Source organism: Paraburkholderia sp. Ac-20347, from assembly GCF_017104805.1.
Lineage (GTDB): Bacteria > Pseudomonadota > Gammaproteobacteria > Burkholderiales > Burkholderiaceae > Paraburkholderia > Paraburkholderia tropica.
This window is the reverse complement of record NZ_JAAGPN010000003.1, coordinates 1-57,671: the sequence shown is the minus strand read 5'-3', so window position 1 is coordinate 57,671 and position 57,671 is coordinate 1. Positions and strand designations below refer to the sequence as shown.

The following is a 57,671-nucleotide window of genomic DNA, read 5'->3' as shown; positions in this document are numbered from 1 at the left end:
CGAAATCGGCAGACCGCCCGCGAGACTCTTCGCAACCGTGATGACGTCGGGCTGAATACCGAAGTGCTGGAAGCCGAACATCTCGCCGGTGCGCCCGAAACCCGCCTGGATTTCATCGCAGATCAGCACGATGCCGTGGCGCGTCGTCAGTTCGCGCAGCGCCTGCATGAACTCCTTGCCCGCCGGGAGAAAACCGCCGTCGCCTTGCACCGGCTCCAGAACGATCGCCGCGACGCGGTCGGGCGCGATCTGCGTGGCGAACAGATCTTCGAGCGAGCGGATCGCATCGGCGGCGCTGAAGTTGCGGTACGCGTCGGGATAAGGCGTGTGATAGACCTCGCCCGCCATCGGTCCGAAATTCTGCTTGTACGGCGCGCTCATGCCGGTCAGCGTCGAGCCGAGCAGCGTGCGGCCGTGGAAGCCGCCGCGGAACGCGATCACGCCCGGCACCTTGCGCCACGCGCGCGCGACCTTGATCGCGTTTTCGACGGCTTCCGCGCCCGTCGTCGAGAAGAACGACTTGTAGTGTGCGCCGTTGCCCACGAGCGTATTGAGGCGCTCGGCCAGTTGCGTGTAGACCTCGTAGCCGACGACCTGGAAGGCCGCGTGCGTGACTTTCGCGAGTTGCTTCTGCACGGCGTCGATCACGCGCGGATGGCTATGGCCGATGTTCTGCACGCCAATGCCGCCGACGAAGTCGATAAAGCGGCGGCCTTCGACGTCCCACAGTTCTGCGCCTTGCGCCTTTTCGACGAACAGCGGATGCGCGGTGACGACGCCGCGTGGCACGTGATGCTGGCGATGTTCGATCAGGGATTGATTGTCGCGGGTCATGTCAGGTTCTCTCTCGTTTGTTTGATACCGTATTCGGACGGTGTTGAGCAAAGGTGGATCAGGCCGCTACGCGGGTTCGTCGGTGCCGGTACGCACGGGCGGGTTCACGCTGGCGATGGCTTCTGCAAGATGTTGTGCGAGATGCTGCGCCGTGCGGCCGGTGAGCTTGCCGATCTGCGAGCGGCAGCTGAAACCGTCGGCGACCACGATGGCGTTGTCGGGCAGCGCGGCGAGCTTCGGCACGAGTTCCTTTTCGCCGACTGCCTTCGCTACGGCGGCCGTTTTGTGGTGATAGCCGAATGCGCCTGCCATGCCGCAACAGCCGGTATCGAGCACTTTCGCGCCGAGGTTTTTCTCCGCGCCCGCGCCGCCGCATGCACGCTGATGGCAATGCGTGTGCACATGCACAGATTCTGCGCGAGAATCTTCGCCCGGCAACGTCGATGGAAGATTCAGCCCGTTTTTCTGGGCATATTCTGCAACGGTGATGCATGCCGACGACAATTTGCGCGCGAGTTCGCCGGCCTCGGCATCATGGCCGATCAACGCCAGCATTTCGTCGCGGAATACGGAAAGACAACTCGGTTCGAGAATCAGCACGGGCACGCCGGCGGCAACCGGCGCGCGCATCATCTCAACGATATCGAGCAGGTTCTTCTTCGCCTCGTCGAGCAGGCCGACGTCGTAAAGCGGACGCCCGCAGCAGACATGACGCGGCGTGAGGCGGGGCGTGCCGCCTGCGGCTTCGACCACGCGCAGGGCGGCGTCGAGCACGGCGGGCGAGAAGCCGTTGTTGAACGTGTCGGTCCAGACCACGACGTCCTGTGCGCCAAAGCGCGCGGGCCACGGCGCGATCAGTTTTTTCGCCGCCGGCGTGTCGCGGAAGGCCTGCGAAGCGACGGGCGGAAACGCCGCGCCTTCAGCCAGCCCAAAGCGCTGCGATGCCTTTTTGACGAGCCTGTTACGCATCGCGCCGTTGACGAGTCCGCTCACGCGCGTGGCAACCGGCAGCCATGCGCCGATCCGGCCGACCGCTGCATCCATCAGCGGACGACGCCGCGTCTTGTAGTAGCGATGCAGAAATTCCGCGCGGTACTTGGGAATATCCACGTGCGTCGGGCAATCGTTTTTGCAGCCTTTGCACGAGAGACACAGATCCATCGATTCCTTCACGGCCTCGGCGTTACGCGTTTCGTCGATCACCTCGCCGTTGAGCATTTCGAAGAAGAGGCGGGCGCGTCCGCGCGTGGAATTGCGCTCCTCGCGCGTCGCCTTGAAACTCGGACACATCGTGCCGCCGTCCATCGAGCGACATTTGCCCATGCCGATGCAGCGCTCGGTTTCGCGTCCGTAGCCGCGTTCTTCGAGTGTGTCGACAGGCGCATCGTCGCTGGCGGAAGTTGCCGCCATCGGATACGTGAACATGCCCTTCACGTTCCCCTGGCGATACTGCGGACCCATGCGCAGGTTCTCGTCCACCGGCATCGCGTCGATCAGCTTGCCGGGGTTCATCAGCCCTTGCGGATCCCACAGCGCCTTGAATTCGCGGAACGCCTGCATGAGGCGCGGCGTGTACATCAGATGCAGGAATTCGCCCTTGGCCTGGCCGTCGCCGTGTTCGCCGGACAGCGAGCCCTGGTACTTGACCACGAGCCTCGCGGCTTCCTCCAGGAATGCGCGCCAGTCGTGCACGCCGCTGGCCGAGCGCAGATCGAAGGTGATGCGCGAATGAATGCAGCCGTCGCCGAAATGGCCGTACAGATTGGTCTTGTAGCCATAGCGCTCGACGAGCGCCGTGAATTCACGCAGATACGCGCCGAGCAGAGCGGGCTCGACGGCGGCGTCTTCCCAGCCGACCACCGGGTCGGGCGCGGCGGGATCGCGTGACAGCGAAGTCGCCGACGCGCCGGTTTCGCGGATTGTCCACAACCGGTTCATCAAGGCCGCGTCTTCGACGAAACGCACGCTCGGCTGTTGCGGAAAACGCTGCGCCGCGTCGGCCATCGCGCGCGCCTGGGCGATCGCGGCTTCGCGCGTGCTCGCGCCGAATTCGACCAGCAGCCACGCGTCGCCGGCGGGCAGTTCGGCGATGTCGTCGAGCTTGAGGCCCAGCGCCTTGAGGCCGCCGACGATGCCCTGGTCGAGCCCTTCCATCGCAATCGCGCCGAGCGGCAGCAGATGCGGTACGCTGTCCGCCGCGTCGAAAATCGTATCGAAGCCGAGCACGACGAGCACGCGCTCGGGCCGACCTTCGACGAGCGTGACCTGTGCGCGCAGCGTCGTGGCGAGCGTGCCTTCGCTGCCGACCAGCGCGCGCGCGATATTGAAACCGTTCTCCGGCAGCAACTGATCGAGGTTGTAGCCCGAGACGCGGCGCTTGAGTTTCGGAAAGCCCGCGCGGATATCGTCCGCATAGCGCTCGGCGAGTTCGCGCAGACCCTTGACGATGCGCGCGCGTTCGCCGCCCGCGGCGAGATGCTCGGCGTAAGCGGCGTCGTCGGTCGGGCCGACCCAGAAGCGCGCGCCGGTCGCGGTCAGCACGTCGAGGCGTTCGATGTTCTCGACGGTCTTGCCCGCCATGACCGAATGCGCGCCGCACGAGTTATTGCCGATCATGCCGCCGAGCGTGCAGCGGCTATGCGTGGCGGGATCGGGGCCGAAGGTCAGACCGTGCGCGGCTGCGGCTTTTTTCAGCTGATCGCAGATCACGCCCGGCTGCACGATCGCGTGACCCGCTGCGGCGTCGATCGATTCGATCGCATGCAGATACTTGGAATGATCGATACAGATCGCGGCGTTGACGGCCTGGCCGCACATCGACGTGCCCGCGCCGCGCGGCAGGATCGCCACGCCGAGTGTCGCGCACAGTTCGACGGTGGTTTCGAAGTCGCCGATCGTGCGCGGAATCACGACGCCGATCGGCGGCTGACGATAGTTCGACGCCTCCGACGCATACATCGCGCGCGTGGCCGGATCGAAACGGATCTCTGCCGTGGTCTGCGCGCCGAGTTGCTGACGCAGCATCAGCATCTGGTTGAGATCCGGCGCGCCGGAGGTCTTGGGTCGTGTCATGGAGCGGGTTGCGATAGGTGGCCGGTTCGGCGTTTTCCACTGAGAAAAAGCAGCACGTGAAGCAGTATAAAAATGGCGGCAGTTCACAAAGAATTGAAAACGCCCCTTGCCACAGTACCCCGTATCGAAATGAGCGGTCGAAACAGCAGAATGCACAGCGCCGCCGTTCGACCGCTCATCGTGAGAACGCTCAGTCCAGTTGGCCCTGGCAGACGTACTTGATGTGCATGTATTCCTCGATGCCGTGCGTCGAACCTTCGCGGCCGTAACCGGAGTCCTTCACGCCGCCGAACGGCGCGGATTCGGCGGCGAGCGCGCCTTCGTTCACACCGACGATGCCGCTTTCGAGCGCATCCGCGAGACGCCAGATGCGGCGCACGTCCGTCGAATAGAAGTAGGCGGCGAGACCGAAGGGCGTCGCGTTCGCCTGCGCGATCACATCGGCTTCGGTGTCGAAGCGCGTGATCGGCACGACCGGGCCGAAGGTTTCTTCGCACGAGCAGTCCATCGACGGCGTCGCGTCGATCAGCACGGTCGGCGCAAAATAGTTCGCCGAGACGCACTGTTCCGACTGCACGCGCGTGCCGCCCACGATCACTTTCGCGCCGTTTTCCACGGCATTGCGCACGTGGCGCTCGATCTTGTCGACCGCGCGCGCGTTGATCATCGGGCCGATCTGCGAGGCGGCGTTGGTGGCCGGACCGACGACGAGCGCGCCCACGCGCGCGGCCAGTTTGGCAACGAAGGCGTCATGCACGCCCGCCTGCACGTAGACGCGGTTCGGGCACACGCAGGTCTGTCCGCCGTTGCGGAACTTCGAGATCATCAGGCCTTCGACGGCGGCGTCGAGATCGGCATCGTCGAACACGATGAACGGCGCGTTGCCGCCGAGTTCGAGCGAGAGCTTCTTGAGCGTGTCGGCGCTGCGGCGCGCGAGATGCTTGCCCACGGGCGTCGATCCGGTGAAGGTGATCTTGCGCACGCGCGCGTCGTCGAGCCAGACGTCGACCACGGCGGGCGTGTTCTCGCGCGAGGCGGTGACGATGTTCAGGACGCCGGCAGGCACGCCGGCTTCTTCGGCGAGCTTGACCAGCGCAAGCGACGTGAGCGGCGTATCTTCGGCGGGTTTGCAGACGACCGTGCAACCGGCGGCGAGCGCGGGCGCGATCTTGCGGGCGATCATCGCGGCGGGAAAATTCCACGGCGTGACGGCGGCGATCACGCCGACCGGTTCGCGCAGTGCATACATGCGGCGGCCCGGCACGGGCGCGGGAATGATGTCGCCGTTCGTGCGCGTGGCTTCTTCGGCGAACCATTCGACGTAGCTCGCGGCGTACAGCACTTCGCCCTTGCCTTCGGCGAGCGGCTTGCCCTGTTCGCGCGAAATCAGTTTGCCGAGGTCTTCGGTGTGCGCGACGATCAGATCGTTCCAGCGCTTGATGATCGCGGCGCGCTGCTTCGCCGGGACCTTGCGCCATGTGGCGAATGCGTTGTGCGCGGCGTCCACGGCGCGCTTCGCGTCTTGTGCGCCGCTGTTGGGGACCTGCGTGAACACGGCGTCGGTGGCCGGATCGCTGACCGGGAACGTGCTGCCGTCGACGGCTTCCACCCAGGCGCCATCGATGTAATTGCGGCCCGGGAGCAGGGAATCGTTGCTGATATTCAGAGACATGTTGCTTTCCTTGATCTCGTGAAGAGTGAGGGTATGAGGTCGCGGCTTGTAGCGTTATGCGACGGTTTCGGTCTTCGGCAACTGGACTTCGTCGATCCAGCCGCGCCGCAGCTCGGGCACCGAGCGCGAAAGTAGTTCGTAGTACGGATGATGCGGACCGCGATCGTAATCTTCGCGCGCGACCTGTGTCACCTTGCGGCCATGCTGCATGACGACGATTTCATCGCAGATCGCACGCACCGTATGCAGATCGTGGCTGATGAAAAGATACGACACGCCGAGATCCTTGCGCAGATCGGCCATCAGATCGAGCACGGCCGCGCCGACTACCGTATCGAGCGCCGAAGTGACTTCGTCGCACAGCAGCAGATCGGGTTCGGCGGCGAGCGCGCGGGCAAGGTTGACGCGCTGCTTCTGTCCGCCCGAGAGTGCGGCCGGTGGGCGCTCCATCAGCGTGCGGGGCAGACGCACCATGTCGAGCAGTTGCGCGATCCGCGTGCGCAGCGCCTTGCCCTGAAGGCCGTGATAGAACTGCAGCGGCCGCGCCAGAATGCGCTCGATGGTATGCGCGGGATTCAGCGCGGTATCGGCGATCTGGAACACGATCTGGATGCGCCGCAACTCGTCGCGGCTGCGCTGATCGAGTTGCGGCGACATGGCCTTGCCGTCGAACGCAATGCGGCCTTCGAACGGCGCGATCAGACCGGCCACGGCGCGTGCGAGCGTCGTCTTGCCGGATCCCGATTCGCCGATCACGCCGATCGCCTGCCCGCGATAGAGCTTGAGATCGACCTTGTCGAGAATGCGATTCTGCGGGCGGCCCTGCGCGTCGAGCGGACCGTAGCCCGCGCAGAGCGCGTCGATCTGCAGCAGCGGTTGCGGGGCGCGGCGCGTGCCTTCGGGGTCCGCACGCAGCTGTGGGGCGTCGGCGCGCGCGTGGGTCGCATCGTCCGGCGCATCGGCGTGACGTTCCTTCGGGCGCGCGGCGGCGAGCAGGCTGCGCGTGTAGTCGTCGGCGGGCGCATGCAGGATCTGATCCGACTCGCCGTATTCGCGCATCTTGCCGTGCCGCAGCACGAGAATATGATCGGCCACCTGCGCCACCACCGCCAGATCGTGGCTCACATACACGGCGCTGGTCTTGCGCTGCTGCACCACGCGGCGGAACGCGCGCAGCACTTCGACCTGAGTCGTCACGTCGAGCGCCGTCGTGGGTTCGTCGAGGATCACGAGATCGGGGTCGGTGATCAGCGCCATCGCGGCCATCAGGCGCTGCAACTGGCCGCCCGACACCTGATGCGGATAACGCGCGCCGATGGTTTCGGGATTCGGCAAGGCGAGTTCGCGGAACAGTTCGACGGCGCGTTTTTCGGCTTCGGCGCGCGGCATCGTCTTGTGGATGCGCGCCGGTTCGACCACCTGATCCATGATCGTGCGCGAGGGATTGAACGACGCCGACGCGCTCTGCGCGATATACGTGACCACGCGGCCACGCAGCGCGCGCTGCGCGGCGGCATCGAGCGCGGTGACGTTGCGCTCGCCGACATTGACGATACTGTCCGGTGCGATCGCGCAGCCGTCGCGCGCGTAGCCCATCAAGGCGAGCGCCGTGGTGGTCTTGCCGGAGCCGGATTCGCCGATCAGCGCGAGCACCTGGCCCGGCGCGATATCGAATGCGAGGCGATCCACCAGCACGGATTCGCCTGCCATGATCGTCAGGTCCCTGACATGAATTGCCGCGCCCATTTAGCGTGCCTCCCCATCGGTCGTGGCGGCGATCTGCGCACGACGCGAAGCGTTGAATTGTTCGTTGAGCTTCGCCTGGCGACGTGCATCGCGGCTCGCTTTGCGCGCGCCGCCCGGCAGATTGTCGATCACGAGATTCACGGCGATCGTCAGGCTCGCGATGGCGAGCGCCGGCGCGATCACGGCGAGCGCGCCCTCGGCGAGTCCGTCGAGGTTTTCGCGCACGAGCGAGCCCCAGTCGGCGTCGGGCGGCTGGATGCCGAGGCCGAGAAAGCTCAGGCTCGCGAGCAGCAGCACGACGTAGACGAAACGCAGCCCCAGATCCGCGAGCATCGGGCTCAGGATGTTGGGCAGAATCTCCTGCAGCATGATGTAGGCCGTGCCTTCGCCGCGCGTGCGGGCGACCGCCACATATTCCATCGCGTGAATGTTGACGGCGAGCGAGCGCGCGATGCGATACGCGCCGGGCAGGTAGATGATCGCGGCGGTCGCGGTCAGCATGACGGTCGAGGAGCCGAACGCCGCCACCATGATGAGCGCGAACATCTTGCTCGGAATCGCCGTCAGCGTATCGAGCGTGCGGCTCATGACGGCGTCGAGCTTCGGGCCGCCGACGATCGCCAGCAGCGCCAGCGCGGTGCCCACGCCGCTGGCCAGCAGCGTCGCGATCAGCGCGAGTCCCACGGTATAGCGCGCGCCCATCATCACGCGATCGAGCATGTCGCGGCCGAGATAGTCGGTGCCGAGCAGATGATGTGCGCTCGCGCCCGCGAAGATCTGCACGTTGTCGGCCGATGCGCTGGCGCCGTCGCCGGCCAGCGGACCCGCGATCGCGGCGGCGATCCACACGAGCACGATCGCGAGGCCGATCCATCCCGGCACGCCGAGTCCGCTCAGCGTGCGGCGCAGGTGAATGAAACGCGGGTGCGCGCTCAGGTCGGCGGCGGCGTCGGCCGGTGGCGGCGCGAGTTTGCCTTCAGAGGTCGATTGGGTCATCTTGGTGAGCTCCACAAACGAAAGGGTGAGGTCGCGTTAGCGGTGGCGCAGACGCGGATTGCCCAGAATTCCGCAGACGTCGGCGAGCGTGACGAGGACGAGGTAGGCGAAGCAGAAAATCATCGCGCAGGCCTGCACGACCGGCATGTCGCGCTGACTGACGCTGTCGACCATCAGCTTGGCAATGCCCGGATAGTTGAAGACGGTCTCGATGATGATTACGCCGCCGAGCAGGTACGAGAGGCTCAGCGCGACCGCATTGGCGATCGGTCCGATCGCATTGGGCAGCGCGTGGAACATCACCATGCGGAACGACGTGGCGCCTTTGAGCCGCACCATTTCGATGTACGGCGCCTTCAACTGATCGATCAGCGCGGCGCGCGTCATGCGCACCATCTGCGCGACGATCACGCAGCACAGGCACATCACCGGCATCGCCAGCGCGCGCAGCACGCGGCCGAACGGCGCGCCGTCGTCGAGATAGGCGAGCGCCGGCAGCCATTGCAGCTTGACCGCGAAAAGCAGCACGGCGAGCGACGCAACCAGAAACTCCGGCACCGAGACCACCGCGAGCACGCCGACGCTCACTGTGCGATCGAACGCGCGGCCGCGCAGCACGGCGCACAGAATGCCGAGCGCGAGCGCGATCGGCACGGACACCAGCGTGGTGATGCCGGCGAGGAGCAGCGAATGCGACAGGCGATCACCGACGAGGCTCGCCACGCTCAGATGCGTGAGCATCGATTCACCGGCGTGGCCCGTGAGCATGCCGGTCAACCAGTGCCAGTAGCGCACGGGCGCGGGCACGTCGAGGCCCATTTGCGCGCGCAGCGCCGCGACGGCTTCGGGCGTGGCGTCCTGGCCGAGCTGCGATTGCGCGGCGTCGCCGGGCAACACCGCGGTAATCGCGAACACGATGGCGGAGATCGCGAGTAGCGATAGAACGGCAGCGCTCACGCGGCGCGCCAGCAGGCGAACAATCACAGTGTTCATATCGGACACCCCTCAAATGGACCGCTCGCCGCCCATCCCTGCGATAGGCGGCGAAGTGTGCTTCGATTGCGGATCAGGCGGACAGCCATACGTGCTCGCCGAACGCGTAACCCATCATGCCGCCGAGCGGAATCGGCGACAGGCCCTGCAGCTTGTTGCTGTGGCCGTCGATGGTGGCGAGGAACAGCGGAATGCCGATACCGGCGTCGCTGCGGATCATCGTCTGCATGTCGGCGTAAATCTGCTTGCGCTTCGCGACGTCCATCTCGGCGCGCGCCGAGAGCAGCATCTGATCGAACTTCGGATCCTTCCAGCGCGACTCGTTCCACGGCGCGTCCGACTTGAAGAACTGCGTGAACAGCGTGTCGGCGTTCGGGCGCGGATTGACCGTGCCGAAACCCACCGGAGCGCTCAGCCAGTAGTTCGACCAGAAGCCGTCGGCGGGCATGCGCTTGACGTCGAGATTCAGGCCCACCTTGCGCGCGGTCTGCTGCAGGATCAGCGCCATGTCGACCGAATACATCGCGGCGGGCGACGCGACCACGGGAATCGGCGTGCTGCCCAGATTGGCCTTGGCGAGGTAGAACTTCGCCTTGTCGAGATCCATCTGCGTTTGCGGCAGGCCCGGCGTATAGAAACGGTTGGTCGGATCGATCGGCTGATCGTTGCCGGTCACCGCATAGCCGAGCGCGATCGACTGCTTCATCAGGTTGCGGTCGAGCAGCAGCTTCATGGCCTGCACGAAATTCGGATTAGTGCCGGGGCCGGTGTCGCGATGCATGATCAGATCGGTGTACTGACCCGACTGCGTGACGAAGACGCTCGCATTCGACGAGCCTTTGACGCGCGCGACCGAGCGCGGATTGATCGACGCGACCAGGTCCATGTCGCCCGAGAGCAGTGCGTTGACACGCGCGCTTTCGTCGCCGATGCCGACGAATTCGATTTCGTCGAGATACGGCAGGCCGGGTTTCCAGTAGTTCGGATTCCGGACGACGATCGAGCGAACGCCCGGCTGGAAGGTCTGCAGCTTGAACGGCCCGGTGCCGATGCCTTTCGTAAAGTCGGTCGTGCCGTCCTTGACGATATGAAAGTAGAACGTGCCGAGAATCACCGGCAGGTCGGCGTTCGGCGCGGAGAGCGTTACCGTGACTTCGTTCGGGCCGGTTGCCTTCACGCTGTCGATCTGGTCGGCGAGCGTCTTGGCCTTCGACGCGACGGCCGGGTCCTTGTGGCGCATGATCGAATACACCACGTCGGCGGGCGAGAGCGCCTTGCCGTCGTGGAACGTCACGCCCTTGCGCAACGTGAAGACCCACACGCGCGCGTCGGTCGTCTTGAACGACTCGGCCAGAGCGGGGCGCGGCGCGAGCGTGCCGTCGAGTTCGACGAGGTTGTTGTACAGCATCGTGCCGCGGCAATAGTCGGTTTTGTTCGACTGTTTCGCGGGATCCAGCGTGTCGTTCGCCGAACCGTTGTCGCCCGCGACGCGAATCTTGCCGCCCTTGCGCGGCGTTTGCGCGTACGCGGCACCCGCCACGCCGGCGAGCGTGCCGGCCATCGCGAGCTGCATGCCGCCCGCTGCGAGCAGGCGCAGCACGTCGCGGCGGGTTGCGCCGTGCTGGAGCGCGCCGATCAGACGATCCGATTCCGGTGCGCCAACGAGAGTTTCGAGTTTTTTACGTTCAGACATGGCTACACGTTCCTGGAGGCAAAGTCATGGTTGAAAACGGAATTCGCTTGCGCGGGTCGTCAGGCAATGGCGTCTTTCATCTTGTAGTAGAGGCCGATCAGCGGCAGAAACCACGGCGGCCCGAAGTGGCCCGGCACCGCCGGCCAGTCGCGCCCGGCCCACGGATTGGCCGCGCGTTCGCCGAGCATCGTGCGGGCGATGCAGCGGCCCGTATGCGTGGACATCTGCGTGCCGTGGCCGCTGAAGCCCAATGCGTAGAACAGGCCGTCGCGCTCGCCCGCGTGGGGCAGCCGGTCCTGCGTCATATCGACGATGCCACCCCAGCAGTGCGTGAGCGGCACGTCCGCGAGTTGCGGAAAGGTGGCGAGCAGCCCTTCGCGCAGGATCTCCCCGCTGGTGGCATCGGATTGCGGATTGGACACCGCAAAACGCGCACGGCCGCCGAAGATCAACCGGTGATCGGGCGACACGCGGAAGTAGTGATGCAGATTCGAGGTCGTGACATAGGTACGGCGCTCGCGCAGCAGTGCGCTGGCGCGTGCCTCGCCGAGCGGCGCGCTCGCCACGATGAAGCTGCCGATCGGCACCACGCGGCGGCGGATCCAGCCGAAGCTGCCGTAATTGCCGTGGCGCGTTGCGCCCGTCGCGAGCAAGACCTTGTCGGCTTTCACGGTGCCGCGTGCGGTCTGCACGCGATAGCCGTGCGCCGTTTGCGCGATGCGCTCCAGACGCAGCGCCGCCGTGCGCGTATGAATCTGCGCGCCCGCGCGGATCGCGGCATCGGCGAGTCCCTTGCCGAAGCGGCCCATGTGCATCTGGGCGCTCTTTTTATAGAGCAGACCGCCGTGGTAGCTGTCGCTGTTCACCTCGGCGCGCACGGTATGGCGGTCGAGCAGTTCGATGTCGGTGTCCACGCCATCGGCGATCAGCCGTTCGTAGCTGCGCGCGAGCGTGTCGTAATGCGCCGGACGTGAGGCCAGTTTCAGCTTGCCGTGACGCATGAAATCGCAGTCGATCGCTTCTTCGCGCACGATGCTGTCGACGGTATCGACGGCGGCGTCGTAAAGCTGATAGCACGCTCGCGCTTTTTCCACGCCGATCTTCGCGGCCAGCGTCGCGTAATCGACGGCGAGACCGTTATTCACATGACCGCCGTTGCGGCCGGACGCTTCGGCGACCACGGTGTCGTTGGCTTCGAGCACCACCACGCGCGCGCCGGCGCGCGCCAGCGTCAGCGCGGCGGAAAGTCCGCAGAATCCTGCGCCGATCACGACCACGTCGGCGCTCGACGGCAGCGCCGCGGCGTGCTCCGTCAGTTCGACACCTTCCTTCCAATACGAATCGAGTTTCATCGACTAATGCGATCTCCAGGTCATGCAGGTTCAATCGACGCATCGTTCACGCGGATCGGCTTGCGTTTTCGGCGTGGCGACAGGGTCGGGCGGTCAGTGACCGCGCGGGTGAAGAACAGTGCTGAAATTGAATCACGCCAAAACAGAGGCTTCGCGTCGTATTGACCGGTTCACACAGGCGGAACTGCGGTTTATGGGGGGCTCGACAGCATTGTTTGCCGTGCGGCGAAAATGACGTCGCGCGTGCTCGCCGATTCAGCAGCGAGTCAAAAAAATGCGCGAGTTTGCTATTGAGGTTTGTGCTAATGGACGGCGTTTTCACGCAAAAAAACAGGTGGCGTTTTTCCTATCGCGTGGAAATTCCGGCGAGTGATCATGGGGCAGATACAACCATTCGACCTTCATGAACGATTCGAACCAACATGAGCGGGTAGACGCCGCGCGCTTTTCGTTGCGCGATCTGTGCGAGGCGGATTTGCCCGTCGCGCAGCAATTCTCGGAAGAAGCCGGCTGGCCGCATCGGCTGAGCGACTGGCAGTCGTTGAGCGCGCTCGGGATCGGCCGCGTGGTGATGTGCGACGGGCAGATCGCGTCGCTCGGGCAGATCTTCGTGTGGGACGAGCATGCGGCTTCGATCAGTCTGCTGGTCTCGGACGCGGCGCATCGCGCGGGCGAGGCCGAAGCCGTCTTGCTGCGCGATCTCCTCGAACGCGCGGGCACGCGCGGCGTGACGGTGCATGCGTTCGGACACTGGCGTCACGCGGTCGAGCGCCTCGGCTTTCGCGAAAGCGGCGCGGTGCTCCAGTATCAGGGCCGTCCGCGTTCGGCGCCGTTAATCGCCCTTCCTGCGGGCACGCGTTTGCGCCCGGCGAACCACGCGGACGAAGCCGCGCTCTGCGAACTGGACGCCCGCGCCAATGGCATGCGGCGCGAACGGTTGATCGCCGCGTGGCTCGATCAGCACGTTCAGGCCATCGTGCTCGACAGCGAATCGTCGGACGAAGGCATTCGGGGATGCGCCTTCTTGCGCCGCTTCGGACGCGGCCTGCTCATCGGACCGGTCGTCGCGTCGGAGCCGCAACTGGCGCAGGCGCTGATCGCGCATCTCTGCGGCAAGGCCGCCGGCAAGTTCGTGCGTCTCGACGCGGTCGAACACTACGCGGTGCCGATCGGCGCGTGGTTCGAAAGCCTTGGGTTGACCTGCGTGAATCGTGTCCCCAAAATGACATTCGGCGACGCCGCGCAAGGCGCCGCCGACCTGCACACCTTTGCCGTTGCTGCTCAGGCTCTGGGTTAGACGACCCGTATCGGAACATTGGGGAACCGCGGTATGAGTACGAATATGCAGCTGGACCGACTGGATTTGCGGATCCTGAGCCAGCTCCAGAATAATGGACGCATGACCAACGTGGACCTGGCCGAAGCGGTCGGGTTGTCGGCGAGTCCGTGCCTCAACCGGGTCAAGCGCCTGGAACAGGCGGGTTTTATCAGCGGATACAGCGCGCAGATCTGCATGGAGAAGATCGGCGACATCCTGACCGTGTTCACGGAAGTCACCTTGTCCGACCATCATCGCGAGGACTTTATCCGCTTCGAGAAAGCCGTCAAGGAACTCGACGAAGTGATCGAATGCCATCTGGTGAGCGGCGGCTACGATTATCTGCTCAAGGTCGTGGCGCGCGGCGTCAACCATTATCAGGAAGTCATGGAAGGGCTGCTGGAGCGCAACGTCGGCATCGAGAAATACTTCAGCTATATCGTGATCAAATCGCCTTTCATCAAGACGCATTATCCGATCGAAAAAGTCTTCGGCGGCAAAGTCTGAGTATGCCGTGACATACGATGCGCTCTCGCGAGGAGAGCGCATCGTCATTCAGATGCTATGAAGTCCGAAGCAAATTTAATGCTCGGCCATGACGACGTAGACCTTGCGCAGCGGGGTCTTGATATCCCAGACGCCGGTGGTGTTCGCCGGGAAAAACAGCGTGTCGCCTGCCTTGATCGCGCGCGCTTCGCCGCCGGTCGGCGTGAACGTGCATTCGCCCGCGAGAATGTGCATGACTTCGGCATTGGCCAGATGACGCGAGAAGCGTCCCACTGACACTTCCCACAGTCCCGAGCGATTGCCGCCCGAGCCTTCGAGCGGCACTTCCAGCGTCTGCGTCACGCAGGCCGGTTCGGTGAGCGGCGCGCCCACCGCGCCCGCGGGCGTGAGGTCCTGGCATTGCGCGCTTTGCGAAAGAATGGTGATCGGCATGATGTGGTCGTGCGTCCCGTTTATTGGCCGGCTTCCACGGCGTCGGCGAGTTGCGCGAGCGTGTGGAAGTGGTAGTCGGGGACCGTGTGAGCGGACTCGATCGTGCCGCCCGAGCTGGGCATGCCATGACGGCGCTCGATCCAGCAGCTCGTGATGCCCAGCTCGCGGGCGATGCCGATGTCGTGATATTGGCTCTGCGCCACGTGCAGATTGTCTTCCTGGCGGAAGCCCCAGGCCTGTTCGTAGCGGCCGCGCGCGTACGCGAAATAGCGTGCGTCCGGCTTCTCGCACAGCGCGTCGTCGCAGGCGAGCAGCATGGCGAACGGTTCGCCGAGCGTCTTCGAAAAATGCGCGAGCGCCCACGTTTGCGCGTTCGTCATCGTCACCAGTTTGAAGTGTTGAGCGAGACGCTTGAGTGCTTCAACGGAGTCCGGAAACGCGGGCCATTCCGAGACCGAATCGCGAAAGCCTTTTGCGACCTCGTCGCTTTCGGGCAGGCCGAGGCGCGGCGCGATCAGCTTCCAGCACAGTTCGAGATCGTCGGGATACCAGATCGTGCCCGCGCGCTTGCGCGCCTGGCGATAGGCGGCCAGGAAATCTTCGTCCGAGACTTTGGCGTCGCCGGCCACCTGATGCAGGTAGTTCAGCATGCCGCGCTCGAAATCGATGAGGGTACCGACGACGTCGAACGTCAAGACTTTGAAGCGTTTCAGACTCATGTGTAGCTCGCGGATGAAAGGGAAGAAAAGAGAGCCGACGTGTCGCCGGTGTGATGTTGCTGAAACTGTTTGGGGCTCATCCCGCAGCTCGCTTTCATGCTGCGCGACAGATGACTCTGGTCGTAGAAGCCCGACGCCTGCGCGGCGTCCACGGGCGTGAAGCCCTGGCGCAGCAGGTTCTGCGCATGCCCGACCCGCACGCGCGTCACGTAGCGATGCGGCGATTCGCCGGTCAGTCCTTTGAAGATGACGGTGAAGCGCCACATGCTGAGGCAGGCGCGTGCGGCCAGCGTCGCCACGCTCAGATCGCCGGCGGGGCTGGCGTGAATCTGCGCAATCGCGAGTTCGATGCCCGCACGCGTGCGCAAGCCGTTCAGCGCGCGCGTGCCGCCGGTGCGGACGCAAGTCGCGTTCATGGCTGCAGCGTTGGCGGCGCTCGCTGCCTGAGCAAGGTCGGACATGAATTTCATAGTGGAGAGCTTACGATTGCTCGTGCCACCGAAAAAACTCATTTGCCCGCGTCAGGCAGTATCAAATCGCGATGACGGAGGGCGGCTCCGTAGAAAATGCGGGGGGCAGAGGGGGTATCACGTCGTACAAGAAAGCGCCGCCGCGAGCCCGAGCGACGGATACGCGCTGTCGACCGCGGCGAGGTCGGCGCGCATCTCGGCCAGCAGCCAGTCGCGCACTTCCGCGACGATGGGCCGAAGCGGTCGTCCCGGCGCCCACGACAGGCAGCACAGCCGGTTCGTCACCTGCAACTCGTCCACGGCGGGCACCAGCGCGCGTTGTGCGAGCCAGTGCATCACGACGTTGACCCAGCCGAGCGCGAGGCCCTGACCGAGCAGCGCGGCCTGCACGACGATGGCGTAATCGTTGAAACTCAGCACGCCCGCCGCGCGCCGCGTCTCGTTCGCGAACGCCGCGAAGCGCGCGTGCCAGCCGCGTTCCTCGTCGCCCATCACGATCACGGTGTCGCCGTGCGCCAGCCAGTCGACGCCGCGCGCGAGTTCCTGATAGTGCGGATTGCAGACGGGCAGCAGCACCTCAGGCATAACCCTGATGCTGTTTTCCCCCATCTCCGCTTCGTGCAGAAAACGCATGCCGAGATCGACGTCGCCGAGCGGACCGCCGATCCGGCCCGAAATCAACTGAAAGCGCAGATCGACGGAAGGAAACGCTTCGTTCAGGCGGCTCATGCGCGGCATCAGCCAGTGCGTGGTGAAGGCGGTCGACACCGACAGCGTGACCGGCTCGACGCCCGTCGCACGGGCCTCGATATCGAGAATCGCTTCCTCGATGCCGTTCAGTCCCTCGGAAATCTTGCGGTACAGAATGCGCCCGTTCTCGGTCAGCTCGATGCCGCCGTGGACGCGCTCGAACAGCCGCACGCCGATGTGATCCTCCATGCGCGCCAGCATGCGGCTCACGGCGGGCTGGCTGACATAGAGCTCCTGGGCGGCGCGCGTGAAGTTCCCGCAACGCGCCGCCGCCTCGAAGACGAACAGCGCGTTGGCGCTCGGCAGTTTTCGGCGAAGGTTTGGCATGACCTGATGTTATGCCTGATCCAACAATTCGGGAATTGCCGCCAAAAAAATCGCCGCCTATTCTTGGTTGAACACTGACTGAAAGGCGGGAGCACGACGATGGACGCACGAGTAAAGGCAGGCGTATCGATTCGATCGGCGGTCAAACGTTATGGCCATGTCGTCGCGCTCGACGATGTGTCGCTCGACGTCGCTCAAGGGGAATTCGTCTCGCTGCTCGGGCCGTCCGGCTCGGGCAAGACCACCTTGCTCGGTATTCTCGGCGGTTTCGTGCAGCCGTCCAGCGGCAGCGTCTGGGTCGGCGAACGCGACATTACATTCGCGCCGCCGCACAAGCGCGACATCGGCATCGTGTTCCAGAACTACGCGTTGTTTCCGCACATGTCGGTGGGCGAGAACGTCGCGTTCGCGCTGCGTGCGCGTCGCGAGCCGAAAGCGGGCTGGGCCCGCAAGGTCGCCGACGCGCTGGCGATGGTCGAGCTGCGCGGCTACGAGGGCCGGCGCATCCACGAACTCTCGGGCGGCCAGCGCCAGCGCGTCGCGCTGGCCCGCGCGATGGTCTTCGAACCGCAACTGATCCTGATGGACGAACCGCTGTCCGCGCTCGACAAGCAACTGCGCGAGACGATGCAGATCGAGCTGCGCGCGCTGCATCGCCGGCTTGGCGCGACGATCGTCTATGTGACGCACGACCAGCGCGAGGCGCTGACGATGAGCGATCGTGTCGCTGTCCTGAAGAATGGCAAGCTGGTGCAGATCGACACGCCCGAGCGCCTGTACGACCGGCCCTGCAATGCGTTCGTGGCGAGCTTTATCGGCGAGGCGACCTTGCTGCCCGTCACGCGCGCGGGCGACGACGCGGTGCGCCTCGGCGACGCGGTGCTGCGCTCCGCCGAACCGCTGCCGGACGCCGACAAACTGCTGCTCGCGGTGCAGACCGAGAAGCTCGTGATCGACAGCGGCGACGCCGCGCCCGACGCCAACCGCCTCTCGGCGCGCGTGACCGAAGTGCTGTATCAGGGCGAGAGCCTGCGCGTGTTCGCGAAGCTCGCGGACGGCACGTCGCTCAGCCTGCGCCAGCCGGGCAATCACGATGCGCGGCATCGGATTCCTGCGCCCGGCTCGCCCGTTTCCGTCGCCCTCAGTCCACGCGACACGATCGTCGTACCGGCGTGACCGTGCGGCGCGATCGCCGCGCATGCCGTCTTTCCAGCCAACCGCAACGCAATCAAGGATCCATTCATGAAGCTCACCGATTTCAAGGTGCTGACGTTCGACGTCGTCGGCACGCTGATCAACTTCGAACAAGGCGTGCTGACTTCGGTTCGCCGCCTCGGCGGTCCGGCCGCGAAGGATCTGACCGATGACCAGATTTTCGCGCCGTATCTGCGCGGCCGGGCGAAGTTCTATGGCCGGTCGAGCCACGAAATGGCCAACGTGTGGCTGTCGCTGGCCGCCGAACTGGATCTGCCGCGCGATGCGACGACGGCCGCCGCGTTCCAGCGCGACGTGCTCGACTGGCCGGCGTTCGAGGATTCGGTCGAGGCGCTCAAGCGGCTGCGCAAACACTTCCGCCTCGTTGCGATGACGAACGCCGACCGCGTCGCGCTCTCCGCGTATGCGCACACGCTCGGCGATCCGTTCGACGACACCGTCTGCTGCGACGAAACCGGCGTGGCCAAGCCCGATCCGCAATTCTTCGCCTACAACCGCGGCCGCCAGGCGGCGTTCGGCTACAAGTTCGGCGAAATCCTGCACACGGCGCAGAGCCAGTATCACGACATCGGCATTGCGACCGAACTGGGTTATTCGACCTGCTGGATCGAGCGCCGACGCGGCCAGGCCGGTTTCGGCGGCACGCCGGAGCCGGAAAAAGTGACGACGCCGACGTTCTGCTTCCCGACGCTCGCGGCGCTCGCCGACGCCGTCGAAGCCGAACTCTGCGCGGCCTGACGATGCTCGCGCCGCCCGTTTCGACCTCGCCGCAGCCGGATTCGCTCTGGCGTCATCTGGCCGGCGAGGCCGGTTCGTTCGACGCGCCGGTCGGCGCGGGGCCGCTCACGCGCGATCTTCAGGTCGATGTCGCCGTGATCGGCGCCGGTTATTCCGGCCTGTGCGCCGCGCATGCGCTGCAGCAGCGCGGCGTGTCGTGCGCGGTGCTCGACGCGAATCCGGTCGGGTGGGGCGCGAGCGGGCGCAACGGCGGCGTCGTGTCGTCCAAGTTTCGCCCGTCGTTTTCGGCGATCGCCAGTGCGCACGGGCTCGACGTCGCGAAGCGCATGCATCGTCTCGCGCACGACGGCGTGCGCACCGTCGAGGCGCTGGTGGAGGAATGCGACATCGGGCGCGCGCAGTTCGAACGCACCGGCAGTCTGCGCTGCGCCCACACCGAGCGCGCGCTCGCGTCGATCGTCGCGGAAGCCGAGTGGGTGCGCGCATCGCTCGACGACCGCTCGATGACCGTGCTGTCGCGCGAGGAAGTGCGCGCCGAAACCGGCTCGACCGGTTTTGTCGGCGGCGTGCTCAGCGCCGATGCGGGCACGATCCTGCCGCTCGAGTACGTGCTGGGCATCGCGCGTGCGCTCGCGGCGCGCGGCGTGCCGATCCACACTTCGACGCCCGTGCTCGCGATCGACCGCGCGCCCGGCGTCGCGGGCGTCACGCTGCGCACGGCGGGCGCGACGGTGCGCGCGCGGCAGGTGATCGTCGCGACGAACGCCTATTCGGACCTGACGCCCGCGACCGACGCCATGCGTCGCGAGCTGGTGCCGTTTCGCAGCGCGATGATCGCGACCGAACGTCTGCCCGCCGCGCTCGATGCGAAGCTGATGACGCAGCGGCGCAGCTACACCGAAACGCGCCGCATGATGAAGTGGTTCCGGCGCGCGGACGGCCGCATGCTGTTCGGCGGCCGCGACGCGTTCGGCAAGGAAGGCCAGGACACAGGCTTCGAGGCGCTGCGGCGCGCGATGGTCGGACTGTTTCCGGATCTCGCCGATATTCGCGTGGAGTTCCGCTGGTCCGGTTATGTCGGGATGACCTTCAATGCGCTGCCGCACGTCGGCCGCGCGGACGACGCGACGGTGTTCTGCGTCGGTTATAACGGCGCGGGCGTGGCGATGGCGAGCCTGATCGGCCAGCACGCGGCCGCGCTCGCACTCGGCGACACGCCCGATCTTACGCTGCTCGCGCAGAACGGATTGCGTCCCGTGCCGTTTCACGCACTGCGTGCGCCAGGTGTCAGACTCGTGGCCGCGTGGTACCAGTTCCTCGATGCCATGGGGGCATGATGACGACTGCCAGAGCGTTTGTTTCAGACTCCGGATCCGCACCGATGCAACACGACGAGACCGACGCGGCGCGGCACCATCAGCGCCGCGAAAACCGCACGATGCTCCTGCTGATGACGCCCGCGCTGGCCGTCATCGTGATCCTGCTCGTCGTGCCGCTGGCGTGGCTGTCGTGGCAGTCGGTCCGCCAGGACGGCGGCTTCACGCTCGCGAACTACCATCGCGTGTTCAGCGGCACCTATCTCGACACCTTCCTGATCACGTTCAAGCTGAGCCTGATCGTGACGGGCGCGACGCTTCTGCTCGGCTATCCGGTCGCTTATCTCGCCGCGTCGGTGCGGCCGCGCTTCGCCGCGCTGATTCTCGGCATGGTGATCCTGCCGTTCTGGACCAGCGTGCTGGTGCGGACCTACGCGTGGCTCGTGCTGCTGCAGCGCACCGGCGTCGTGAACAAGCTGCTGCTGGCCTCCGGCCTTGTCGATCGCCCCGTTCAGCTCGCCTACAACGAGTTCGGGACGATCGTCGCGATGGTTCACATCCTGCTGCCGTTCATGGTGCTGCCGCTGTATTCGGCGATGCAGAAGATCCCGACCAATCTCTCGCAGGCGGCCGCAAGTCTCGGCGCGACGCCGCTGCACGCGTTCGTGCGCGTGTTCCTGCCGCTCTCGTTGGGCGGCGTGGTCGCGGGCGTGACGCTCGTCTTCGTGCTGTGCCTCGGCTTCTACATCACGCCCGAGCTGATGGGCGGCGGCAAATCGATCATGGTGTCGATGGTGGTGAGCCGCAACGTCGAAATCTATAACAGCTGGGGCGCGGCGAGTTCCGTGTGCGTCGTGTTGCTGCTGTGCGTGTTCGCGATCTTCTACCTCGCGAGCCGCGTGATTCCGCTCGACAAGACCCTGGGGGCGAAATGAGACCGAACCCGTTCGTGCGCGGCGCACTGATCGTGCTGGTGGTGTTGATCCTCGCGTTCCTGATGATTCCGGTGCTGATCGTCGTGCCGATCTCGTTCTCCGACACGCGCTTCATGACGTTCCCGCCGCCCGCGTTGTCGCTGCGCTGGTATGCGTCGTTCTTCGGCAATCCTGAATGGCTGTCGGCCGCCCGCGTGACGCTGATCGCTTCGCTCGTCGCTGCGTGCATCGCGACGCCGGTCGGCGTGGCGGCGGCCTACGCGATCGAGCACGGCGAGCATCCGCTGATCCGCCCGCTGAAGACGGTGCTGATGCTGCCGATGATCGTGCCGATCATCATCGTCGCGGTGGGCGTGTTCTTCGTCTATTCGAAATTCGGCTACGTGAATACGCTCGGCGGTCTGATCGTCGCCGATTCGATGCTCGGGCTGCCCTACGTGCTGATTTCGGTCGGCGCCGATCTGCGCTCGTTCGATCATGCGCAGGAAATGGCGGCGCGCAGCCTCGGCATGAACCGGCTGCGCAGCTTTCTGACCGTGACGCTGCCGCAGATCCGTTCGAGCGTGATCTCCGGCGCGGTGTTCGTGTTCATTCAGGCGCTCGACGAAACCGTCGTCGCGCTGTTCGTGTCGGGCGGCGACAACCAGACGCTCACGCGCCGGATGTTCGTCACGCTGCGTGACGAAATCGATCCGACCATCGCCGCGATCAGCACGATGCTGACCGCGCTGACGCTTGCGCTCGTGCTGCTCGTGGTCGTCAGCCGTCGCAGCGGTCAGGGCCAGATGCGGCCGGCGCGGGCCTGAAACCGACTGAGTTTGAGCCACTTTCCGCGACCGGAAACCGACATGACAGACAATGCCCTGAAGTTCTATATCGACGGCGCGTGGGTCGCGCCTGCCGGAAACGCGCGCCTGCCGGTCGTCGATCCGTGCACCGAACTGCCGTTCGCCGAGATCGCGACGGGCGATACGCGCGACGTCGATCGCGCGGTGGCCGCGGCGAAGCGCGCCTTCGAATCGTTCTCGCAGACCACGCCGGACGAGCGCGTCGCGCTCGTTCGCCGCGTTCTTGAGATGTACCTCGCGCGCTACGACGAGATCGCCGCGGCTATTTCGCGCGAGATCGGCGCGCCGCGCGCGCTCGCGTACGAATGGCAAGCCGGGATCGGCCGCCGTCATCTGGAAGAACTGCTGAAGACCTGCGCGAGCTTCGTCTGGGAGCGCGACAAAGGAACGACGCGCGTGCGTTACGAACCGGTCGGCGTCGTCGCGCTGATTACGCCGTGGAACTGGCCGATCAACCAGATCGTCTGCAAGGTCGCGCCCGCGCTGGTTGCCGGTTGCACGATGGTGCTGAAGCCGAGTGAGATTGCGCCGCTGAACGCGGTGCTGTTCGCCGAAGTGCTCGATGCGGCCGGCGTGCCGCCCGGCGTGTTCAATCTCGTGCAGGGCGACGGGCCGTCGGTCGGCGCGCCGCTGGCGGCGCATCCGGATATCGACATGGTGTCGTTCACGGGCTCGACGCGCGCGGGCATACAGATCGCGCAACTCGCGGCGCCCACGGTCAAGCGCGTGCATCAGGAACTGGGCGGCAAGTCGGCGAACCTGCTGCTCGACGATGTCGATTTCGAGGTCGCGGTGACGAAGGGCGTGAACGCCTGTTTCGGCAACAGCGGCCAGTCCTGCAATGCGCCGACGCGCATGCTGGTGCCCGCCGCGCGTCACGCGCAGGCGGTCGAAATTGCGCGGCGCGCGGCGCTCGCGCACAAGGTCGGTCCGGCGGATGCGCCGGACACGACGCTGGGGCCGGTCGTCAGCGAGGTTCAGTTCGGCCGGGTGCAGGCGCTGATCGACGCGGGCATCGCCGAAGGGGCGACGCTCGTCGCGGGCGGCGTGGGGCGGCCGGACGGGCTTGAGCGCGGCTACTACGTCAAGCCGACCGTGTTCGCCGATGTGACGCCCGACATGCGGATCGCCCGCGAGGAGATCTTCGGCCCGGTGCTGACGATCATCCCTTATCGCGATGACGAAGACGCGATCGCGATTGCGAACGACAGCCCGTATGGGCTGGCCGCGTACGTGCAGTCGGCGGATGTTGAGCGCGGGCGTCGCGTCGCGTATCGGCTGCGCGCGGGCAGCGTGTATCTGAACTATCCGGATTGGGATGCCGGTGCGCCGTTCGGCGGCTACAAGCAGTCGGGCAACGGCCGCGAGTACGGCGAATGGGGCATCGAATCGTTTCTGGAGGTCAAGGGCGTGGTGGGATACGGCGAGTGAAGTTGGCCGCTTGAGCTTGGTCGAAGAGAGAGCAAAACGCGCCTGGCCGGAAAGCCCGGCGCGTTTTCTATTTCAGCTTACTTCAGCGTATCGGCGATCCGTTCGGCGATCATGATCGTCGGCACGTTGGTGTTGGCGCAGGGAATCGACGGCATCACGGACGCGTCGCAGACCGTCAGGCCGTCGACGCCGTGAACCGCGCCGTCCGGACCGGTGACGGCGAGCGGATCGCTGGGCGCGCCCATCCTGCACGTCCCGGACGGATGCCAGGTGCCGCCCACCGACTGCGTGACGAATTCGGTCAACGCCGCATCGTCGGCGAGCAGCGTGTCGAGCGTCATGCCTTGCGTGATCACGCGTTCGATCAACGCAGGTCTTAACGGCCCGGCGACATCGAGCAGCCCGCTGAGCATCCCGCGCTGCAGCGCGTTCCAGTTCCCGGGGCGAGCGACCGCGGCAACACGCGGGGAATAGCTCGACGGAAAGCGCGGCCCGAGCGTGGCCGCGAGCGCGGGATCGGCGAGCGTCTGCGCGCCGAAGCGCACCGCGCCTTTCAGGCGTTCGAGGTCGCGTGCGTCCGACAGCATCGAAAACTCGACGGTCGGTTCCTGTTGCGCGTGCGGCGAGGCGAGCGTCACGCGCCCGCGCGAATACGACTTGTTGACCCAGAAGAACATCGTGCCGAGCCGGTAGCCGACCGAATGCCAGCCGGAGCGCGACAGGATCGCGCCGTGCATGTCGCCGCCCGGCGTGCCCGGCAGTCCCGACGAATAGCGGATGATGGCCTGCTCGTGATGCTCGTCGGGAAAGGGCGTGCGCGCCGCGGGCGGCAGGAACGCGGAAACGGCGATCGACGGATGCTCCATCAGATTGCGGCCGACACCGTCACGCGCGGCGACGACGGCGATGCCGTGCGCGGCCAGTTCGTCGGCCGGACCGATGCCGCTGCGCATCAGCAACGCCGGACTGTGGATCGCGCCCGCGCTGACGATCACGCGCGCGGCGCTGATCGAGTCGCGCGTGCCGTCGTGGTGTACGAGTTGTGCGCCGGTCGCGCGCGTGCCGTCGAACAGCACGCGTTCCACTTGGGTGTCGGTGACGATCGTGAGGTTGCGGCGCGCGCGGACGCTGTCGTCGAGATAACAGACCGAGGTCGGGATCCGTTCGCCCGACGCGCTCACACCGAGCGTGCCGACGAAGGCGCCGTCTTCCCACGCGCCGTTCTGGTCGGCGCGCAGCGGATAGCCGCGCCGCCCCAGCGCGTCGATCACCCCGCGCACGAACGGCGAAAGCCGCTCGCGGGGCGCGCGCGTGACGCGAAGCGGGCCGTGCTTGCCGTGCAGCGGTCCGTCGAAATCGACATCGTGTTCGAGCTTGCGGAAGAACGGCAGGCAGGTCGCCCAGTTCCAGCCGGTGGCGCCGAGCGCTTCCCACTCGTCGTAATCGGCGGGCGCGCCGCGGTTGGCCATCAGCGCGTTGATCGCGGAGCCGCCGCCGAGCAGCCGCGCCTGTTCATAGCGGCGCGGCGTGGCCGGGGCGCTCATGCGCGCCTGCAGCGCTTGCCAGAGATTGCGCGTGTCGAGATAGGCGCGGCCGGGATAGCGGCTGCGGATTTCAGGCGGCAGCGTCGCCTGGCTCAGATTGCGGCCCGCCTCGACGAGGCAGACCGTGCGGCGGGCGTCCTCGGACAGCCGCGCGGCGAGCACGCAGCCGGCCGAGCCGCCGCCGAGAATCAGGTAGTCGAACACAATAGGGAAGGCCGATTCAGAAGGACGGACGAAACGCGCGAGGCCTGCCGTGAAGTCAGGCCTCGCGCTGCACCAGCCGGGCGGCGATGGCTTATTGCTGCATGAACTTCAGCCAGCGCGCCTTCGCCTGAATGCCGGCGTCGGACGCCCACCACTCTTCGGACATCAGCGCCTGTTTGGCCGCGTTTTCCGGTGCGCTCGGCAGCTCGGCCGCGCGCGCGGCGGAAATCTTGCCGGTCTTGTACGCGGCCGGATTGCCCGGTCCGTAATCGATATAGGTCGGCAGATTCGCCTGCAGATCCGGCGACACCGCGACATCGACGAAACGCACGGCGGTCTGAAGATTCGGCGCGTTCTTCAGGATGCACAACTGCGTGTTCTGCAGGATGCCATCGTTATAGGTGAACGCGATGTCCGGATTGTCCTTGCGCACCGCGCTCGCGCGGCCATTCCAGATCATCTCCATGTCGACTTCGCCGTCGTGCAGCAACTGCGCGGACTGGCCGCCCGACGTCCACCAGACGGCGATATCCGGTTTGATCTGCTCGAGCTTCTTGAAGGCGCGATCGACGTCGAGCGGATAGAGCTTGTCGCGCGGGACGCCGTCGGCGAGCAGGGCGGCTTCGAGCACGGTCTGCGGATCGTTGCGCAGCGCGCGCGTGCCGGGGAAACCCTTCACGTTCCAGAAATCGGCCCAATTCTGCGGGACTTTCTTGAGCGTCTTCTTGTTGTAGCCGATGACCGTCGAATAGAACTCGTACGCGACGGAATAGGGCGTGCGGTACTTCTCCGGAATCGAGGCGGCGTTCGGCATCTTCGAGAAGTCGAGCTTTTCGATCAGCCCTTCGCGGCCGCCGCGCAGACAGTTCGAGGTGGGCGTGTCGATGACGTCCCAGATCGGCTTGCCGGTCGCGCCTTGCGCTTTCACCTGAGGCCACGCGTCGGGGATGCTGTCCTGCGCGATCGTGATGCCGAGCTGCTTCGCTGCCGGATCGAGGATGGCTTTCGTCTGCGCTTCCTGATACGCCCCGCCTTGCGAGACGAAGGTGATTTTTCCGGCGGCCTGGGCGGAGTGGTTCGCCGTGGCCGCGAGCGCGGCGAGCGACGTCATTGTTATGGCGACCGGGCGCCAGCTCTGCAGTTTGATCACGACTCTTCCTCGACAGGGGTGAAGGGGAAAGCTTGTCCGGCTGGGCGCGTCGGCTTGATGGCGCGCCCGACCGGCGGATTCGGGCATCGGGTTGATTCGACTATAGTGAGTCAATTTCGGCGCTACAACGCCGAAATTGTTGGAGCCGGCATAACTTGACGTCATGGCCGGTTGAGCGGCGGAGCGGCCGCTTTCAGGGATGCGCGCTGGGGATTTGCGTGCGCGTTGAAACGACGGTTGGTGTCGTAGAGGATGAGGTGAGAGCGTTACGTGTGTCGGCCGTCGACGCTTATCCGCGTATCACTTCGCTGCCGGTGCGGCGGCCAGCAAGCCGCGCAGGAACACCATGATCATGCGCCCGATCGGCACTTCGGAGAGCATGGGCCGCTGCAATGCGAGCCCTTGCGAGAGCCCCATGAAGGCCGCGGCCAGCACGGCCGGCGATTCCGGCGGCACCTTGTCCAGCCTCGCGAAGATCTGCGTGATGCAATAGGTCAGGCCATCGCGGTGCGCGTTCAGCAGTGCCTCGGACGCCGTGGCGAAGAGGGGATTGCGACGGCCCTGAAGCTTGAATTCCACGCCCAGCACCGACCACTCCGGCTCGGCGTCGAGCGTCTGCGCCCAGATCTCCAGCGCATTCAATATCTGCTCCGCTGATGCCGACGGGTCGCCTAGCGCCCGCGCAATGTCGGTGACTTGCGCCTTCGAACGCTCCTGCATCAATTCCACGAACAAGTCTTCCTTGCTGGCGAAATTCGAATAGAACGCGCCCTGCGTGTAACCCGCCTCGGCCGCGATATCCCTGAGCGAGGTCGCGCCGAAGCCTTTTTCGACAAACAGGCGTTTTGCGGCGGCGAGCAAATGCGCGCGAGTCTGCAATCGACTTTCTTCGCGGCTCAGCCGCGGTGGGGAGGGGGCCGCGTTCATGGCCGCAAGGATATCAGTTGATATTTAAATTTCAAATGGATATTATTACATTCGCATATCAACTGATATGTGAATGTAATGACAATACCCGTGCATTTCACCAGGACCTAACGAGCGCGCCTGCAAAGGCAGGGCGCGCGCATTGGCAATAAAACTGGACGTGCATTGCACTAACCAGGCCATGCAATACGGAAAGAGCGCATGAACAACAAGGTCAGAGTGTTGGAGAAGCAACTCGTGCAACTCAATGAACGCATTACGGCCGCCTGGCAACAGGAACAGAAAGCCGCTATCGAGCACATTCGCCAGGTCATGAATGTTTTCAACCTGGTGCCGAATCAATTACGTGTCGATCGGCGCGGTATCTATAACACCAGGCCTGTTCAGATGAAGTATCAGGATCCCGTGACGGGCGCGACCTGGAGCGGTCGCGGGCGCGCGCCGTCGTGGATACGCAATCGAAGCTATCACGACTTTCTGGTGCGGCAGCCTGAAGAGGTTGAAGCCAATGGAAAAGGGAAGTCCAGTCGGTCGAACGCCGATCGGAATCAGAATAACAAGCGATGAAAAAGCGCCGCGTTGAGAAAAGATAATGCGGCGCTCAGCGCACCGATTAGTGTGGCCGGCATTTACATTGCGCATTGCGCTTTGAGACTTGCGCGCGCGGGAATGTGTATATGCCGCGGCGCGTGCGAGCACGCGCCGGGCAAACTCTGATTCTGATGGAATCCCGAGCGGGATCTCTGGCAATCGTTTTTACGCTGCGTCGGGCTGCTCGCGCATGCGGCGGGCTTCGTCGCGCAGGAACTGCTGGTAATCGTCCAGATCGCCGTCGAAGGGTTCGACGCCGCCCTTGGTGACCAGCCAGAATTCGTCGCAGACGGCGCGCAGCAGCGCGCGGTCGTGGCTGACCAGCATCACTGTCCCTTCGAATTCATTCAGCGCCATGGCAAGCGCTTCACGCGTGGCGAGGTCGAGGTGGTTGGTCGGCTCGTCGAGCAGCAGCAGGTTGGGGCGCTGCCACACGATCATGCACAACACCAGTCGCGCCTTTTCGCCGCCGCTCATCGTGCGCACGGCCTGGTGGACTGTATCGCCGCTGAAATTGAAGGTGCCGAGGAAGGTGCGAAGCGATTGCTCGGTGCCGCTCTGGCCGGGCGCGCGCATATGCGGCGGCGTGTCCCGCGCGAGGCGGATCATGTGTTCCATCGGCGTGTCTTGCGGGCGCAGCACGTCCAGCTCCTGCTGCGCGAAATAGCCGATGTTCAGCCCCTTGCCCTCGCTGATTTCACCGGCAATCGGCGCGAGCGCGTGCGCCACCGTCTTCACGAGCGTGGACTTGCCCTGGCCGTTCGCGCCGAGAATGCCGATGCGCTGCCCGGCCAGCACGGAGCGATTGATGCCGCGCACGATGACCGTGGGCGGCGTGTCCGGCGCTGCATCCTCCGGCGCGGGGTAACCGAAGCTCGCGTCCAGCATCGACAACAGCGGGTTCGGGACGTTGAGCGGTTCCTTGAATTCGAAGGTGAACTCCGCGTCCGCCAGAACCGGCGCGATCTTCTCCATGCGCTCGAGCGCCTTGACCCGGCTCTGCGCCTGTTTCGCCTTCGAAGCCTTGGCCTTGAAGCGGTCGATGAACTTCTGCAGATGGGCGATCTTGTCCGCCTGGCGGGCGAGCGCCGCTTGCTGCAACTCGAGCTGTTCGGCGCGCATGTCTTCGAACTTGCTGTAGTTGCCGCCGTAGCGCACCAGCTTCGCGTTATCGACGTGCACGGTCACCTGCGTCACGGCATCGAGGAATTCGCGGTCATGGCTGATCACGACCAACGTGCCCTGATAGCGCTTGAGCCACGCTTCCAGCCAGACCAGTGCGTCGAGGTCCAGGTGGTTCGTCGGTTCGTCGAGCAGCAGCAGATCGGACGGGCACATCAGCGCGCGCGCCAGCTGGAGTCGCATGCGCCAGCCGCCGGAGAAGCTGTTGACCGGCTGATCGAGCTGCGCGGCCGTGAAGCCAAGCCCCAGAATGAGCGCCTGGGCGCGTGCGGGCGCATCGTGAGCGCCGGCGTCGTGCAAGGCCATGTAGGCGTGCGCCATGCGCATGCCGTCGTCGCTGGCCTCGGCGGCGGCGACTTCGGACTGGGCCGCCAGAAGGGCCGTGTCGCCCTCGACCACGAAGTCGGTTGCGCCCTGTTCGGTTTCCGGCATGTCCTGCGCGACTTGACCCATCCGCCACGCGGCGGGAATCGAGAATTCGCCGCTGTCTTCGTGCAGCGAGCCGTTGAGCAGGCCGAAGAAGGACGACTTGCCGGCGCCATTGCGGCCGACAAGACCGATCTTTTCGCCGGGGGTGAAAGTGACGGTGGCGCTGTCGAGCACGACCTTGACGCCGCGGCGCAGCGTGACATTACGGACGGAAATCATAAGAAGCTACTTCGGAGAGGAATGGCATGATAGCCGACCGGGCGGACCATGCTGTCTTTTTTGAGCGGTTGGGCTGGCTGCGGTTTGCGCAAACCAGCCGGCGGCGCGCGTTCCTCAGTCCAAAGCCAGATAACCCGGTGTTTCCGGCAGATACGCGCTTTCACCCCATTCCGTTTCGACGACCGAGGTGAAATCGCAGGTTTGGAGCGCGGCGGTATCGGCACTCGCAATCGGACGTTTTCGCATGGCTTGCCGCAGGATCTGAGGCGCGTGCTCGTAAAAGCGTTCGAGTTGTCGTGCATCCGATGCGTGGGGCGCGAGGCCGAAAACATCCTCGAGCGCCCGGCGGGACAGATGAAAACGCTGAAGTCCGCGAATCACGCGAACCTGAAATACGACCCCATCACTATTGTGAGGGATTGCAGCCCACACCAGCGCACTGCCCATACTATGCCCCCATTTTGGCGACAAACCTGAATTGAGGTTTGTTACCCCATGATGGCTTTAAAAAATCGATTTCAAAAATGCGAGCGCCCGATTTTGCATTTTCACCACACGAAAAGGGCGAGCGTTGATTGCCGCTTCGGCGCACGCGCTCGCTCGGGTGCGAAGGTGCCGAGAGAGCGCGCCAGGTCGGTGCGGTTTTATCCGCGCGTATCGACCCAGTTGCGCGCCCAGCGCGTCGAATATTCCAGCGCCTGTTCTTCGCTCTCGAAGTAGTCGAGCGAATAGAACCGGTAGGAGGCTTCGGCTTGCGCGTTGTTGGTGCGTTCGAGAAGCAGATTGGATGAAAAACACCCGTCAGGCAAACGATGTGCGGACGGTTGGACGGCATAGCCGTTGTACTGCTGAATATGTTTGGTATGCATTTTTAATTCTATTAATGTCTGAATGCGCGCGACGTGAAGACGTGCACGGGCAAGCCGATTCAAAGCCATTGCGAGCCGAATCTGAAGCAGACGGAAAGCGAAAGGGCGTAGGAGCCGAAGGGGAGAATGAGGTGCAACGAGGCGTGTGGCGTCGGGATGGTTGCCGGATATAAGGGGCAACTCAATGTGACCGCGCCAACTTAGGGAGACATTGCTCCGCGAGGGTGTCGCTGCAACCCGGCCGCCGTTGTCGGAGGCCGGGTCCTTCAAACTTTACAGCGGCTTGATGTTAGCCGCTTGCAGACCCTTCGGGCCTTGCTTCGTTTCGAAGCTCACCTTCTGGTTTTCAGCGAGCGTCTTGAAGCCGTCGGTCTTGATCTCGGAGAAATGAGCGAACAGGTCGTCGCCACCCTTGTCCGGGGTGATGAAGCCAAAGCCCTTGCTGTCGTTGAACCACTTAACGGTACCGGTTTCCATGAAAAATCCTTGGTGATAAAAAACGAGATTTCACTCTCATAAAAGAGAGTACGTGAAGCGACAAGGAGAGAGAGGACCACGAATACCGCTGAGGAGCGAGCAATTGATGAACAGCAATCGAACTTCTTGACCTTCGGGCGACACACTAACCTTGCGGACGTGTCAGCGTCAAGATCTGATTTGTAACTGTTTTGCCATGCGCCTGTCTGGCGGCTGCCGAATGTGGCCCTGAATCCCAGTCTCGCTTGTCGTTGCTGGGTCAGTAGCGCTTTTTCGGCGGCATCGACCGCTTGATCTGCTTGCGCACGCGCGCGACCGCAGCAGCCTTTTTGCGCTTGCGGACCGTAGTCGGCTTTTCGTAAGCGGTCCGGGCACGCAGCTCCGTAATCAGGCCAGTGCGCTCGATGGCGCGACGGAAGCGGCGCAGTGCAACGTCCACGGGTTCGTCGGGTTTCAGAATTACAGTAGTCAACGCATTCCTTTGTTGTGATCCGGCACGACTGAAAAAAGCGACAGGGCGCTATTTCTCTCTGCAAGGCAGCGTTCGGGCGGATCGTGGTGAGCATCAGCGACGCGTGTGCTGACGCCTCGCTGCAACGCAAGTGTAACAATTGCGGGCGCTTTTCGGGCGTATTAAAGGGAAAACGCCGAGAAAGCCCGGTGCTGGCGGCGATCTCCGCTTCATCGCTGGGCGCCCGGATCGTCCTTGGTGAGCAGGAGCGTAATCGGACGCGTGGCCGGAAACGCGGAAAAGATAATCGTCAGCGCGACGGTGCCGGGAATCGCCAGAAACGAACCGGCGGCGCCCCACATCGCGGTCCACACCGCGAGGCTCATCAAAATGACTGCGGGGCTCAGATTCATCGAGCCCGCCATCAACCACGGGTCGAGCACGTTGCCCATCACGAAGTTGATGGAGGCCAGCACGATCAGAATCGCGAGCGGCTCGCTCCATTGTCCGAACTGCAGCGCGGCGAGCAAGCCCGGTAGCACGACCGAAATAAGCGAGCCCGCATAAGGAACGAAATTCAGCACGACAATCAGCACGGCGAGGAGAGAAGCGAATTCCAGTCCGGCTATCCACATGCAGATCCAGCTCAGCACGCCGACCACCACGCCGAGCAGGGCTTTCAGCGCGAGATAGGTGCCAATCTTGGAGTTGATGGCGTAAATGAGCGGCGCGAGATTGGTCTTTCCGCCCATGACCGTGAAGAGCTTATGCTGAAACCGGCCGATCTCCATCATGAAGAACAGCGTGTAAAGCATGACGAGCAGCGTCGTGGCCAATATCGACGAAATGGAGCCGACCAGCACCGAAATCATCGATTTGATATTGAAAGTGTCGAGAAGAATCCGCCGAAAAGCCGTCCACGACGCATCGGTTTCGATATGCAGCAGCGCCGCCATTTTGCCGAGCAGCGCAAGCAAGGTGGCCTCGTATTTCGGGCCGACTGCTTCGATTCGCTCACTGTCGATCAGCAATAGCTCGATCGCGCCGTATGCGACGGCGAATATGAGCAAGGCCGAACACCAATAGCGCACGCCCGCGCGCAAACGCGCGCCGAGATGCGGCAAACGATGCAGCATCTCGGCGAGTCCGTAAATGACGTAGCAGGTGATGATCGAGAACGCGATCGGTATCAGAACCGGACGTCCAACGTACAGTACCGTGCCGGCAATGAACGTAATGATGCTGATACACGTGGCCGTAATGAGTTCTCGACGCATGCCTTGTGGAGTCGGGGAATGGGCCAGGGCGGTTGTGTGCGAATGTGGCGATGCGCTGAACTAGAATTCCACCGCGTCGCGAATGATCGGACACGTCATGCAATGTCCGCCGCCGCGACCTCGTCCCAGTTCCGCACCGACTATCGTCACGACTTCGATGCCGGCCTTGCGCAGCAGCGTATTCGTGTACGTGTTGCGGTCATAGGCAAACACGACGCCGGGCGAGGTGCAAACGAGATTCGCGCCGCTGTCCCACTGCGTGCGCTCGCGCTGATAATCGCTGCCTCCCGCTTCCACCACGCGCATTTTCTTCAGCCCCAGCGCTTCGGTCACGACATCCACGAAGGACTTCTTTTCCTGATGCAATTCCACACCGGCGGGATGATCGCTCGGCCGATAGGAGAACGTGCGCGTGCGCGCCATGAAATCCGGTGCGATCAGGACGCAGTCGCGATCGGCGAATGTAAATACGGTGTCGAGATGCATGGCCGCGCGGATCTTCGGCATGGCCGCCACGATCACGCGCTCGGCTGCGCCACGTTTGAACAGGGTCGCCGCGAGCTGGCTGATCGCCTGACGAGACGTGCGTTCGCTCATGCCGATGAGCACGGTCTTGTTGCCGATCGGCATGACATCGCCGCCTTCGAGCGTGGCCAATCCGTGATCCTCGGTCGGATCGCCCCACCAGACATTGACCTTGCCTGCGAAGTCCGGATGGAATCGATAAATCGCGGCCGCAAGAATCGTTTCCTCATGGCGCGCGGGCCAATAGAGCGGATTGAGCGTCACGCCGCCGTATATCCAGCAGGTCGTGTCGCGTGTATAAAGCGTGTTCGGCAACGGTGCGAGAAGATATTCCGTTGCGCCCGCCGCTTCGCGCACGACCTTGAGCGCCGCGCCGCCGTGGGCTTCGGGGAAGTCGTGAATCGAGAGGCCGCCCAGCAGTGTTTCAGCCAGCGCGCGATCGTTGAGTCCTTCCAGATAGCTGCGCAATTCGTCGAGAAAACCGAGGCCGACCTGATTGGGAACGATCTGGTTATCGAGGATCCATTTTTTCCCCTCGGGCACGGCGACCGTTTCGGCGAGCAGGTTATGCATCTCCACGACTTCCACGCCGCGGTCGCGCATCTTCGTGACGAAATCGAAGTGATCGCGTTTGGCGTTGTCGACCCAGAACACGTCGTCGAATAGCAGCTCGTCGCAGTTGCTGGGCGTGAGGCGGGAGTGCGCAATGCCGGGCGCGCACACCATGACTTTCCTGAGTTGCCCCACTTCCGAATAGACCCCAAGCGGGCTTTCGGATTGGGTCGATTTCTCATCAGCAGTTTTAGGCTTTGTCACGTCGATCTCCGCTCGTAATGGCTAGAGTTGAATGGAGCCAGTGGCCATCAAGACAATGCCCGCGATGGCGGCCAGCGTTGCCACGATGAAAATGATCCAGTCGCTTCCACGAACGAAGACTGGGATGTTCCGTTCTCGCCGCGCCCAGACATAAAGCGCGGTACCCGGTGCATAGAGAATTGCGGATAGCAATATGAAAGTCAGTCCACCCGCGATGATCATGAATACGGTATAGATCACGGCGATTGCCGCAAAAGTCAGATCGCGATTGCGTTCCTCGGGGCGTATCTCGTAGCTCTCCGAGCGTTTGGCGATCATCAGTCCGTAGGCGGCCACGAAGAGATAGGGAATCAGCGACATCGAACTGGTGAGGTTGAGCATCAATGCGAAGGCGTCGCTGGAAAAATAGGTGCTCGCGACCAGAAGCTGAATGATGATGTTGGTGATCCAGAGTGCGTTGGCCGGAACGCCGTTCGCGTTTTCGCGCGAGAACAGGGCGGGCATGTCTTCGTTGCGTGCTGCGGCGAACATGACTTCCGCACAGATCAGCGACCACGCCAGATAGGCGCCGAGGACCGAGACTACGAGCCCGATACTCACGAAAATCGCGCCCCACGGGCCGACCAGACTTTCGAGCACGGCGGCCATCGAAGGCTGACGCATGCCGGCCACGTCGCCGCGTGGCAAGATCGCGAACGGCAGCATCGAAACGAGCACCATGAGCGCCGTCACCGCGCAAAAACCGAATATCGTCGCCCGGCCCACATCGGTGCGTTCTTTCGCGTAGCGGGAGTACACACTCGCGCCTTCGATACCGATGAAGACGAAGACCGTCACCAGCATCGTTGCGCGCACTTGCTGGACGATGCTGCCTTCCTGAGCCGCGGCCTGAATGTTCAGCTTGAACATGTCGAGCTTGAACGCGAACACCAGAATGACGATGAAGACGACGATGGGGACGACCTTCGCAACGGTCACGACGGTGTTAATGAACGCCGCCTGTTTCACGCCACGCAGGATCAAAAAATGAAAGAGCCAAATGCCGATCGACGCGACGATGATCGCGACTAGCGTGTTGCCGTTTCCGAAGACGGGAAAAAAAGCGCCAAGCGTCGATTTGATCAGCACCCAGTACGACACGTTACCGATGCAGCTGCCAATCCAGTATCCGAACGCGGAGAGAAAGCCGGGGTAATCGCCGAAGCCGACTTTCGCATAGACGAAAACGCCTGCGTCGAGATTGGGCTTGCGTTCCGCGAGCGCCTGAAAAACGCGCGCAAGTGCATACATGCCCGCACCGGCGATTATCCACGCGATCGCTGCGCCCACGGGCCCCGTTGCGTTTGCAAACGTACGTGGCAACGAGAAGATGCCCGCGCCTATCATGCCGCCGACGACCATGGCGGTCAGCTGCATGCGACTCATTTTCTGTACGGATTCACTCATCGGAGTCCTCATCGTCTCGTGTTGTAGTTCGTCGAGCAGCGCGTCAGGCCGATCAGAAAAGCGTGTGCTTATTTACAAATATGAATCCAGTGGAGCGTTGTTTTCGATGTTTTGAACAAATGGGAATTACCGCGTCACGCGGACCGTATGGGCGCCAAACAGAACGCGCACGCGATCGCCCGGCGAAAAAGGCTGGTCTGCATCTTGCGTGACGGCGATTAATTGTCCCGAATCGAGTCGCACGGAAATCTCCAATCCGGCGCGTCGCGTTGCATTCGATTCGATCGCATTACCCGCCATACCGCCGAGTACCGCGCCGCCGATGCCCGCTGCCAGCGAGCCGTTGCCGCGCCCAATCGTGCTGCCGGCTGCAATGCCGCCCAGTGCGCCGCCTGCGATCGCGCCTACGCCGCTTTGCTGCGGCTGGATGGTAACGGGGCGTACCCATTCGACCACGCCCACTTCGACTACCTGTGCTTGCTGCGCTTGAGAAGGCGTAAACGTGCTGGCGGAGGTGGGATGCTCGCAGGCAGTCAGAGAAAAAATCGAAGCCGCGCAAACCATGCAAGTCAAGGCAAGCGTTCGCATCATGCTTTCCAATGGTGAGTCAATCACGATGTCTCGCCAGACATCCCATGAGAACGTTGCAAAAGATTAGTCGCTTTGGAATGATCACGCCAGTTATGTGTATTGCAATGCCGATGCGTCGATAACTATGTTCGCAATCTTTATCGAAAATTGTCATCAGATAGTGGCGGATAAAAATTCTGGATTAAGATGATTCAGACATCGTTCCATAACTTCGAATTCGGGGAGTCATCGGAGCGAAATGTTTTTCTAAGCGATGCTAATGTTTTGTGCTTTGCGGTAGCTTTCTTTATACGCAAAGAGGCATGCTGCCTTCGTGGCGAATAGCTCGCCGCAGTGTCCATGATAAGGAGGAGGTTGCATGGCACGGGAACCCGCATTTCGCAGGCGACACGGGTTGCGAGCGGCACCACGCGCGCGAATGCTGGCATGCTCCGCACTTTCCATCACGACGTACGCCGGGTACGTGCCAACGAGTAGCGCGGCGGTGTCGGTCATGCGACCGCCGCGAGAAGCGAGGTCCGACGAACCGCTCGTCGTGACGATCGTCTATTCCGGCGACGCGCCAACCGGTTCCTCGTTCGATGTGCCACGCACCTTGCTCATCACGCTCACGAATGGCGAGCAACAGCCTCGGGCCGTTCAGATCACGCGCGAGCCGGGTGCGCCAGAGCATCTGAAGCTCGCGGCAGGCGAGATGAAGGCGGTGAGCTATAGCGCGCCGTGGCCGGACTGGGCGCGCGGCGCGGTTCGCGTGGATGTGCCAGGCGTGGACGTGTCGCCTTCGCTGGTTCTGCTGACTCGCAAGGCGAATATCGCCGCCAATAACGCGACGTCCGGAGCGGCGGCAGCCTCTGCAACGCAAACGGCGACAGCGGTTTCGAGCACGCCCGGCAACACGCAGACCGACGACGTCATGGCGGGCAACGAAGTCATGGCCACGCAGATGCCGCTGTCGTCGGTCAAACCATCGAACGCGGTGATTCCCGATCTCGGTACATTTCTGGCGGGCCGTTTCTCATTCTATGAGCCCACGTACTTCGCGGACGGCTGGTCATCCGACGAAACCAGTCTTGCCAAATTCCAGATCAGTTTGAAATTCCGCTTTGTATTGCCCGACGATCCGCGCTCGCGGGGCTTCGTCGACAATCTCTACTTTGCCTACACACAGACTTCCCTGTGGGATATCCGCAAGTATTCCGCGCCGTTCCGCGATACGAGCTACAAGCCTGCGCTGTTCTACTATCTCGCGGACACGGGTTGGAAAGCCAACTGGTTTAGCCGCATGGGCATCGAGACGGGCTACGAGCACGAATCGAACGGGCGCGACGGACCCGAGTCGCGCGGTATCGACATTCTGTACGTCAAGCCGATCTGGGATTTCGGCGATATTCACGCGAATCATCTGACGATCGCGCCGAAGGTCTATTGGTATGAGCATATTGCCGGAGAGAATTCGGATATTGCCGACTACCGCGGCTATGTGGATCTGCTGATCAAATACGGCAGCCCGGATGGCTGGCAACTCGCAACGACGCTGAGAAAAGGCACGAAATCGACGTACGGCAGCGTCAATGCGGAATTCACTTATCCGTTGGCCAAGCTGTTCGGCAACGCGTGGGGCGGGTACCTGTGGGTTGGCTATTTCAACGGCTATGGCGAAGATATTCTCGACTACAACCAGCACCGCTGGGCCGCGCGTATCGGCTTCAGCCTCTCGCGCTAGCGCAAGCGCGGCGCGATTGGCTGCGCCGCATAAACGCACTGCCTTCGCAGCGTAGGCCGAAGCTTCCAGCAAGAGAACGGAGAATGGCATGAAGCGGCCCGCAACACCGCAACCGTTGTCGTTATTCGAAGCGCTGGTGCCTATCGCGGCGCTCATTCTGCTTGTCGGACTTTCCTATTATTTGTTCGGCAACGAAGGCGCAAACGGGCCAAACCAGGTGGCGCTCGTCGTGGCGGGCATGCTCGCGGTCTTTGTCGGCTGGCGGCGCGGTCATTCGCTCGCGTCGTTGGGCGAGGCCGCCAACGCGAGCATCAGTTCCGGCGTGGGCGCCATACTGATTCTGTTCGCGGTGGGCGCGCTGATCGGAACATGGGCGCTTTGCGGCACGATCGTCGCAATGGTCTATTACGGATTGAAGTTGCTGAGCCCGGATTACTTTTACGTGACCGCAGCGTCGATCTGTGCGCTGATTTCATTTTGCATCGGCACGTCGTGGACCGTCGCAGGAACGATAGGAATTGGCTTGATGGGCATTGCCCAGAGTATGGGACTGAGCACGGCCATCACAGCGGGCGCCGTGATCTCCGGTGCGTATTTCGGCGACAAGTCGTCGCCACTTTCCGATTCTGCGAATCTGGCAGCGGCTGCGGCGGGCGTTGGCCTTTACGAGCACGTGCGAGAGACACTCGTGACGTCCCTTGTCGCGCTGGTGATTACGCTATTTGTTTTCTATTGGCTTGGTGAACCGAATGACTTCGATGCCAGTTCGGAAGTGGCTGCCATGCAGAATGCGTTTCATCTTTCACCGGTGCTGTTTGCGCCGCTCATTCTGGTCGTGCTGCTGACGCTCCTCAGAATGCCGCCCTTTACGACGATTTTTCTCGGCGCACTGGCAGGCGGCGTCGTGGCCGCCGTGGTCGCGCCGGGGCGCGTGATCACTTTCGCGGCGGCACGCGAGGGCGTGCCGGACTGGATCGCCGTGATCAAAGGCATCTGGCTGGCCATCGCGAGCGGCTACAGGTCGACGACTGGCGAACCGGTGATCGACGCGCTGCTCACGCGCGGCGGGATGGACAGCATGTTGAATACGATCTGGCTCATCATTGCAGCGCTGGGATTTGGCGGCGTGGTGGAGAAGTGCGGCGTCATTGAACGACTCATTGCGCCCGTGGTCAGCTGGGCTAAAGGCCGCGGTGCGCTGGTGGCTTCCGTGGTTGCGGCCACCGTAGCCACGAACGTGGTGGCGGCAGATCAGTTTATTGCCGTTGTGCTGCCCGCGAGAATGTTCAAGAACGCGTTTGCGGCGCGTGGCTACGCGCCTATCGTGCTATCGCGCTCAGCGGGGGATTCGGCCACCACGACGGGAGCATTGATACCCTGGAACAGTTGCGGCGCGTATATGGCCGCGACGCTTGGTGTATCCACGTTCGTCTACGGCCCTTACGCGGTGTTTTGCGTGTTGAGTCCGATCATCACCATAGCGTTTGCGTACGCGGGCATCCGCATGCCGCGCATTCCTCACGCAGCTGCGGACGCGTCGGAAAACAAGGCGCCTGAGTGACACGCACATCGATCATTCAACCTAGAATCGATGTCGAATGCCGATGCTCACCAGTATCTGGTTGTCGGTGCTCGCCTGATTGCCATAGGAGCCAATCGACGCGGTTGCCGAGACAAGGCCGCCACCCGTACCACCTTGCGATGGCACACGTTGTTCTCCGGCCGCATGCTGCCACGCGCCCACGAGGTACAGGTCCGTTCGTTTCGACAGCGCATAGTCGCCGCCCAGCGACACCTGGTTATACGTTGCGGATGCGTCGCCCGTTGCACGGACATAGGCATAACCGACGCCGATCAGACTCGCAGGCGTGATCTGATAACCGACGAAGGCGCGACCAATGTTGTATCGCTGCGTATTCTGGAAAGCCGATGCGGCGTCAGGCTTGTACTGTGCGTTGCTGTAACTGATGTTGCCCGTGAATTGCCCGTCTTCATACTGAAATGCAACGGAGGCAATACCAATCGATTTGGCCGTAATGTAAGCGCTGTTGATGCCGGCAGAGTCCGGGAATCCGGAGTTGAAGGTGGCTGCGCCAGTCGTTCCCCCCCATCCGGTGCGCGGTACCGACGAGGCGAGGTTGTCGGTGTGAAAGTAGCCCGCCGCCATGCTGAATGGGCCGCCCGAATAACCGGCTGCGGCGGACCACGATTGCCCCGATCCGGTCGATCCCGCCTGGCCGCCCAGCGCATACATGCCCTCGATTTGTACGCCATAGAATTTCGGCGAGACGTATTTGATCGAGTTATCGACGCGGAAACTGTTGTCGTTATTGTCGACGTCGCCAGGTGTCGCGAAGGGTGCGCCGAAATAGCCGTCACCGGTCAGCGGTTGAATCATGTCGACGAGCGGATCGTATTGACGCCCGGCGGTCACGGTGCCCCAGGTTTCCGCACTCAGGCCGACATAGGCTTCGCGACCAAAAAGCCGGCCACCCTGGCCGAGTTTTCCGGTGTTGATGTCGAAGCCGTTTTCCAACTGGAATATGGCCTGGAGACCGCCGCCGAGATCCTCGTTGCCTTTCAGGCCGAACCGGTTTCCTTGAAGATTTCCGCCAAACATTTGCCAGAGATGCCCACCGGACGGCGTTGCATTGCTGACATATTGAACCGATTGATCGAGTAGGCCATAAAGCGTGACGCTGCTTTGAGCGCTGGCGCTGCTTGCGGCGCCAAGGAGTGCCAGTGAAACGGTGCAAAGAGGCATTGACTTCATCGTGTCTCCTTTGTCACGTCGCTGTGCCGCGAAGCGGTGGCCTGCCATACGGTTGCTTATGCCAGCGCGTGCCTGTCAGTTTGTGTTTCGAAGAAGAACATTCGCATACGTCATTAAAAAATCGATGTCGAGTTGACAGGTTTCAGCGTATTTCATGTTGATTTGGATGACTAAGAAATTTTTCGGATAAAAGAGGATTCTGAAATTTATGATGCTTTTTCACCACATGAAAGTGGAGTCAGTCGGGCGAGATCAGTCCGGCTCTCGACCGTCTTCCCATCGCGGATCGGCGGTGATCTGTATGGTTAGACGATTTTCGATTGGAATCGACCCTAGCGACTTCCATATCTGTTCTCGCAGGCTGTCCTGCGCGCCAATATCCCGCAATGTCGACATGGCCTCGACAAGCATATTGATCTCGACGAAATTGCGTCTTCCGGCCTGAACGACATGGGTGTAATGGCGAATGATGCCGAACTCGCGACTGATGTCGTCGAGCATGGTTTCAATGTCCAGACGCGGATTGTTCTCTTCCGGCGTCATGTGTAGCAATTCTGCGAAGCTGCTGCGAATGATCTTCACGGGAACGAGGAGGAAAAGCAGCGACAAGCCCGTTGTCATGATGCTGTCGACGTACGGGTACCATTGATCCCGAATTCCCATCGGCAGCACGGAATAGACAAAAAAACCGAGCAGCGTGGCCGCGCTGAACGCGAATTTCATGACCCATTTAAAACTGTCAGTCTTTAAAAGTTTGGAGTTAATCCGTCTGGCTGTTGCTTTTTTGTAAATGACCATCGCGAAACAGACCACACAGCTCGCGACGCTAAACCAGATGACGCCACGCGCGTCGATTGCGTGACCGCCCGAGCGAATGCCTTCTATGCCGTTTACGAGGCCGTAGACGCAGACAATGAACATCATCAGGCCGTTGATGCCGTTTACGAGCGGCTCGAGAAACCAGAATCCATACTGAAACCGCTCCGTCGCGGGCCGGTTGACGAGCGACGCGGTCAGCCACCCCAAAGCGGAACTGACGAAATTGAGCAGATAAAAAATAGCGGTCAGGATCAGCGTGTCGGACTGCACGAAAAAGCCGTAGCCGACGTTGGAGACGAAGCCCAGGCAAACCACGTACATCGAGACCTTCATGGCGCGCTGTTCGGCCGTCGCCAGCAGGGATCGTTTCAGGGCGGATCGGATGGACATGGAGTCTTTCCATACCTGGAGGCGCGTCGATACAGGAGGGCCATCGTGTGCGATTCGTTAGGATACGTTTGCGAGAAATGGCATAAAAAATGGCATAACACGGCGGACTCGCGAGTTTTGAATTTCCACCTCACGTATTTCTGCGCGGCTCAATCGAATGATCAATACCGCGCGGGTTCGACTGCCTGATCATAATCGCTATTTAAACGAGTCGATGCGCAGATTGCCGGTGCGTCGCGTATGAAACTCGCTTTTAGATATTCAGCTATGCTCGCTTCAAATCGGATCGCGTACTTTTTCGCAGCCGATTCATTCAGCGACGTTCACGAACGTTTATGCATCGCTGATCGTGCGTTGAATGGCCTTTAGGCAACGTCACTGAGAGGGGACGGATGAGCATCGTGGATGCCTGTTCACACTCGATTTCCGGTGCTCGCGCGATGGCCGGTCGCTCTGCGCGTGCGCGCAGTCGCGAAGTCTGTTCTCTCGTCCTGCTCGTTCTCATGCTGGGGGCGTGCGGAAAGCCAGCGCCAAGCGAGCGCGCGAACGAGCCACGCATGGTGGAAATCGCGCCGGTGGAGGGAAGTGGCGCAAGCGAATTGCGCGTATTTTCCGGGCAAGTCGAAGCGACCAACGTTTCCGCGCTCGCCTTCGAAGTCTCGGGACGCGTGGTGCAGATCGCGGTGCTCGACGGCGCGCGCGTGACGCAAGGGCAGTTGCTCGCGCGCATCGACGACGAACCTTACCGGCTCCAACTGCAACGTGCGGACGCGCAATATCAGCAGCTCGCCGACGACCTCAAGCGCAAGGCGGCGTTGCGTGACGAAAACATTCTCTCCGGCGCGGCGTACGATCAACTCAAAGCCGCCGTAGAAATGGCGCGTGCCCAGCGCGATCTCGCGAGCCGTGATTTGCGCAACACGCGGCTGCTGGCGCCGTTCGACGGCCGTATTGCACGGCGCACGATCGAAGCGCAGCAGATTGCGCAAGCCGGCGCACCGGTGTTCCAGCTGGAAGCGCGATCGCGTCTCGAAGTCGGCGTGGCGCTGCCGCAGAATATCGCGGATTCTCTGCCGTTCGATCGCACGTTGAGCGCCGAGGCATGGCCGCCCGACCGGCCGTCGGCAATCTTTCCACTCGTCTATCGCGAGCATTCGACGCTCACGACACCTGGCGGCAGCGTGTATCGTCTGCTGTTTTCTCTCGCGCGACCGGACAATCTCAATCTGCTGCCGGGCATGGCGCTGCGTGTGCGCGTGCGCGTTCCCGCTTCGGCCACGACGCAAACCGCGCTCGTCGTGCCGGTCAACGCACTGGTCGTCGGTGGCGAAGATAATCGCGCGGTCTGGAAATACGACACGACGAGTCATCGCGTGACGCGCACGCCCGTGCAGTTGCGCGAGATTCGCGGAGACGATGCCGTCGTGACCGGCGCGCTGCAGGTGGGCGATCAAGTCGTGGCAGGCGGAGCCCAATTCGTGACCGAAGGCGAAGAAGTCCGTCCGATGGAAACGAATCCATGAACCTGGCGCGCACGCTAATCGAGAGGCCGCTAATCGCATGGATTATCGCGTTGGTGTCGTTGATCGGCGGGATCATTGCGTATATCGACATCGGGCGGCTGGAAGATCCGAAGTTCACGATCAAGACGGCCGTGGTGGTCACGCTTTATCCGGGCGCGAGCGCCAAGCAAGTCGAAAGCGAGGTGACCGATCGTATTGAAAGCGCGGTCCAGCAACTGGAGCAGGTGGATTTCATTCGCTCGCGTTCGATGGCGGGTTATTCCGAAGTGCGCATTCAGATTCGCGATCAGTACATGTCGAATCAATTGCAGCAGATCTGGGAACAGTTGCGGCGGCAGATTAGCGACCTCACGCCGCGGCTGCCGCCGGGCGCAGGTCCACCGATCGTGCTCGACCGTTTCGGTGACGTGTACGGCCTTTTTTATGCCATTACCGGCAAAGGCTATTCACAGGCGCAGCTGTTCGATTACGCGCGCGAATTGCGCAAAGACCTGCTCACCTTGCCGGACGTCGCCGATATCGTGATTGCAGGCAATCAGCAGCAACAGGTGACGGTCACGGCCGACCAGTCGTTGCTCGTCGCCAACAATCTTTCGTCGGACGACATTGCGCAGGCGTTGGGCGTGCAAAACGAAGTTCGCAGCGCGGGGCGCGAGCGTGTCGGCGACCAGTTGATCCGTATTTCGCCGACCGGCACGCTCGATACGTTGGCTTCCGTGCGTGCGTTGCCGGTCGGCACGACGCCCGGTGAATTACTGCTCGGCGACGTGGCCCGCGTGAATTTCGGTTACGCGAGCATACCCACGCAGGCCATTCGCTATAACGGGCAGGATGCGCTGACGATCGGGATCAGCGCGCGCTCGGGCGTCAACGTCGTGAAAGTCGGCGACGAGGTCAAAGCGAAACTGAAGGAACTCGAGCGTGTCCGGCCGTTAGGCATCGAGCTGCATGTGCTTTACGATCAGCCCGATTCCGTCGATGCCGCCGTGCGCGGATTCGTGCTGGATGTGATGCTTTCGGTGGGCATCGTGACTGTCGCGCTCGGTATTGGGCTGGGATGGCGCGCGGGTGTCGTGCTCGGCATCGAATTGTTTCTGTCGATTCTCGGCACGCTGTTTGTGATGTATGCCGCGGGTATTGAATTGCAGCGTATTTCGCTCGGTGCATTGATCATCGTGATGGGCATGCTGACCGACAATTCCATTGTGGTGTGCGAGGGCATGCTCGTCCGCGTTCAAAAGGGGCTCTCGCACATCGAGGCCGCTGCGGAAGTGCTCAAACAAGGGCAATGGTTGTTGCTCGCCTCGACGGTCGTCGGTATTCTCGCGTTTTCCGGCATCGGCATGTCGCCCGACGCGGTAGGCGAGTTTTGCGCATCGCTTTTCGCGGTCGCGGCTATTTCGCTGCTATTTAGCTGGGTGATTGCCATCGCATTGACGCCGCTGCTCGGTTTTTATTTTTTCAAACGCAGCGAAGGCGAACAGAAGAATCCATTCGACACGCGGCTCTATCGGCAATATGGGCGGCTGCTGGGCTGGGTCGAACGCAGGCGGCTCTGGGTGATCGGTTCGATGGTCGTGCTGCTCGTTGTTTGTATCTGGGGTTTTCGGTTCGTCGAGCAGAGTTTCTTTCCGGCGTCGACGAATCCGATTTTCTACGTCGATATGCGTTTACCGCGCGGCGTCGATATTCGCACCGTGATGGAACGAACCCGAGGCCCGGAAAAACTGTTGCTCGCGCAACCCGGTGTGGAGAGTGTCGGAACGTATATTGGCGGTGGCGCGACGCGATTCATTCTGGTCTACGACCCGGAGACGCAGGACCCGTCGTACGCGCAATTCATCGTGACAGTCGATGACGCCGCGCGTATCGACACCATGATTCCGAAGCTCGATCACGACTTGCGCAAACAGTTTCCCGATGTGAACTGGTCCGTCACGCGCCCGAACTTCGGTCCCTCCAGCGGACTGCCGATTCAGGCGCGCTTTCTTGGCCCCGATCCCGCCGTGTTGCGCAAACTGGGCGCGCAGGCGGAGGCCGTATTGCGTAAAGACGGTGGCCTGCAGTCGATCAGCAACGATTGGGAAAATCGCGTCAACGTCGTGCGTCCCGTGTTCGACGATACGCGGGCGCGCTCGCTCGGCGTGACGCGGCGGCAACTCAACGACACGTTCGCGTATGCGACGGAAGGCCTGCGCGTGGGCCTGTTCCGCGACGAGGATCTGCTGCTGCCCATCGTGCTCAACGAACCGCCTGGCATGGGCGGCATCGAGCGTCTGCAGGGGCTGCAGATATACAGCCTCGGGCAGCGCCGCTATGTGCCGATGGCCGACGTGCTCGGCGGCGTTACGTATGGCACGGAAGATGGCGTGATCGCGCGGCGCGACCGAATTCGCACGCTCACGGTGTCGGCGGGCACGCTCTATGGCGAGAACAGCGTAGCCGCTTTCGACCGCGTGCGCGCGCCCATCGAAGCGATCGCACCGCCGCCCGGTTACGAGCTTGAATGGGGCGGCGAATACGAGTCGTCGAATAAGGCGAAAGAGAGTTTGTTCACGCAATTGCCGATCGGTTTTGCGGGCATGTTGTTACTCGTGCTGTTCATGTTCGGCCGCCTGAAACCCGCGTTGATCGTGTTGCTGGTCGTGCCGATGTCGATCTGCGGCGTGACGATCGGCCTGCTCGCGTTTCGCGGCGCATTCGGTTTCATGTCGCTACTCGGATTGCTCAGTCTCATCGGCATGCTGATCAAGAATGGTGTCGTGCTCGTCGATGAAATCGATCTGCAGATCGCGTCCGGCGTGCCGCGCATGCGTGCCGTCATCGACGGGTCGAAAAGTCGTTTGCGCCCGGTGGCGCTCGCCGCCGGCACGACGATACTCGGCATGGTGCCGCTGCTTTGGGATCCTTTTTTCAAGGACATGGCGATTACGATGATGGCCGGCCTCGCGTTCGCGACGGTGCTGACGATGGCCGCCGTGCCCGCGCTTTACGTCCTGTTCTTCTCGATCCGCAGCGACGAGACGGAGCCGGGCGCGGCCGACGGAGAGCGTCATGAGGCCACGTGAACTCGCTGCGCACGGCAGCTTCAAGGCACCGATCCGCGCCGCCGCTTTCACTCTCGCGTTCTCGCTTGCCGCGTGCAATGGGCCGTTAAAGCTCGATCATCCGCCCGCGATGCCCGCCGGCTTCGAGCAGCAGCAGAATGCGGCGGAAGCGAACGCACAGCAATCGATCGACGAAGCCAAACTCGTGAACTGGTGGACCCAGTTCGATGACCCGGCGCTCAACGTGCTGATCGAACGCGCGCTGCAAAACAATTACGATCTCCGGCTCGCCGCCACGCGCGTCGACGATGCGCGCTCCAATATTCTGGCCGCGCGTTCGGCGTTGCTGCCGAGCGTGGGCGTCGGGGTCGAGGCGGCGAAATATCACGGCGGCGAAACGCAACTCGAATTCGCGCAGTTTCTGGGCGTCAACGATCTCGACGCGCAATTCTGGCGCGTCGGTTTGCAGACGCAATGGGAGATCGACGTATTCGGGCGCGGCCGCGCGAGGCTGGCCGCCGCGCGCGCGATGACACTCGCGGCGGCGGGCGATGCACAGGCCGCGCGGCTCGCGGTCGTCGCGACGGTCGCCGACGCCTATATGACTTACCGCGGCTTGATCGTGCAGCGTCGGCTGATCGAGCAGAGCCGCGAAATTGCCGAAGACTTCGTCGTGATCGCGCAGCACAGCTTCGTGGCGGGCGTCGTGTTGAGCACGGATATCGACGGTGCGCGCGCCGCCTTGGCGCAAATTCAGGCGCGCGAACAGGAGGTCGATCGTGCGCTCGTGAGCGCGCGTCTGTCGATCGAGCAGATCTGCGCGGCGCAGCCCGGTGAACTCGCGAGCGTGCTCGGCGAAACCGACGGGCTGCCGCAAGCGTTGCCCGCCATCGCGCCCGGACAGCCGGTCGATCTGCTGGAGCGGCGTCCGGATCTGATTGCGGCGCGCGATCGTCTGTTTGCCGCCGTGCGTCAATCGGACGTGGCGCGCCTGAATTACTGGCCAACGTTTTCGTTGAGCGCCGTGCTCGCGCGCAACGGATGGGAAATCGCGGGGCAGTCGCTCGGGCCGAGCACACTCTGGCTCTTTGGCGCGGCCGCGATGATGCCGCTGATCGATTTCGGCGCGCGCGAATCGCGCGTTCAGGCCACCGATGCGCAGGCGCGCGCGGCGGAACTGGCCTACGAAAAAGCGGCGCAAGGCGCGCTCTTCGACGTCGAGCAGGCGCTCGCGCGGCTCTCGCGGCAAGTGCAGTTGCGCGACGCGCGCACGAACGAAGTCGCGCAGCGCCGCACGATTCTGCGCAAGACGCAAACGCAGTTGCGCGTGGGCGAAGTGGGGCGCATGGATGTCGATCGCGCGCAACTCGCGCTGGTGGAAAGCGAAGCCGCGCTCGTGCGCGAGCAGGTGGGCGAGCTGAGCGCGCAAATCGCGCTCTTCAGGGCGATGGGCGGAGGCTGGGAACGCACGGGCACGCCGTTGGCGCTTTCGCCGTCTGCGGGCGCGATCTGGTAACGCCGGACGCAACGCGCGATGCGCTCAGCGTAGTTGCGCGTCGATGGTTTTCGTCAGCGGTGAATCCACGTCGCCGGTGTGTTTGGTCTGCACAGGCTCGATCAGCACGATCCAGCATTCCTCGTCGGCAACGGGATTGTGCAAGGTGCCGCGCGGCACGACATGGATCGAACCTGCGGGCAGATCCACCACGCGCCCGCCTTCATATTCGATCTTCAGATGCCCGCGCACGACGTAAAACAGTTCGTCCTCGAGGGCGTGGTCGTGCCACACGAGTTGACCGCGTACTTTTGCGACTTTCACGTATTGATCGTTGACCTGGGCGACGACTTTCGGCGACCAGTATTCGGACACGCCGGCGAACGCGTGTTCGAGATCGAACGATTCGGCGAAGGGAAGGGAAGTCATCGTTATCTCCATGCGGGGATGATGGACGCGGCCAGCAGCGCGCCCATCGCAAGATTCAGGATGCGCCAATGACGCGGCGTGCGAAAGAGCCGCGCGAGCAGCACGCCGAGCGCGCACCACAGCGCGAGCGACAGACATGCGGCCGTGCCGAACGACGCGCCAAGCAGCATCGCGAGCCGGTTCGGATTGCTCGCGAGCAGCGCGAAAGACGCCGCCGCGCTCACCGTCATCGCCCAGCTTTTCGGGTTCAGGAGCAGCAGGACGAAGCCGCCGGCGAGCGTGATCGGGCGTGCGGGCCCGGCGCCGCCGACCGGCGGTGCGCTGCGCGCGATGCGCCACGCGAGCCACAGCAAATACGCGGAGCCGACCGCCTTCACGACCGCCTGCAGCGACGGCAGCGCGATCAGCAGGCCGCCCAACCCGAGGCCGGCGACGGCGGCCAGCAACGCGAGGCTCATCGCGATGCCGAATATCAGCGGAATCGAGCGCACGAAGCCGAAGCGCGCGCCCGATGCGGTGGCGAGCGTGGTGGCGCCGCCGGGCGTCACGGTCGCGACGGCGACGAACAGGAGAAGCGGCAGGATCGAGGTCATCGGCGCGGGTTCGGGTGGTCAAGAGCTGCACTGTACGGACCGCCGACGCATCAGCAAAGGCAATAATTCTGATGCGATTCATTACGCGGCATAATGCGTGAATGAGCCGAAATCTCGACATCGATCTGATCCGCACCTTTGTGACCGTCGCCGACAGCGGCAGCATGACGGTCGCCGCGAATCTGCTGCACATGACGCAAGGCGCTGTGAGCCAGCAGGTGAAGCGGCTCGAAGACGTGCTCGATTGCCTGCTGTTCGTGCGCAAGGCGCGCAAGCTGGAACTGTCGCGCCACGGCGAGCAATTTCTGGTGAAGGCGCGTCAGTTGCTCCGGCTGAACGACGAAATCTGGGCGGATATGACCGGCCGTTCGCTCGCCGGAAGCCTGCGCGTGGGCGTGCCCTACGATCTCGTCACGCCGCTCGCGCCCGCGATGAAGGCGTTCGCCGAGGCCTATCCGCAAGTGGAGATTTCGCTGGTGTGCGCGGCGTCGCCGGAGTTGAGCGAGGCCGTGAAGAGCGGGCGCGTGGACGTGTCGCTGGTCGAATACGTGGCGAGCGAAGCCGAAGGCGAAGTGGTGCGGATCGAACCGCTGGTGTGGGTCGCGGGCCAGCGCAGCGACGCCTGGCAGAAGCGTCCGCTGCCGCTATCGATGGTGGACGAGCGTTGCGCGTTTCGTCCTGTCGTGCTCGGCGCGCTCGCGGATCAAGGCATTGCGTGGCGCACGGTGTTCGAGAGCGGCAACATCGAGGCGACGGCCGCCACGGTGCGCGCCGGACTCGCCATCACCGCGTGGCTCGTGTCCACCGTGCCCGCCGATCTGGAGACGCTTGCGCCTCACGCGGCGGGCTTGCCCGCGCTGCCGCCCTTCGCGATCTGCCTGCAATTGCCCGCGACGGTGAAGCCAACGGCGCAGGAATTCGCGCGCTATGTACGCGAATCGATGTCGACGGATGCAGTCGGCGCACATGGCGCACATGGACGTCTGGCGAAGATTGCGTGAGGCAGCGCGTTTGAGCGCGTAGCGGCGCTTAGTCCGTCTTCGCCTGGAACGCGCGCTGGAAAAGCGGCAAGCCTAACGCGACAAGCAACCCCATCGCCGCAGCGGCCCGGAACAGATTCGCCGTATGCCCCGGCGAATAATGCATGAAAGACGGAATGCATTGGCCCGCGAAAATCGCCATCGAAAGCGTGGCGAGCGCACTGCCGCGCCGGTTTTCCGGGCTGATTTCGACCGTCAAATGATTCACCAGCGGTACCGAAAGACCGAATCCCGCGCCGAGTGCAACGGCACCGCAGAAAAACGCCGGGAGCGCGCCGGAGATCGAGAATATCGCGTGTGCGAGGGCGTAAAAAATAAACGCGACGACGAGTGTCGCGTTCGATCCGGCACGCGAAGCGAGTCGCGGCATGAGCGCGGCAAAGCCCACGGCGACCAGCGATACGAACGCCAGGAAATAACCCGTAAGCGCTTCGCCGATGCCCATTTCGTGAAAGCGAAGCGGCAGGACGATGACGCCGACGAAGAAACATCCCATCGAAAAGAACGCCGCGCAGTACACGCGCAGCAGTGCTTTGGGCATGCCGGACGCAGCTTGCACGTTTGCCGGACGGCGCGGGTTTTCATCCGCCGGAATCGTGCGAAGCGCCAGCGCCAGCAGAACCCAGGCGAGCGCGTATTGGGCAAACGGATACCACCAGCCGCGCGACGCCAGCCAGCCACCAATCGTCAGGAAGACGACGCCGCCCAGTTCGATCGCCATGCCCTGGCGCGCGATCATGGCGAGCCGTTGCCGGCCGTCGTAGAAGGTTGAGATGAGGCCGGTGCCGGTCGCCATCACCAGTGCGGTTGCGCCGCCGAGCAGGAAGCGGTCGAAGAGCACCGCGTACGGACCGCGAAAAAATGGCGCGGCCAGCCCGAATGCGCCATAAAGAAAGAGCCCGCAGAACAGACCCGGACGCAGGCCGATCTTATCGACGAGGCGGCCTGCCAGCGGACCGAGCACGACAACGCCCACGGAAGGCATCGTCACGAGCCAGCTTTCGAAGCCTTCCACGCCGAGTTGATGCGCCACGACCGGCAATCCCGGCACGATCGCGCTGCCGACCATGATGGTCAGGCAGGCCACCGCGAGAAGCACGAAGGCGCCCGATGCCGGGAGCGACGCAGATGAGATAGAAGCAGTCGAAGAACGGAACATGACACGCATCCTCAATTACGAGACTGCGGTATCATAATGCAAATCGTGCAAATACGAGACTACGGTATTGAATATGACCACGTTAGATAGCGACGACGCGCAGGCTCGCCAGCCGGGCCGTCCGCGCGACGATTCGACGGCGCCGGCGCTGCTCCAGGCCGCGCGGCTGCTGGTGATCGAGCACGGCTACCGGGCCGTCAGCATCCAGGAAATCGCCAACGCGGCGGGCGTCGCCAAACAGACCTTGTATCGGCGCTGGTCGAGCAAGGCCGAACTGGTCCTCGATGCGTTTCTGGAAAGCGCCGCGCGCGTGCACGTCCAGACGGACGGCACGCTCGATACGGTGTTGCGGCAGTATCTGCTCGACCTCTTCGACAATCTCGCCACGGACGGTCCCGCGATTCGCAGCCTGATCGCGGCGGCCCAAGAGGAGCCCGAATTCCTCGCGATCTTCCGGAGTCGATTCGTCGAGCCGCGCGCTCGCGTGGTGGCCGGGATGCTCGAAGCGGCACGCCAGAAAGGCGAAATTCACCGCGACGCCGACGTGGAGACGGCGCTCGCGGCATTTCACGGCGCGTTCTGGTATCGCTTGCTCCAGAGCGAGCCGCTCGATGCCGCGTTCGCCGATCGTTTGAGCGGGTTTGTGGTGGCGGCGCTCGCGTCCGGGAAAAAGGCGGCGCGAACGCGCTCAGCGTCGAAAGCGGCGGGACGCTGATTCATTGAGCGCAAGAGGCGCACGAAGCCCATCAAGCCTCGATACGCGGCGAGCGTTCGCGACATCGACGAGCACGACAATATCGGCCAGAGACGCCGCGGAAGAAAGCGGGGTGACGCTGTGTCAACTTTCTTCCGGCGGCGATTCAGTGGCGATTACTCCACCTTGTTGGCCTGCTCCTTCGCCAGCAGACGTTGCGCCTGGCGGTCGCCCCGGTTGGCTTCCTGCGCGGTTTGCACTGATGTTTCCGTGGCCTCGGCGAATGCGGCGCGCGCGAGGCTGCTGATATTGACCGTATAGGAAGCGGATGGCGTCGAACTCTGCGTCGACGTGCCGGACTGCGATGGCGATTGAGTCTGCGTCGTGCCGGTCGTTTGCGAAGCGGCATCTGCCGTTTGCTTCTGTGTTCCGGCACTCGTTGTTGCCGCTGCGCTCACGCTTGTGGATTGGCTGGAAACGGCGGGGATAGTCATGAAAGGATCTCCAGAAAGAATAGAAAACCGCGTACAGCGCCCGGTTTATCGGAAGTTCTTTCAAACTCTTAAGAAGTATTTATTTTCTGGTAACGAGTTGCCTTAAGGCTTGCATAAGCTGCGGTTTGATTCGTGCCGCGCGGAATCAAAATGGCCGTATGCCAGCGCATCGAAATCATCGATGGCAGGGCTGGAATGACAATGCCTTTTATTCAATCTGAACGCGCACAAAACGGTGTTCGTTAAATAATTGCGCTCCATATCGAAAATCTCTTTCGTTAAGGCGCTCATCAGATTGGAAAGCTAGCATTGCGCCGATCGCTCAGATTCCCTGTGGAAATCACCTTGTCACTGCACACGAATACGGTCACTCACGATAACTGGTCCACATGGATTCTGCGGCAACGTCATGGCGATGACCGCGCGCATGAGCGCAACGTCCGTGTCGAAATCACGAAATACGCCGACCGTGTGCTCGATTCCGTTCGGCTGCGCCCAGGTATGACATTGGCCGACATCGGCACGGGAGACGGACTGGTTGGATTTCGGGCGATCGAGCGCGTCGGTGCGTCGCTGAATGTGGTGATGACGGATATTTCACGGCCTTTGTTGCAGCACGCCGAAGCGACTGCGCGCAGTCTCGGGGTCAGCGAGCAATGCGCATTCGTTCACGGCTCGGCCGAGCAGCTAGAAGATATCGCCGATGCCTCCGTCGATGCCGCTACGATGCGCGCCGTTCTGGCGTACGTGGAAGACAAGCCTGCTGCGATGCGTGAGCTGTTCCGCATCCTCAAACCGGGTGGCCGTTTCGCTATCGCCGAGCCGATTTTGCGCGACGAAGCGCTCGAGGTTTGCATGCTCAAGCGCCTGGTCGATGAGGGCACGTTCCACGCCGACGATCCGTTCTTTCCGCTCTTGCTTCGATGCCGCGCCGCGCAGTTTCCCGATACCGAGGAGAAGCTGCGTTCGATGCCGATTACGAACTATGGCGAGCGCGATCTCGTGCGCTACGCGATGGACGCGGGATTCACGGACATTCATCTGGAATTGCATATCGACGTACGAACCGAGGACTGTCTGCCCTGGGAAATGTTTATTCGCACTTCGCCTCATCCGTTGGCGCCGCCTTTGGAAGAGATTCTCGATTCGGCGTTTACGCGCGATGAGCGCGCGTATCTCGAAGTGCGCATGCGCGCGATTTTCGAAAGCGGCAAGCAGCTTGGCGCCGAGCGGATTGCGTATTTGACGGCGAAGAGGGCGTAACGTTCGCGCGCTCATGCTTCGACGGGCGCGTTGTAATATGGCGGACGTATTGCTGGCAGCACAACCTGAACAGGGAATCAGCCTATGTCCTACGTGTTGTATTACAGCCCCGGCGCGGCGAGTATGGCGGTGCACTGGATGTTGCTTGAGCTGGGCGTGCCGTTCGAAACGCGCCTCGTCGACATCGACACGGGTGCGCAGCGCTCGCCGGAGTATCTGCGCCTGAATCCGACCGGCCGCGTGCCGACGCTGCTGGTCGACGGCGTGCCGCGCGGCGAATCGACGGCCTTGCTGATGCTGCTTGCGGAACGGCATCCCGAGTCCGGGCTCGCGCCGCTGCCGGGCGACCCCGAACGCGCCGAGTGGATCGAGATGATGATTTATCTCGCGAATGCCGTGTTGCCGGCCATGCGCGGCTGGTTCTACGCAGACACCGACGGCGAGCCGGAAGGCGCGGCAGCGGTCCAGGCGTTCGAGCGTCGGCAGATCGAAACATCGATGGACAAGCTCGATCGTCTGCTGGGCGACGGCCGCCACTATCTGGTCGGCAATCGGCTGAGTACGGCCGATTTCCTCGCGATCATGCTGATGCGCTGGACGCGCAACATGCCGCGTCCGGCGACGACGTGGCCGAATCTCGCGCGCTACATCGAGCGGCTGCGTGCGAGGCCGGCATTTCTGGACCTCAACGCACGCGAGCAATTGACGGAGTGGCAGAACACGCCCTGACGCCCGCGCGCGCTAGATGTTCGCCAGCATGCCGTCGACGAATGCCTTGCGCTGCAGCGCGTCCATCCAGCGTGCGGGTATCGCGTCTTCGCCGTAGACGATTCCGGCCAGGCCGCCTGCGATGGCGGCGGTGGTATCCGTGTCGTTGCCAAGCGAGATCGCGCGCTTGACGCAGTCTTCGTAGCAACGCGTCGACAACACGCAGTGGATGGCGGACCAGAAACTGTCGACGACATAGCCCGAGCCTTGCGGCGCGTCGAAGCGTCCGTCCAGCACGATCTTCAGTTCGGCTTCATCGGGTGTATCGGCGTAGCGCTTGAGCAGCTCGTCTTCGGCGGCGCGCACGGCATCGGCGGCGGACAGGCCTTCGAGTATGCCCAGCGCCGTCACGCAATAGAGCGCACAGGTCAACTGCGCGCGCGCGTGTCCGTGCGTGACGAGGCTCTGCTTGCGCGCCAGATGAATCGCTTCATCGTGCGACGTCGTGACGAGGACGACGGGCAGGCATCGCATGAGCGAGCCGTTGCCGTTATCGCGTTCGTCGTCGGGGCCCGCGCTGGCGGCGGGAGCGCCCGCACGAAGCCGCTCGAATGCGCGCTGCGTCTGCAAGCCCACGTCGAAAACCTTGCCGTCCGGCGTGAACGCGCCGCGCTGAATCCAGTCGAGCAGATTGGCGGCGAAGGTGTCGAGGTCGAGTTCGCGGTTGCGTTGGAGCGCGTCGCGCAGCGCGAGCGCTTGCGCGCCGTCGTCGCTCCATGTGCCGGGCGGGACGCCTGCGTGGGCGCGCTCGAAATCCACCGGCGGCGTCATTTCGATCGCGTTCGATTCGGGTATCGATGCGGCGCTGTGGAATTCGTAGGGAACGCCCAGGGCGTCGCCGATCAACAGGCCGAACAGTCCGCCGCGCAGGCGGGAGGGTTGGGACAGATTCATCGTCGGTAGTGCGGTTGGTGGTGCGGGTTGTTGACGGTTGGAACGATTGTCGGCGATTGGCGAGTGCTTGTCGAAGGACGGCTTTCGGAACCACACCGTCGTCATCGCGCTCGCCGCCGCTTTACTCCGAACGCCCCGTCTCACCCAGACTGCGCTGTAGCGCCTGATGGTCGATCGGCTTGATCAGATGCTCGTCGAAGCCCGCATCGCGCGTGTGCTGATAATCCTCCGGCTGGCCATAGCCCGTGATCGCGACGAGGCGAATGCCCGCGAGTTGCGGCATCGCGCGCAACTGCCGCGCCAGTTCGTAGCCGCTCATGCCGGGCAGCCCGATATCGAGCAACGCCACCTCGGGCAGAAACGTCCGCGCGCGCGCAATCGCTTCGTCGCCGCGATACGCGACCACGGGCGTGTGTCCCTGCAGCGCGAGCAGCATCGAGAGCGAATCCGCCGCGTCGCGGTTATCGTCGACGACCAGCACGCGGCGCGGGCTGATCTTCGCGATGTCGGCCTCGATCGCGCCTTCGTTCGGCCGCGCGATGCGCGGGAGCACGATTTCGAAGGTCGCGCCGTGACCGACGCCCTCGCTATGAACGGCGATCTCGCCCTGATGCATGTGCACGAGCCGCTTGACGACGGCCAGGCCGATGCCGAGTCCGCCCTGGGCGCGATCGAGCGTGCGCGTGCTCTGCACGAACAGATCGAAGACGTGGGGCAGCAATTCGGCGGAGATGCCGGAGCCATTGTCCGAGATGCCGATGACGGCGTGCGCGCCGCGCGGGCGCGTCCAGACGCGGATCACGCCGCCCGGGTCCGTGTACTTCACGGCGTTCGTCAGGATGTTGCCCACGCACTGGACGAGCCGCGCCATGTCGCCTTCGACGAACAGCGGTTCGTCGCTCGTCGTCGTTTCGACCGTCAGCGTATGGTGTTTTTCGCGCAGCCGCGGCTCGACGGTTTCGATGCCCTGCGTCACCACGCCCGCGAGATCGACCGGGCCGCGCTGCAGCGTAATGCGCCCCTGCGTGATGCGCGAGATATCGAGCAGGTCGTCGACGAGACGGGTCAACTGCGCGGCCTGTCGCTTGATCATGTCGACAGCCGCCTGCGCGCCCGAATGGCCCGTGAGCACGCGCGTCAACAGTTCGCCCGCGTTGGCGATGGGCGCGAGCGGATTGCGCAGTTCGTGCGCGAGCATCGCGAGAAACTCATCCTTCTGGCGATCGGCGCGGCGCAGCGCCTCGACACTGTGCGCGCGTTCGTCGGCTTCCTGCTGGCGCGAAATGATGATAGCCGCCGACTGCGCGAAGCGCATCGCCAGTTCGCGGTCGCGCGCGGTCGGCTCGCCCACCTCCTCGCGATAGAGCGTGAACGTGCCGACGACCTTGCCGCTCGTCGCCTCGACCGGAAACGACCAGCAGGCGCGATAGCGATACGCCTGCGCGAGCCACGTCCAGTCCTTCCAGCGCGGATCGGTCCGCACGTCGGGCGTGATCACGGCTTCGCGCTTGTAGGCCGCGAGTCCGCAGGCCAGCGAATTGGCGTCGATGGGCACGACGCCCACGCTCGCGGCGTAGTCGTTGCTCATGCCGGCGACGTGCGTCAGCCCGGTCTGCTCCGGGTTGACGATATAGAAGGCGCAGCGCGCCTGGCCCTGCATTTCGTCGACGGCGGCATGCGTGAGAATGCCGAGCGAAACCGGCAGCGGCTCGTTGTTGATCGCCGCCTGAAACGCGTCTTTCTGCGCGGCCAGCCAGGCCGCGTTGTCGCGCAGCGCGGTTTCCACGCGCTTGCGCTCCGTCATGTCGACGGCCATGCCGAACCATTCGACGACGTTGCCGTGTTCGTCCTTGACCGGAATCGCGCGCGACAACGTCCAGCCGACGGAGCCGTCGAGCCGCCAGACGCGGTGCTCGCATTCGAAACTCGTGCGGTGCTCGATCGCATGCCGTACGTAGTCCGACACTCTGGCGCGATCCTCCTCGGGAATATAGGTTTCCAGCCAGCCGGTCTGCGCGCGCTTCGTTTCGGCGATGAAGTCGCGGCCCTGCAGCAGCCGCATCTGCGTCCAGTCGGCGTTCATCGAATAGACGGCGTCGGACGACGCGCTGACGAGCGCGCGAAAGCGTTCTTCGCTCTTGCGGCGCAGCGCGGTGAGTTCGATCAGCGCGTCGATGCGCGAGACGAGTTCGCGCGCCGAGAACGGCTTCACGAGATAGTCGTCGGCGCCCGAGTCGAGGCCGTCGACGCGCGACTCTTCGCCGGCGCGCGCGGAAAGCAGGATGACCGGCACGTCCCGCAGACGTTGATCGGTGCGCACGGCCCGCAACAGGCCGAGCCCGTCGAGGCCCGGCATCATGATGTCCGAGAGGATCAAGTCGGGGCGCTGGCGCTTCGCGGCGTCCAGCGCGAGCGCGCCGTTGCCGACGATCTCCACGTCGAATCGCGCGGCGAGCAGGCCCTGCACGTAGGCGCGCATGTCCGCGTTGTCGTCGGCGACCAGCA

At 63.3% G+C, this 57,671-nt stretch carries 50 protein-coding genes (1 of these 50 running past the window's edge); 18 read left to right on the top strand and 32 right to left on the bottom strand.

From position 1 onward, the window contains the following. From gabT to G3N97_RS01340, 8 genes are all read right to left on the bottom strand, one after another. A protein-coding gene (gene gabT, locus G3N97_RS01375; protein WP_205991545.1) for a 4-aminobutyrate--2-oxoglutarate transaminase crosses the window boundary here: on the bottom strand, positions 1-834 show its 5' portion. 459 nt of this gene lie to the left of the window's left edge; only the first 834 of its 1,293 coding nucleotides appear in the window; it begins with the start codon at positions 832-834; the stop codon falls past the left edge of the window. Between the two features lie 66 nt (positions 835-900). Then, positions 901-3,906: an FAD-binding and (Fe-S)-binding domain-containing protein gene (locus G3N97_RS01370; RefSeq protein WP_205991544.1), complete on the bottom strand. Its 3,006-nt coding sequence runs from the start codon at positions 3,904-3,906 to the stop codon at positions 901-903. A gap of 190 nt (positions 3,907-4,096) precedes the next feature. Next, entirely contained in the window at positions 4,097-5,578 is a 1,482-nt protein-coding gene (locus tag G3N97_RS01365; RefSeq protein ID WP_205991543.1) for an NAD-dependent succinate-semialdehyde dehydrogenase, read from the bottom strand. Positions 5,579-5,632: 54 nt separating this feature from the next. Then, a complete protein-coding gene (locus G3N97_RS01360) occupies positions 5,633-7,324 on the bottom strand; it encodes an ABC transporter ATP-binding protein (RefSeq protein WP_205991542.1) in 1,692 nt (563 codons plus the stop codon). Continuing rightward, complete coding sequence (locus tag G3N97_RS01355; protein ID WP_205991541.1) at positions 7,325-8,320, bottom strand: ABC transporter permease; 996 nt, start codon at positions 8,318-8,320, stop codon at positions 7,325-7,327. A gap of 36 nt (positions 8,321-8,356) precedes the next feature. Beyond that, positions 8,357-9,313, bottom strand: coding sequence for an ABC transporter permease (locus G3N97_RS01350; RefSeq protein ID WP_074987636.1), 957 nt, complete (start codon positions 9,311-9,313; stop codon positions 8,357-8,359). 73 nt (positions 9,314-9,386) lie between these two features. Beyond that, positions 9,387-11,006, bottom strand: a complete 1,620-nt coding sequence (locus G3N97_RS01345; RefSeq protein ID WP_205991540.1) for an ABC transporter substrate-binding protein — start codon at positions 11,004-11,006, stop codon at positions 9,387-9,389. Positions 11,007-11,065: 59 nt separating this feature from the next. Then, positions 11,066-12,358: an FAD-binding oxidoreductase gene (locus tag G3N97_RS01340; RefSeq protein ID WP_205991539.1), complete on the bottom strand. Its 1,293-nt coding sequence runs from the start codon at positions 12,356-12,358 to the stop codon at positions 11,066-11,068. A gap of 403 nt (positions 12,359-12,761) precedes the next feature. Here G3N97_RS01340 and G3N97_RS01335 point away from each other — a divergent pair, with 403 nt between their 5' ends. Together G3N97_RS01335 and G3N97_RS01330 are read left to right on the top strand one after the other, a co-directional pair. Continuing rightward, the gene (locus G3N97_RS01335; protein ID WP_205991538.1) at positions 12,762-13,655 is read left to right on the top strand and encodes an N-acetyltransferase; all 894 of its coding nucleotides are present in this window, start codon (positions 12,762-12,764) and stop codon (positions 13,653-13,655) included. 33 nt (positions 13,656-13,688) lie between these two features. Continuing rightward, positions 13,689-14,183, top strand: coding sequence for an Lrp/AsnC family transcriptional regulator (locus tag G3N97_RS01330; RefSeq protein ID WP_065065067.1), 495 nt, complete (start codon positions 13,689-13,691; stop codon positions 14,181-14,183). 75 nt (positions 14,184-14,258) lie between these two features. On the opposite strand, the gene G3N97_RS01325 is transcribed toward G3N97_RS01330, so the two are convergent. From G3N97_RS01325 to G3N97_RS01310, 4 genes are all read right to left on the bottom strand, one after another. Further along, a complete protein-coding gene (locus tag G3N97_RS01325; protein WP_205991537.1) occupies positions 14,259-14,615 on the bottom strand; it encodes a cupin domain-containing protein in 357 nt (118 codons plus the stop codon). Between the two features lie 20 nt (positions 14,616-14,635). Next, positions 14,636-15,334, bottom strand: a complete 699-nt coding sequence (locus G3N97_RS01320) for an HAD-IA family hydrolase (RefSeq protein WP_065065066.1) — start codon at positions 15,332-15,334, stop codon at positions 14,636-14,638. Next, positions 15,331-15,750 carry an AraC family transcriptional regulator gene (locus G3N97_RS01315; RefSeq protein WP_205991536.1) on the bottom strand — a complete coding sequence of 140 codons (420 nt, stop codon included), beginning with the start codon at positions 15,748-15,750 and terminating at the stop codon, positions 15,331-15,333. The genes G3N97_RS01320 and G3N97_RS01315 overlap by 4 nt, the downstream gene beginning before the upstream one ends. Before the next feature lie 171 nt (positions 15,751-15,921). Then, positions 15,922-16,881, bottom strand: coding sequence for a LysR family transcriptional regulator (locus tag G3N97_RS01310; protein WP_205991535.1), 960 nt, complete (start codon positions 16,879-16,881; stop codon positions 15,922-15,924). 99 nt (positions 16,882-16,980) lie between these two features. Between G3N97_RS01310 and G3N97_RS01305 the strand changes: the two genes are divergently transcribed. The 6 genes from G3N97_RS01305 (at position 16,981) to G3N97_RS01280 (ending at position 23,364) form a co-directional block, all read left to right on the top strand. Next, positions 16,981-18,057: an ABC transporter ATP-binding protein gene (locus tag G3N97_RS01305; protein WP_205991534.1), complete on the top strand. Its 1,077-nt coding sequence runs from the start codon at positions 16,981-16,983 to the stop codon at positions 18,055-18,057. Positions 18,058-18,123: 66 nt separating this feature from the next. Next, positions 18,124-18,834, top strand: coding sequence for an HAD-IA family hydrolase (locus G3N97_RS01300; protein ID WP_205991533.1), 711 nt, complete (start codon positions 18,124-18,126; stop codon positions 18,832-18,834). 2 nt (positions 18,835-18,836) lie between these two features. Further along, a complete protein-coding gene (locus G3N97_RS01295; RefSeq protein WP_205991532.1) occupies positions 18,837-20,171 on the top strand; it encodes an FAD-dependent oxidoreductase in 1,335 nt (444 codons plus the stop codon). A gap of 44 nt (positions 20,172-20,215) precedes the next feature. After that, complete coding sequence (locus G3N97_RS01290) at positions 20,216-21,085, top strand: ABC transporter permease (protein ID WP_241030297.1); 870 nt, start codon at positions 20,216-20,218, stop codon at positions 21,083-21,085. Continuing rightward, positions 21,082-21,891, top strand: coding sequence for an ABC transporter permease (locus G3N97_RS01285; protein WP_205991530.1), 810 nt, complete (start codon positions 21,082-21,084; stop codon positions 21,889-21,891). The genes G3N97_RS01290 and G3N97_RS01285 overlap by 4 nt, the downstream gene beginning before the upstream one ends. A 42-nt stretch (positions 21,892-21,933) precedes the next feature. Beyond that, a complete protein-coding gene (locus G3N97_RS01280; protein WP_205991529.1) occupies positions 21,934-23,364 on the top strand; it encodes an aldehyde dehydrogenase family protein in 1,431 nt (476 codons plus the stop codon). Positions 23,365-23,441: 77 nt separating this feature from the next. Here the strand turns inward: G3N97_RS01280 and G3N97_RS01275 are convergent, their stop codons facing one another. The 3 genes from G3N97_RS01275 to G3N97_RS01265 all read right to left on the bottom strand — a co-directional run bounded on the left by G3N97_RS01275 (position 23,442) and on the right by G3N97_RS01265 (position 27,141). After that, entirely contained in the window at positions 23,442-25,112 is a 1,671-nt protein-coding gene (locus G3N97_RS01275; RefSeq protein WP_205991528.1) for a GMC family oxidoreductase N-terminal domain-containing protein, read from the bottom strand. A gap of 91 nt (positions 25,113-25,203) precedes the next feature. Beyond that, on the bottom strand, positions 25,204-26,223 hold the full coding sequence (locus G3N97_RS01270; RefSeq protein WP_205991575.1) for an ABC transporter substrate-binding protein: 1,020 nt from the start codon (positions 26,221-26,223) through the stop codon (positions 25,204-25,206). Between the two features lie 339 nt (positions 26,224-26,562). Next, a complete protein-coding gene (locus G3N97_RS01265; protein WP_241030296.1) occupies positions 26,563-27,141 on the bottom strand; it encodes a TetR/AcrR family transcriptional regulator in 579 nt (192 codons plus the stop codon). A 249-nt stretch (positions 27,142-27,390) separates the two neighbouring features. On the opposite strand from G3N97_RS01265, the gene G3N97_RS01260 reads away from it, so the two are divergent. After that, complete coding sequence (locus tag G3N97_RS01260) at positions 27,391-27,756, top strand: H-NS histone family protein (protein WP_205991526.1); 366 nt, start codon at positions 27,391-27,393, stop codon at positions 27,754-27,756. 189 nt (positions 27,757-27,945) lie between these two features. Here G3N97_RS01260 and G3N97_RS01255 read toward each other — a convergent pair whose 3' ends face one another. The 9 genes from G3N97_RS01255 to G3N97_RS01215 form a co-directional block, all read right to left on the bottom strand. After that, positions 27,946-29,610, bottom strand: coding sequence for an ATP-binding cassette domain-containing protein (locus G3N97_RS01255; protein ID WP_205991525.1), 1,665 nt, complete (start codon positions 29,608-29,610; stop codon positions 27,946-27,948). Positions 29,611-29,724: 114 nt separating this feature from the next. Then, positions 29,725-30,057 carry a hypothetical protein gene (locus G3N97_RS01250; protein ID WP_205991524.1) on the bottom strand — a complete coding sequence of 111 codons (333 nt, stop codon included), beginning with the start codon at positions 30,055-30,057 and terminating at the stop codon, positions 29,725-29,727. Between the two features lie 197 nt (positions 30,058-30,254). After that, positions 30,255-30,479: a hypothetical protein gene (locus G3N97_RS01245; RefSeq protein WP_205991523.1), complete on the bottom strand. Its 225-nt coding sequence runs from the start codon at positions 30,477-30,479 to the stop codon at positions 30,255-30,257. Between the two features lie 273 nt (positions 30,480-30,752). Then, a complete protein-coding gene (locus tag G3N97_RS01240; RefSeq protein ID WP_065065051.1) occupies positions 30,753-30,956 on the bottom strand; it encodes a cold-shock protein in 204 nt (67 codons plus the stop codon). A 259-nt stretch (positions 30,957-31,215) separates the two neighbouring features. Next, positions 31,216-31,428, bottom strand: a complete 213-nt coding sequence (rpsU, locus tag G3N97_RS01235; protein WP_205991522.1) for a 30S ribosomal protein S21 — start codon at positions 31,426-31,428, stop codon at positions 31,216-31,218. Positions 31,429-31,637: 209 nt separating this feature from the next. Beyond that, a complete protein-coding gene (locus tag G3N97_RS01230) occupies positions 31,638-32,684 on the bottom strand; it encodes an AI-2E family transporter (RefSeq protein ID WP_205991521.1) in 1,047 nt (348 codons plus the stop codon). A gap of 60 nt (positions 32,685-32,744) precedes the next feature. After that, a complete protein-coding gene (locus G3N97_RS01225) occupies positions 32,745-34,025 on the bottom strand; it encodes an arginine deiminase (protein WP_205991520.1) in 1,281 nt (426 codons plus the stop codon). A 21-nt stretch (positions 34,026-34,046) separates the two neighbouring features. Continuing rightward, entirely contained in the window at positions 34,047-35,471 is a 1,425-nt protein-coding gene (locus tag G3N97_RS01220; protein WP_205991574.1) for a basic amino acid/polyamine antiporter, read from the bottom strand. A 126-nt stretch (positions 35,472-35,597) separates the two neighbouring features. Next, a complete protein-coding gene (locus G3N97_RS01215) occupies positions 35,598-36,035 on the bottom strand; it encodes a hypothetical protein (RefSeq protein WP_205991573.1) in 438 nt (145 codons plus the stop codon). Between the two features lie 385 nt (positions 36,036-36,420). Here G3N97_RS01215 and G3N97_RS01210 point away from each other — a divergent pair, with 385 nt between their 5' ends. Further along, complete coding sequence (locus G3N97_RS01210) at positions 36,421-37,785, top strand: phospholipase A (protein WP_205991519.1); 1,365 nt, start codon at positions 36,421-36,423, stop codon at positions 37,783-37,785. An 88-nt stretch (positions 37,786-37,873) separates the two neighbouring features. Beyond that, on the top strand, positions 37,874-39,346 hold the full coding sequence (locus G3N97_RS01205) for a Na+/H+ antiporter NhaC family protein (protein WP_205991518.1): 1,473 nt from the start codon (positions 37,874-37,876) through the stop codon (positions 39,344-39,346). 21 nt (positions 39,347-39,367) lie between these two features. Here G3N97_RS01205 and G3N97_RS01200 read toward each other — a convergent pair whose 3' ends face one another. Together G3N97_RS01200 and G3N97_RS01195 are read right to left on the bottom strand one after the other, a co-directional pair. Further along, positions 39,368-40,558, bottom strand: coding sequence for a porin (locus tag G3N97_RS01200; RefSeq protein WP_205991517.1), 1,191 nt, complete (start codon positions 40,556-40,558; stop codon positions 39,368-39,370). Between the two features lie 252 nt (positions 40,559-40,810). Further along, positions 40,811-41,767 (bottom strand): cation diffusion facilitator family transporter, encoded by a 957-nt coding sequence (locus G3N97_RS01195; protein ID WP_205991516.1) that lies wholly within the window; start codon positions 41,765-41,767, stop codon positions 40,811-40,813. 557 nt (positions 41,768-42,324) lie between these two features. Here G3N97_RS01195 and G3N97_RS01190 point away from each other — a divergent pair. The 3 genes from G3N97_RS01190 to G3N97_RS01180 are packed head-to-tail and all read left to right on the top strand — an operon-like array spanning position 42,325 to position 47,853. Then, positions 42,325-43,290: an efflux RND transporter periplasmic adaptor subunit gene (locus G3N97_RS01190; protein ID WP_241030295.1), complete on the top strand. Its 966-nt coding sequence runs from the start codon at positions 42,325-42,327 to the stop codon at positions 43,288-43,290. Next, positions 43,287-46,358 carry an efflux RND transporter permease subunit gene (locus G3N97_RS01185; RefSeq protein ID WP_205991515.1) on the top strand — a complete coding sequence of 1,024 codons (3,072 nt, stop codon included), beginning with the start codon at positions 43,287-43,289 and terminating at the stop codon, positions 46,356-46,358. Before G3N97_RS01190 ends, G3N97_RS01185 begins: the two co-directional genes overlap by 4 nt. Continuing rightward, a complete protein-coding gene (locus G3N97_RS01180; RefSeq protein WP_205991514.1) occupies positions 46,345-47,853 on the top strand; it encodes an efflux transporter outer membrane subunit in 1,509 nt (502 codons plus the stop codon). Before G3N97_RS01185 ends, G3N97_RS01180 begins: the two co-directional genes overlap by 14 nt. Before the next feature lie 24 nt (positions 47,854-47,877). On the opposite strand, the gene G3N97_RS01175 is transcribed toward G3N97_RS01180, so the two are convergent. Together G3N97_RS01175 and G3N97_RS01170 are read right to left on the bottom strand one after the other, a co-directional pair. Beyond that, the gene (locus G3N97_RS01175) at positions 47,878-48,261 is read right to left on the bottom strand and encodes a cupin domain-containing protein (protein WP_205991513.1); all 384 of its coding nucleotides are present in this window, start codon (positions 48,259-48,261) and stop codon (positions 47,878-47,880) included. 2 nt (positions 48,262-48,263) lie between these two features. Continuing rightward, positions 48,264-48,854, bottom strand: coding sequence for a LysE family transporter (locus G3N97_RS01170; protein WP_205991512.1), 591 nt, complete (start codon positions 48,852-48,854; stop codon positions 48,264-48,266). A gap of 101 nt (positions 48,855-48,955) precedes the next feature. Here G3N97_RS01170 and G3N97_RS01165 point away from each other — a divergent pair, with 101 nt between their 5' ends. Continuing rightward, positions 48,956-49,855 carry a LysR substrate-binding domain-containing protein gene (locus tag G3N97_RS01165; RefSeq protein ID WP_205991511.1) on the top strand — a complete coding sequence of 300 codons (900 nt, stop codon included), beginning with the start codon at positions 48,956-48,958 and terminating at the stop codon, positions 49,853-49,855. Between the two features lie 28 nt (positions 49,856-49,883). On the opposite strand, the gene G3N97_RS01160 is transcribed toward G3N97_RS01165, so the two are convergent. Continuing rightward, positions 49,884-51,053 (bottom strand): MFS transporter, encoded by a 1,170-nt coding sequence (locus G3N97_RS01160; protein WP_205991510.1) that lies wholly within the window; start codon positions 51,051-51,053, stop codon positions 49,884-49,886. A 73-nt stretch (positions 51,054-51,126) separates the two neighbouring features. Between G3N97_RS01160 and G3N97_RS01155 the strand changes: the two genes are divergently transcribed. Further along, complete coding sequence (locus G3N97_RS01155; protein WP_205991509.1) at positions 51,127-51,768, top strand: TetR/AcrR family transcriptional regulator; 642 nt, start codon at positions 51,127-51,129, stop codon at positions 51,766-51,768. 155 nt (positions 51,769-51,923) lie between these two features. Here the strand turns inward: G3N97_RS01155 and G3N97_RS01150 are convergent, their stop codons facing one another. Continuing rightward, entirely contained in the window at positions 51,924-52,241 is a 318-nt protein-coding gene (locus G3N97_RS01150) for a hypothetical protein (protein WP_205991508.1), read from the bottom strand. 345 nt (positions 52,242-52,586) lie between these two features. On the opposite strand from G3N97_RS01150, the gene G3N97_RS01145 reads away from it, so the two are divergent. Further along, complete coding sequence (locus G3N97_RS01145) at positions 52,587-53,504, top strand: methyltransferase domain-containing protein (protein ID WP_205991507.1); 918 nt, start codon at positions 52,587-52,589, stop codon at positions 53,502-53,504. Positions 53,505-53,588: 84 nt separating this feature from the next. After that, positions 53,589-54,233: a glutathione S-transferase family protein gene (locus tag G3N97_RS01140; protein WP_205991506.1), complete on the top strand. Its 645-nt coding sequence runs from the start codon at positions 53,589-53,591 to the stop codon at positions 54,231-54,233. Between the two features lie 12 nt (positions 54,234-54,245). On the opposite strand, the gene G3N97_RS01135 is transcribed toward G3N97_RS01140, so the two are convergent. Together G3N97_RS01135 and G3N97_RS01130 are read right to left on the bottom strand one after the other, a co-directional pair. Continuing rightward, positions 54,246-55,166 (bottom strand): ADP-ribosylglycohydrolase family protein, encoded by a 921-nt coding sequence (locus G3N97_RS01135; RefSeq protein WP_205991505.1) that lies wholly within the window; start codon positions 55,164-55,166, stop codon positions 54,246-54,248. Positions 55,167-55,287: 121 nt separating this feature from the next. Beyond that, positions 55,288-57,671: response regulator (locus tag G3N97_RS01130; protein ID WP_205991504.1), on the bottom strand; the 2,384-nt coding region annotated here is incomplete at its 5' end.

Coding starts and splice junctions, on each gene's coding strand:
- G3N97_RS01370 (WP_205991544.1), bottom strand. CDS start 3,906: ATGACACGACCCAAGACCTCCGGCGCGCCGGATCTCAACCAGATGCTG.
- G3N97_RS01365 (WP_205991543.1), bottom strand. CDS start 5,578: ATGTCTCTGAATATCAGCAACGATTCCCTGCTCCCGGGCCGCAATTAC.
- G3N97_RS01360 (WP_205991542.1), bottom strand. CDS start 7,324: ATGGGCGCGGCAATTCATGTCAGGGACCTGACGATCATGGCAGGCGAA.
- G3N97_RS01355 (WP_205991541.1), bottom strand. CDS start 8,320: ATGACCCAATCGACCTCTGAAGGCAAACTCGCGCCGCCACCGGCCGAC.
- G3N97_RS01350 (WP_074987636.1), bottom strand. CDS start 9,313: ATGAACACTGTGATTGTTCGCCTGCTGGCGCGCCGCGTGAGCGCTGCC.
- G3N97_RS01345 (WP_205991540.1), bottom strand. CDS start 11,006: ATGTCTGAACGTAAAAAACTCGAAACTCTCGTTGGCGCACCGGAATCG.
- G3N97_RS01340 (WP_205991539.1), bottom strand. CDS start 12,358: ATGAAACTCGATTCGTATTGGAAGGAAGGTGTCGAACTGACGGAGCAC.
- G3N97_RS01335 (WP_205991538.1), top strand. CDS start 12,762: ATGAACGATTCGAACCAACATGAGCGGGTAGACGCCGCGCGCTTTTCG.
- G3N97_RS01330 (WP_065065067.1), top strand. CDS start 13,689: ATGAGTACGAATATGCAGCTGGACCGACTGGATTTGCGGATCCTGAGC.
- G3N97_RS01325 (WP_205991537.1), bottom strand. CDS start 14,615: ATGCCGATCACCATTCTTTCGCAAAGCGCGCAATGCCAGGACCTCACG.
- G3N97_RS01320 (WP_065065066.1), bottom strand. CDS start 15,334: ATGAGTCTGAAACGCTTCAAAGTCTTGACGTTCGACGTCGTCGGTACC.
- G3N97_RS01315 (WP_205991536.1), bottom strand. CDS start 15,750: ATGAACGCGACTTGCGTCCGCACCGGCGGCACGCGCGCGCTGAACGGC.
- G3N97_RS01310 (WP_205991535.1), bottom strand. CDS start 16,881: ATGCCAAACCTTCGCCGAAAACTGCCGAGCGCCAACGCGCTGTTCGTC.
- G3N97_RS01305 (WP_205991534.1), top strand. CDS start 16,981: ATGGACGCACGAGTAAAGGCAGGCGTATCGATTCGATCGGCGGTCAAA.
- G3N97_RS01300 (WP_205991533.1), top strand. CDS start 18,124: ATGAAGCTCACCGATTTCAAGGTGCTGACGTTCGACGTCGTCGGCACG.
- G3N97_RS01295 (WP_205991532.1), top strand. CDS start 18,837: ATGCTCGCGCCGCCCGTTTCGACCTCGCCGCAGCCGGATTCGCTCTGG.
- G3N97_RS01290 (WP_241030297.1), top strand. CDS start 20,216: ATGCAACACGACGAGACCGACGCGGCGCGGCACCATCAGCGCCGCGAA.
- G3N97_RS01285 (WP_205991530.1), top strand. CDS start 21,082: ATGAGACCGAACCCGTTCGTGCGCGGCGCACTGATCGTGCTGGTGGTG.
- G3N97_RS01280 (WP_205991529.1), top strand. CDS start 21,934: ATGACAGACAATGCCCTGAAGTTCTATATCGACGGCGCGTGGGTCGCG.
- G3N97_RS01270 (WP_205991575.1), bottom strand. CDS start 26,223: ATGACGTCGCTCGCCGCGCTCGCGGCCACGGCGAACCACTCCGCCCAG.
- G3N97_RS01260 (WP_205991526.1), top strand. CDS start 27,391: ATGAACAACAAGGTCAGAGTGTTGGAGAAGCAACTCGTGCAACTCAAT.
- G3N97_RS01255 (WP_205991525.1), bottom strand. CDS start 29,610: ATGATTTCCGTCCGTAATGTCACGCTGCGCCGCGGCGTCAAGGTCGTG.
- G3N97_RS01250 (WP_205991524.1), bottom strand. CDS start 30,057: ATGGGCAGTGCGCTGGTGTGGGCTGCAATCCCTCACAATAGTGATGGG.
- G3N97_RS01245 (WP_205991523.1), bottom strand. CDS start 30,479: ATGCATACCAAACATATTCAGCAGTACAACGGCTATGCCGTCCAACCG.
- G3N97_RS01240 (WP_065065051.1), bottom strand. CDS start 30,956: ATGGAAACCGGTACCGTTAAGTGGTTCAACGACAGCAAGGGCTTTGGC.
- G3N97_RS01230 (WP_205991521.1), bottom strand. CDS start 32,684: ATGCGTCGAGAACTCATTACGGCCACGTGTATCAGCATCATTACGTTC.
- G3N97_RS01220 (WP_205991574.1), bottom strand. CDS start 35,471: ATGAGTGAATCCGTACAGAAAATGAGTCGCATGCAGCTGACCGCCATG.
- G3N97_RS01215 (WP_205991573.1), bottom strand. CDS start 36,035: ATGGTTTGCGCGGCTTCGATTTTTTCTCTGACTGCCTGCGAGCATCCC.
- G3N97_RS01210 (WP_205991519.1), top strand. CDS start 36,421: ATGGCACGGGAACCCGCATTTCGCAGGCGACACGGGTTGCGAGCGGCA.
- G3N97_RS01205 (WP_205991518.1), top strand. CDS start 37,874: ATGAAGCGGCCCGCAACACCGCAACCGTTGTCGTTATTCGAAGCGCTG.
- G3N97_RS01200 (WP_205991517.1), bottom strand. CDS start 40,558: ATGAAGTCAATGCCTCTTTGCACCGTTTCACTGGCACTCCTTGGCGCC.
- G3N97_RS01195 (WP_205991516.1), bottom strand. CDS start 41,767: ATGTCCATCCGATCCGCCCTGAAACGATCCCTGCTGGCGACGGCCGAA.
- G3N97_RS01190 (WP_241030295.1), top strand. CDS start 42,325: ATGGTGGAAATCGCGCCGGTGGAGGGAAGTGGCGCAAGCGAATTGCGC.
- G3N97_RS01185 (WP_205991515.1), top strand. CDS start 43,287: ATGAACCTGGCGCGCACGCTAATCGAGAGGCCGCTAATCGCATGGATT.
- G3N97_RS01180 (WP_205991514.1), top strand. CDS start 46,345: ATGAGGCCACGTGAACTCGCTGCGCACGGCAGCTTCAAGGCACCGATC.
- G3N97_RS01175 (WP_205991513.1), bottom strand. CDS start 48,261: ATGACTTCCCTTCCCTTCGCCGAATCGTTCGATCTCGAACACGCGTTC.
- G3N97_RS01170 (WP_205991512.1), bottom strand. CDS start 48,854: ATGACCTCGATCCTGCCGCTTCTCCTGTTCGTCGCCGTCGCGACCGTG.
- G3N97_RS01165 (WP_205991511.1), top strand. CDS start 48,956: ATGAGCCGAAATCTCGACATCGATCTGATCCGCACCTTTGTGACCGTC.
- G3N97_RS01160 (WP_205991510.1), bottom strand. CDS start 51,053: ATGTTCCGTTCTTCGACTGCTTCTATCTCATCTGCGTCGCTCCCGGCA.
- G3N97_RS01155 (WP_205991509.1), top strand. CDS start 51,127: ATGACCACGTTAGATAGCGACGACGCGCAGGCTCGCCAGCCGGGCCGT.
- G3N97_RS01150 (WP_205991508.1), bottom strand. CDS start 52,241: ATGACTATCCCCGCCGTTTCCAGCCAATCCACAAGCGTGAGCGCAGCG.
- G3N97_RS01140 (WP_205991506.1), top strand. CDS start 53,589: ATGTCCTACGTGTTGTATTACAGCCCCGGCGCGGCGAGTATGGCGGTG.
- G3N97_RS01135 (WP_205991505.1), bottom strand. CDS start 55,166: ATGAATCTGTCCCAACCCTCCCGCCTGCGCGGCGGACTGTTCGGCCTG.